General features: G+C 62.8%; 51 protein-coding genes and 1 pseudogene. 12 read left to right on the top strand and 40 right to left on the bottom strand.

Annotated features, from left to right (window positions below; translation table 11 throughout):
- Positions 1-17 precede the first annotated feature (17 nt).
- Positions 18-1,168, top strand: a protein-coding gene (locus QZV93_RS10370) for an IS3 family transposase (RefSeq protein ID WP_295558190.1) whose coding sequence is annotated in 2 segments (ribosomal slippage) — positions 18-267 and positions 267-1,168 — 1,152 coding nt in all. Because the reading frame shifts where the segments join, the coding sequence is not laid out codon by codon here.
- A 319-nt stretch (positions 1,169-1,487) separates the two neighbouring features.
- On the opposite strand, the gene asnB is transcribed toward QZV93_RS10370, so the two are convergent.
- The gene (gene asnB / locus QZV93_RS10365; RefSeq protein ID WP_295558186.1) at positions 1,488-4,019 is read right to left on the bottom strand and encodes an asparagine synthase (glutamine-hydrolyzing); all 2,532 of its coding nucleotides are present in this window, start codon (positions 4,017-4,019) and stop codon (positions 1,488-1,490) included.
- Positions 4,020-4,399: 380 nt separating this feature from the next.
- Here asnB and QZV93_RS10360 point away from each other — a divergent pair, with 380 nt between their 5' ends.
- From QZV93_RS10360 to wecB, 3 genes are all read left to right on the top strand, one after another.
- Entirely contained in the window at positions 4,400-5,338 is a 939-nt protein-coding gene (locus QZV93_RS10360; protein ID WP_295558184.1) for an NAD-dependent epimerase/dehydratase family protein, read from the top strand.
- A 9-nt stretch (positions 5,339-5,347) separates the two neighbouring features.
- Positions 5,348-6,274: an NAD-dependent epimerase/dehydratase family protein gene (locus tag QZV93_RS10355; protein ID WP_295558183.1), complete on the top strand. Its 927-nt coding sequence runs from the start codon at positions 5,348-5,350 to the stop codon at positions 6,272-6,274.
- 127 nt (positions 6,275-6,401) lie between these two features.
- Complete coding sequence (gene wecB, locus QZV93_RS10350; RefSeq protein WP_295558181.1) at positions 6,402-7,454, top strand: UDP-N-acetylglucosamine 2-epimerase (non-hydrolyzing); 1,053 nt, start codon at positions 6,402-6,404, stop codon at positions 7,452-7,454.
- Positions 7,455-7,529: 75 nt separating this feature from the next.
- Here wecB and QZV93_RS10345 read toward each other — a convergent pair whose 3' ends face one another.
- From QZV93_RS10345 to QZV93_RS10315, 7 genes are all read right to left on the bottom strand, one after another.
- Complete coding sequence (locus QZV93_RS10345; protein ID WP_295558179.1) at positions 7,530-7,874, bottom strand: hypothetical protein; 345 nt, start codon at positions 7,872-7,874, stop codon at positions 7,530-7,532.
- Positions 7,875-7,955: 81 nt separating this feature from the next.
- Positions 7,956-8,129 (bottom strand): hypothetical protein, encoded by a 174-nt coding sequence (locus QZV93_RS10340; protein WP_295558178.1) that lies wholly within the window; start codon positions 8,127-8,129, stop codon positions 7,956-7,958.
- A gap of 68 nt (positions 8,130-8,197) precedes the next feature.
- Positions 8,198-8,641, bottom strand: a complete 444-nt coding sequence (locus tag QZV93_RS10335; protein WP_295558177.1) for a GAF domain-containing protein — start codon at positions 8,639-8,641, stop codon at positions 8,198-8,200.
- Positions 8,642-8,666: 25 nt separating this feature from the next.
- The gene (gene idi / locus QZV93_RS10330) at positions 8,667-9,251 is read right to left on the bottom strand and encodes an isopentenyl-diphosphate Delta-isomerase (protein ID WP_295558175.1); all 585 of its coding nucleotides are present in this window, start codon (positions 9,249-9,251) and stop codon (positions 8,667-8,669) included.
- 11 nt (positions 9,252-9,262) lie between these two features.
- On the bottom strand, positions 9,263-10,639 hold the full coding sequence (locus tag QZV93_RS10325) for a nucleotide pyrophosphatase/phosphodiesterase family protein (protein ID WP_295558173.1): 1,377 nt from the start codon (positions 10,637-10,639) through the stop codon (positions 9,263-9,265).
- A 17-nt stretch (positions 10,640-10,656) separates the two neighbouring features.
- Entirely contained in the window at positions 10,657-11,121 is a 465-nt protein-coding gene (locus tag QZV93_RS10320; RefSeq protein ID WP_295558171.1) for a c-type cytochrome, read from the bottom strand.
- Between the two features lie 123 nt (positions 11,122-11,244).
- Complete coding sequence (locus QZV93_RS10315; RefSeq protein ID WP_295558170.1) at positions 11,245-12,645, bottom strand: PQQ-dependent sugar dehydrogenase; 1,401 nt, start codon at positions 12,643-12,645, stop codon at positions 11,245-11,247.
- Positions 12,646-13,143: 498 nt separating this feature from the next.
- Here QZV93_RS10315 and QZV93_RS10310 point away from each other — a divergent pair, with 498 nt between their 5' ends.
- Genes QZV93_RS10310 through QZV93_RS10290 form a run of 5 tightly spaced genes read left to right on the top strand, consistent with a single transcriptional unit; the run spans position 13,144 to position 18,049 of the window.
- Positions 13,144-14,355 carry a 3-dehydroquinate synthase gene (locus QZV93_RS10310; RefSeq protein ID WP_295558169.1) on the top strand — a complete coding sequence of 404 codons (1,212 nt, stop codon included), beginning with the start codon at positions 13,144-13,146 and terminating at the stop codon, positions 14,353-14,355.
- Positions 14,355-15,554, top strand: a complete 1,200-nt coding sequence (gene eboE, locus QZV93_RS10305; RefSeq protein WP_295558167.1) for a metabolite traffic protein EboE — start codon at positions 14,355-14,357, stop codon at positions 15,552-15,554. The genes QZV93_RS10310 and eboE overlap by 1 nt, the downstream gene beginning before the upstream one ends.
- Complete coding sequence (locus tag QZV93_RS10300; protein WP_295558166.1) at positions 15,551-16,228, top strand: UbiA family prenyltransferase; 678 nt, start codon at positions 15,551-15,553, stop codon at positions 16,226-16,228. Before eboE ends, QZV93_RS10300 begins: the two co-directional genes overlap by 4 nt.
- 53 nt (positions 16,229-16,281) lie before the next feature.
- Positions 16,282-17,127, top strand: coding sequence for an EboA domain-containing protein (locus tag QZV93_RS10295; RefSeq protein WP_295558164.1), 846 nt, complete (start codon positions 16,282-16,284; stop codon positions 17,125-17,127).
- A gap of 19 nt (positions 17,128-17,146) precedes the next feature.
- Positions 17,147-18,049, top strand: a complete 903-nt coding sequence (locus tag QZV93_RS10290; protein WP_295558162.1) for a TatD family hydrolase — start codon at positions 17,147-17,149, stop codon at positions 18,047-18,049.
- 54 nt (positions 18,050-18,103) lie between these two features.
- On the opposite strand, the gene QZV93_RS10285 is transcribed toward QZV93_RS10290, so the two are convergent.
- From QZV93_RS10285 to QZV93_RS10240, 10 genes and pseudogenes are all read right to left on the bottom strand, one after another.
- Positions 18,104-19,405, bottom strand: a complete 1,302-nt coding sequence (locus tag QZV93_RS10285; protein WP_295558160.1) for a porin — start codon at positions 19,403-19,405, stop codon at positions 18,104-18,106.
- Between the two features lie 30 nt (positions 19,406-19,435).
- Positions 19,436-20,203 (bottom strand): annotated as a pseudogene (cobA, locus tag QZV93_RS10280) (uroporphyrinogen-III C-methyltransferase); the annotation flags it as partial.
- Positions 20,204-20,222: 19 nt separating this feature from the next.
- Positions 20,223-22,877 (bottom strand): nitrate reductase, encoded by a 2,655-nt coding sequence (locus tag QZV93_RS10275; protein WP_295558188.1) that lies wholly within the window; start codon positions 22,875-22,877, stop codon positions 20,223-20,225.
- 9 nt (positions 22,878-22,886) lie between these two features.
- Positions 22,887-23,213, bottom strand: coding sequence for a nitrite reductase small subunit NirD (gene nirD / locus QZV93_RS10270; RefSeq protein WP_295558158.1), 327 nt, complete (start codon positions 23,211-23,213; stop codon positions 22,887-22,889).
- A gap of 4 nt (positions 23,214-23,217) precedes the next feature.
- Entirely contained in the window at positions 23,218-25,668 is a 2,451-nt protein-coding gene (gene nirB / locus QZV93_RS10265) for a nitrite reductase large subunit NirB (RefSeq protein ID WP_295558157.1), read from the bottom strand.
- A 19-nt stretch (positions 25,669-25,687) separates the two neighbouring features.
- Positions 25,688-26,998 (bottom strand): nitrate/nitrite transporter, encoded by a 1,311-nt coding sequence (locus QZV93_RS10260; RefSeq protein ID WP_295558156.1) that lies wholly within the window; start codon positions 26,996-26,998, stop codon positions 25,688-25,690.
- Positions 26,999-27,287: 289 nt separating this feature from the next.
- The gene (locus QZV93_RS10255; RefSeq protein ID WP_295558155.1) at positions 27,288-28,517 is read right to left on the bottom strand and encodes a CmpA/NrtA family ABC transporter substrate-binding protein; all 1,230 of its coding nucleotides are present in this window, start codon (positions 28,515-28,517) and stop codon (positions 27,288-27,290) included.
- Positions 28,514-29,122, bottom strand: coding sequence for an ANTAR domain-containing response regulator (locus QZV93_RS10250; protein WP_295558153.1), 609 nt, complete (start codon positions 29,120-29,122; stop codon positions 28,514-28,516). The genes QZV93_RS10255 and QZV93_RS10250 overlap by 4 nt, the downstream gene beginning before the upstream one ends.
- A gap of 223 nt (positions 29,123-29,345) precedes the next feature.
- Positions 29,346-32,744 carry a CHAT domain-containing tetratricopeptide repeat protein gene (locus QZV93_RS10245; RefSeq protein ID WP_295558151.1) on the bottom strand — a complete coding sequence of 1,133 codons (3,399 nt, stop codon included), beginning with the start codon at positions 32,742-32,744 and terminating at the stop codon, positions 29,346-29,348.
- Between the two features lie 93 nt (positions 32,745-32,837).
- Positions 32,838-34,922, bottom strand: a complete 2,085-nt coding sequence (locus QZV93_RS10240; protein WP_295558149.1) for a TonB-dependent receptor — start codon at positions 34,920-34,922, stop codon at positions 32,838-32,840.
- A 45-nt stretch (positions 34,923-34,967) separates the two neighbouring features.
- Between QZV93_RS10240 and nikR the strand changes: the two genes are divergently transcribed.
- Together nikR and QZV93_RS10230 are read left to right on the top strand one after the other, a co-directional pair.
- Complete coding sequence (gene nikR / locus QZV93_RS10235) at positions 34,968-35,585, top strand: nickel-responsive transcriptional regulator NikR (RefSeq protein WP_363156906.1); 618 nt, start codon at positions 34,968-34,970, stop codon at positions 35,583-35,585.
- A gap of 281 nt (positions 35,586-35,866) precedes the next feature.
- Positions 35,867-36,301 (top strand): CBS domain-containing protein, encoded by a 435-nt coding sequence (locus QZV93_RS10230; protein ID WP_295558131.1) that lies wholly within the window; start codon positions 35,867-35,869, stop codon positions 36,299-36,301.
- Between the two features lie 48 nt (positions 36,302-36,349).
- Here QZV93_RS10230 and QZV93_RS10225 read toward each other — a convergent pair whose 3' ends face one another.
- The 22 genes from QZV93_RS10225 to hemN form a co-directional block, all read right to left on the bottom strand.
- A complete protein-coding gene (locus QZV93_RS10225; protein WP_295558129.1) occupies positions 36,350-36,961 on the bottom strand; it encodes a HupE/UreJ family protein in 612 nt (203 codons plus the stop codon).
- A 47-nt stretch (positions 36,962-37,008) separates the two neighbouring features.
- Entirely contained in the window at positions 37,009-37,992 is a 984-nt protein-coding gene (gene hypB / locus QZV93_RS10220) for a hydrogenase nickel incorporation protein HypB (RefSeq protein WP_295558128.1), read from the bottom strand.
- Positions 37,992-38,330 (bottom strand): hydrogenase maturation nickel metallochaperone HypA, encoded by a 339-nt coding sequence (locus tag QZV93_RS10215; protein ID WP_295558125.1) that lies wholly within the window; start codon positions 38,328-38,330, stop codon positions 37,992-37,994. The genes hypB and QZV93_RS10215 overlap by 1 nt, the downstream gene beginning before the upstream one ends.
- A 1-nt stretch (position 38,331) precedes the next feature.
- Positions 38,332-39,399, bottom strand: a complete 1,068-nt coding sequence (hypE, locus tag QZV93_RS10210) for a hydrogenase expression/formation protein HypE (protein ID WP_295558123.1) — start codon at positions 39,397-39,399, stop codon at positions 38,332-38,334.
- Positions 39,396-40,526, bottom strand: a complete 1,131-nt coding sequence (gene hypD, locus QZV93_RS10205; RefSeq protein WP_295558121.1) for a hydrogenase formation protein HypD — start codon at positions 40,524-40,526, stop codon at positions 39,396-39,398. Before hypD ends, hypE begins: the two co-directional genes overlap by 4 nt.
- Entirely contained in the window at positions 40,523-41,215 is a 693-nt protein-coding gene (locus tag QZV93_RS10200; protein WP_295558119.1) for an SIS domain-containing protein, read from the bottom strand. The genes hypD and QZV93_RS10200 overlap by 4 nt, the downstream gene beginning before the upstream one ends.
- Positions 41,216-41,225: 10 nt before the next feature.
- Positions 41,226-41,507, bottom strand: coding sequence for a HypC/HybG/HupF family hydrogenase formation chaperone (locus QZV93_RS10195; RefSeq protein ID WP_295558116.1), 282 nt, complete (start codon positions 41,505-41,507; stop codon positions 41,226-41,228).
- Positions 41,477-43,945 carry a carbamoyltransferase HypF gene (gene hypF, locus QZV93_RS10190; protein ID WP_295558114.1) on the bottom strand — a complete coding sequence of 823 codons (2,469 nt, stop codon included), beginning with the start codon at positions 43,943-43,945 and terminating at the stop codon, positions 41,477-41,479. Before hypF ends, QZV93_RS10195 begins: the two co-directional genes overlap by 31 nt.
- The gene (locus tag QZV93_RS10185) at positions 43,942-45,012 is read right to left on the bottom strand and encodes an NHL repeat-containing protein (protein WP_295558112.1); all 1,071 of its coding nucleotides are present in this window, start codon (positions 45,010-45,012) and stop codon (positions 43,942-43,944) included. The genes hypF and QZV93_RS10185 overlap by 4 nt, the downstream gene beginning before the upstream one ends.
- Before the next feature lie 125 nt (positions 45,013-45,137).
- Entirely contained in the window at positions 45,138-46,028 is an 891-nt protein-coding gene (locus QZV93_RS10180; RefSeq protein ID WP_295558110.1) for a NifU family protein, read from the bottom strand.
- A 7-nt stretch (positions 46,029-46,035) separates the two neighbouring features.
- Positions 46,036-46,260, bottom strand: coding sequence for a hypothetical protein (locus tag QZV93_RS10175; protein WP_295558108.1), 225 nt, complete (start codon positions 46,258-46,260; stop codon positions 46,036-46,038).
- Between the two features lie 13 nt (positions 46,261-46,273).
- Positions 46,274-46,483, bottom strand: coding sequence for a hypothetical protein (locus tag QZV93_RS10170; RefSeq protein WP_295558107.1), 210 nt, complete (start codon positions 46,481-46,483; stop codon positions 46,274-46,276).
- Entirely contained in the window at positions 46,480-47,511 is a 1,032-nt protein-coding gene (locus QZV93_RS10165; RefSeq protein ID WP_295558106.1) for a hypothetical protein, read from the bottom strand. Before QZV93_RS10165 ends, QZV93_RS10170 begins: the two co-directional genes overlap by 4 nt.
- A 108-nt stretch (positions 47,512-47,619) precedes the next feature.
- Positions 47,620-47,931, bottom strand: coding sequence for a hypothetical protein (locus QZV93_RS10160; RefSeq protein WP_295558105.1), 312 nt, complete (start codon positions 47,929-47,931; stop codon positions 47,620-47,622).
- Positions 47,928-48,425, bottom strand: a complete 498-nt coding sequence (locus QZV93_RS10155; RefSeq protein WP_295558104.1) for a hydrogenase maturation protease — start codon at positions 48,423-48,425, stop codon at positions 47,928-47,930. The genes QZV93_RS10160 and QZV93_RS10155 overlap by 4 nt, the downstream gene beginning before the upstream one ends.
- A 30-nt stretch (positions 48,426-48,455) precedes the next feature.
- Positions 48,456-48,785, bottom strand: a complete 330-nt coding sequence (locus QZV93_RS10150; RefSeq protein ID WP_295558101.1) for a hypothetical protein — start codon at positions 48,783-48,785, stop codon at positions 48,456-48,458.
- A gap of 26 nt (positions 48,786-48,811) precedes the next feature.
- On the bottom strand, positions 48,812-49,129 hold the full coding sequence (locus QZV93_RS10145) for a hypothetical protein (RefSeq protein ID WP_295558099.1): 318 nt from the start codon (positions 49,127-49,129) through the stop codon (positions 48,812-48,814).
- Between the two features lie 92 nt (positions 49,130-49,221).
- Positions 49,222-50,820, bottom strand: a complete 1,599-nt coding sequence (locus QZV93_RS10140) for a nickel-dependent hydrogenase large subunit (RefSeq protein WP_295558097.1) — start codon at positions 50,818-50,820, stop codon at positions 49,222-49,224.
- A gap of 53 nt (positions 50,821-50,873) precedes the next feature.
- Positions 50,874-51,836 carry a hydrogenase gene (locus QZV93_RS10135; protein ID WP_295558095.1) on the bottom strand — a complete coding sequence of 321 codons (963 nt, stop codon included), beginning with the start codon at positions 51,834-51,836 and terminating at the stop codon, positions 50,874-50,876.
- A gap of 223 nt (positions 51,837-52,059) precedes the next feature.
- Complete coding sequence (locus QZV93_RS10130; RefSeq protein WP_295558093.1) at positions 52,060-52,305, bottom strand: hypothetical protein; 246 nt, start codon at positions 52,303-52,305, stop codon at positions 52,060-52,062.
- Positions 52,295-53,755: a sigma-54 dependent transcriptional regulator gene (locus QZV93_RS10125; RefSeq protein WP_295558091.1), complete on the bottom strand. Its 1,461-nt coding sequence runs from the start codon at positions 53,753-53,755 to the stop codon at positions 52,295-52,297. Before QZV93_RS10125 ends, QZV93_RS10130 begins: the two co-directional genes overlap by 11 nt.
- A gap of 132 nt (positions 53,756-53,887) precedes the next feature.
- Positions 53,888-55,240, bottom strand: a complete 1,353-nt coding sequence (hemN, locus tag QZV93_RS10120) for an oxygen-independent coproporphyrinogen III oxidase (RefSeq protein WP_295558090.1) — start codon at positions 55,238-55,240, stop codon at positions 53,888-53,890.
- Between the two features lie 132 nt (positions 55,241-55,372).
- Here hemN and QZV93_RS10115 point away from each other — a divergent pair.
- On the top strand, positions 55,373-56,244 hold an 872-nt coding region (locus QZV93_RS10115), incomplete at its 3' end, for a cbb3-type cytochrome c oxidase subunit I (protein WP_295558089.1).

Below are 56,244 nucleotides of genomic sequence, written 5' to 3'. Positions count from 1 at the left end.
TAGAGAGGAGCCGGACGATGAAGCGGAAGCGGTTTTCGGAAGAGCAGATCATCGCCATCCTGCGCGAGCACGAGGCGGGCGTGGCGACGGCAGATCTCTGCCGCAAGCACGGCATGTCGAGCGCGAGCCTCTATGCCTGGAAGGCGAAGTTCGGGGGCATGGATGTCTCTGACGCGCAGAAGCTCAGGGCACTCGAGGCGGAGAACGCCAAGCTGAAGCGGCTGTTGGCCGAGCAGATGATCGACAACGCGGGCCTGAAAGACCTGCTGGCAAAAAAATGGTGACGCCCGCGCAGAGGCGAGAAGCCGTCGCGCATCTGATGGCGGGGCGTCAGATGAGCGAGCGTCGGGCGTGCCGGGTGGCCGGCGTCGAGCGCGCTTTGGTGCGTTACCGCTCGCGGCGGCCGGACGATGCAGAGCTTCGCACTCGTTTGAAAGCCTTGGCGCATGAGCGCCGGCGCTTCGGCTATCGACGGCTGCACGTGCTGCTCTGCCGCGAAGGCTGGGCGGTAAACCGGAAGCGGGTACAGCGGCTCTACCGCGAGGAGCGGCTGATGGTGCGCAAGCGCGGCAGCCGCAAGCGCGCGTTGGGGCTTCGCGCGCCGCTGCCGGTTCCGGATCGGCCCAACGCCTGCTGGTCGCTCGATTTCGTGCACGACCAGATGACGGACGGGCGGCGCTTCCGCGTGCTGGTCATCGTCGACGACTGCACGCGCGAATGTCTGGGCCTGGTGCCGGACACGTCGATCTCGGGTGCCCGCGTGGCGCGGGAGCTCGACCGCATCATCGCCTGGCGCGGCCGGCCTGCAGCGGTTCTTTCCGACAACGGCACGGAGCTGACCTCGAACGCGATCCTGGCCTGGGCGGACGAGCGGCGCATCGCGTGGCGGTACATCCAGCCCGGCAAACCGGTGCAGAACGCGTTCGCGGAGAGCTTCAATGCCCGGCTGCGCGACGAGCTGCTGAACGAGACGTTGTTTCGCTCGCTCGGCGAGGCACGGCGGCTGATCGAAGCCTGGAGGCACGACTATAACCACCATCGCCCGCATTCGAAGCTCGGCTGGCTGACGCCGGCCGGCTACGCGGCGCGCTGGCAGGAGAACGAAGAGCTTGAAGGACGCTCATCGGGAGCGTTCAATGACGACCGGATTCCAGTTGCCCCCGGATAAAAGACGGGGGTCACATCAGGGAAGAAAAAGTGTCCCACTTTTCGATAACCTTTTGAAATCCCTCAAACGTGGCATTCCCCTACGGGCGCCACTCAGGCAAATTTCCATTGATACTGCTGTGTTTTTCCAGACCCTAGGATAGGTTTGGGAATTCGATGTCAGATCGGCTCCGAACAAGCCGGTCGATGGCGGCTCTTGCCCGCTTCTTCTGCTCAGCCGTTTTCGTGTTGTGTGCAACCTCGTCCAGACCGGCGCGGCCAGTGAAGTCGCGAGACCGGGTCGGGCAGGGCTACAAACGCGCACGAAGGGGCGGTTAAAATTAGCCGTCCACAACCGATCTATGCCACAGCTCAAGGCTGAGGAGCGCCCAGATGTTTCGGCTGTAGACGCTCTGGGAATCGAGCAGCTTGTCGACGGGCAAGCCGTTGCGGAGATAGGGGCGGGATTGCGCCGTGGCCGATCCCAGGAGGTCACCAACAAGCTCGCGCGCCTGGCCCTTCTTCTTGAGCCATAAGTTGAGCGGCACCGGAAAGCCCATTTTGTCCTTTCGGTTGAGCAAGGCGACCGGCAGTTTGTCGCTGAAGACGGCCCGCGGCATGCGCTTGAGCTCACCACCTGCGAACTTGATGTCGGCCGGTACGGTCGCGGCAAACTCGATCAGCGGGTGGTCGAGGAAGGGAACGCGCGCCTCGATGCCGTGCGCCATGCTCATCCGATCCTCGACTTGCAGCAGTGCCGGCAGCAGGGTCTTGAAGTCGAAGTGGGTCATCGAGTCGAAGTAGGATTCTTTGCCGACGTTCGCGCCCCAGAAGATTGATTTGAACCGTTCGAACGTTCCGGTTTGGTCAATGACACCGGGGGCAAGGATTTCGCCGAACGTGTTGGTGCGGTTGACGAGACGCCAATATCTCTCATCGCGACCGTTGAACAAGCCATCCGACCAGAACTCGCGCAGCATGGGTTTGTATTGTTGCAGCGAGACCAGGTTCGGGATGATGGACTCGTATGAGACCACGTATTTCCCGTCGTGAAGGGACCCTTCGATGGCACCCTTGATGCACTGCTCGAAGTAGGCGATGAGGTATCGCGCGTAGCCACCGAAAATCTCGTCGCCGCCCTGGCCGCCCAAGACGACTTTCACGTGATTGCGGACGTTTTTCGAAACAAGATATTGTGGGAACGAGCCGGGACCCGCATTCGGCTGGTCCATGTGCCAGATCACTTTGGCAATGTTGTCGACGAAATCCTGCTCTGAAATATCGGTGACGTGCAGATCCATGCGGTTCTGATCGGCAACCGCTTTCGCGTAGTGGGATTCATCGAAATCCTTGCCGTCCAGGAAACGGCCATTGAAAGCCTGGAAGCGTCCGTCAGGACGTTGCTCGCGAGCGAGGGTCGCGACCAGGCTCGAATCGATGCCACCGCTCAAATAGCTGCCGATCTCGACATCCGCACGAAGATGCATGCGGATGGAGTCGTGCATGAGTTCCTGAAGCCGCTCCGAGAACCACTTTTGTGTGTGGGAATAGTCGATGGTGTACTGGACCTCCCAGTACCGCTTGGGATTTGGGACCTCTCCCAGCCGGACGGTCGCGCGATGAGCAGCCGGAAACTGGGCGACATCCGTCAGCATCGTCTTCTCGCCGATGCAGAACTGGAACGAGAAATAATCAGAAAACGCCGCGGCATCGATCTCCCGTCGATCCAGGAAAGGCAGCAGCGCCTTGATCTCGGAAGCGAAAAACAAGCCGCGGGATGTGTTCGCCCAATACAGCGGTTTGATGCCGAAGCGATCGCGGGCGAGGAATACGGTGCGCTCGATGTTGTCCCAGATGGCGAACGCGAACATGCCGCGCAGCCGCGATACGCAGTTCTCGCCCCACCGCTCGTAAGCCTTGATGATAACCTCGGTGTCGGACGTCGTTCGGAACAGCGCGGCGCCGAGCTCCTCGCGCAACTCGATATAGTTGTAGATGTCGTACCTGCCGATTTCCGGCAAATTGTTGGGATGCGGAAAATATGCAATTCGAAGATCCGGTCTCGGCCCGCCTTCTTCGAAGACCCCCTGGATGATCGTATTCGTGTTGGCGTCTACGAAGTGCCATTCGCCGTCGAAGAACACCTTGTTGGCGATGTGACCTGGCATGGTGACGAACATATTTTCGATGCGTAGCCATGTCAGAAACGACGCGAGCATCGCCGAAAAGTCGGAGCAACAGCCGATCTGCGCATCCCTGTAAGCCTTGAAGGTGGGGGTGAGGGGCTTGAAGTCCGTCTGCTCGTTGAGGATTGCGCATCCGCCCTTGCGCTTGTTCTTCAACTGGGCATTTCCGTAATCGTAGAACGTCGATACGATCAACATGGCCCGCGTCGTGAGCTCGCGCGCGTTGGCAGGGTTCGACCTGTCGATGTCGGCCATGAACTGGGTGGACAGGGTCGACCAAAGAGCGTCGGCACTCTCGCTTTTCGCCTTGAGCTCTCTGATGATCGCGACTTTGTCGAGGTAGGGGTTGTTGCCGGCGATCAGCTGCGCGCCCTTGGCCTCCAGAGACGGTGATTTCCGGCCTACGAACATATCGCGGCGGGCGGTCAGCGGCACCGCCGCAACGAGCATGAGCAGGACCGCGAGGATGGCGCGGGAGCGAACCAGGAAAAGTGCGGGCAGAGTGAGGATCGCGGACAGCGCCGAAAGGGCCATCAGCCGCTTGACGGAAAGGACGAAATAAGACGACGGCAAGAAGCTGATGTGCTCGCGCAGCTCGAAAGCCAAAAAAAGGACTGCGAAATAGAGAAACAGCAGGCCCAGATAGATGGCTACGGCGCGCTCCTTAGTGAGCTTCAGTTGTGGCATGCGCCGCCGCTCCGCCAATCCCCGGTCCGGACCCTGTCCTACTGGTCCTTGGACGCTCAAGTTCATTATCGAAGTCCCCCGGACATGGCAACATTTCGGTTGCCCGCAGGCTTGAACCGCGCTCCGCCTATCTGTAGCGTCACAAGGACGCGGAAGCGGACTGCCGCGTCCTTCGGCCGGCGTCTGGGAGACGTGCGGAGGAGCCTTGGGGAGAAGGGGAATTTTTCGCTGGCGTTTTCAAAAGATGCTATGGAAAACGTGGTCACAACTTAACACGCCGAACCGAGCGTAAAGCTAACAAGCGGCTCCCGACCCATCGGGGCCGAGCAGCGCTTCCGGCCGGCGGCGGGCAGAATCAACCCTCATCGCAAAGGGACGTTATGAACAAAGTCGTCGTGACTGGCGGCCTCGGCCAAATTGGTTCGCACGTCGTCGAGCTACTTCTGGCGCGTGGCGACAAGGTTGTCGCCGTCGACAATCTGGCGACCGGGCGCAAGGAGCACCTGACGGAGCATCCGAATTTGACGGTGGTGCTGGGGTCGATCGCCGACAAGGCGATGGTCGATGGCCTGTTTGCGGATTTCAAACCGGATGCCGTCGTGCACACCGCCGCGTCCTACAAGGATCCCAACGACTGGTACAACGACACGCTCACGAATGTCGTCGGCGGCAGCAACGTCATTTTCGCGGCGAAGGAGAACAAGGTCGGCCGGTTTGTCTATTTCCAGACCGCGCTCTGCTACGGCGTGAAGCCTCTGCAGCAGCCGATCCGGCTCGACCATCCGAAGTTCCCTGCCAATTCCAGCTACGCGATCACAAAGACGGCCAACGAGGATTTTCTAGCCATCTCCGGGCTCGACTTCGTTACGTTCCGACTGGCGAACGTGGTCGGACCGCGCAATGTCAGCGGCCCGCTGCCCATCTTTTTCCAGCGCCTGCGCGACGGTAAAAAGTGCTTCTGCACGAAAGCGCGGCGCGACTTCGTTTTTGTGAAGGATCTCGCCCGCTACACGGTCAAGGCCGTCGACGGCACGGGCAACGGGACCTATCATTTCTCGTCGGGCACGGACATTGCCATCACGACGCTGTATGACGAAGTGGTGAAGGCGATGAAGCTCAACACCTATCCCGAGCCGGACATCCGCGACCTCGGTCCGGACGATGCTCCGTCGATCCTGCTCGATCCAAGCCGCACGTTTGCGGACTTTGGCGAGATCGAGTTCACTCCGCTGTCGCAAACCGTGCAGGCAGCCGTGGACTATTACCAGGATTTCGGCGTGCACGGCGAATACACGCACCTCGCGCACGAAAAGAAATAGACGGTCGCCATGCGTATTCTGATCACGGGCGGAGCCGGGTGCTTGGGGTCGAACCTCATCGAGCACTGGCTGCCGTCGGGCCACGAGATCCTGGCTCTCGACAATTTTGCGACGGGCAAGCGCGATGTGGTGCCCGAGGTGCCAGGGCTTTCGGTCGTCGAGGGGTCGGTCGCCGATCAGGCAACCGTCGATGGCTGCTTCTCGTCTTTCAAGCCGGAAGTCGTTGTCCACGCGGCGGCGGCCTACAAGGATCCGGACGACTGGGTCGAGGATTCCCGCACGAACGTCATCGGCAGCGCGTACGTGGCGAAAGCGGCGGCGGCGCACGGCGTGAGCCGGTTGATCAACTTCCAGACGGCGCTGTGCTACGGGCGCCCCTCGCAGCTACCTATCCCTGTCGAGCATCCAACGGCGCCGTTTACGAGCTACGGGATCAGCAAGACGGCAGGCGAGCAGTACGTTCTTCTGTCGGGCGTGCCGGCTCTCTCGCTGCGCATCGCCAACGTGACAGGGCCGCGGCTCGCCATCGGTCCTATTCCGACCTTCTACAAACGTCTCAAGGCCGGCCAGAAATGCTTTTGCTCCGACACGGCGCGTGACTTTTTCGACATGAGCGACTTTCTTGCCTTCATGGATCTTGCGATCAAGCCCGGTGCTGCCACGGGTGTCTTCAATGTTTCGAGCGGCGAAGCGCATTCGATCAAAGAAATCTTCGATATCGTCACGGATTACCTCGGCCTTGGACGGATCGATGTGCCGGTCGTGCCGGCGGCGGCGGATGACGTGCCGGTGGTGGCGCTCGATCCCGCCAATACGGCGCGGGATTTCGGTTGGAAGGCCGAGCTGGGGTTTGAAGAAACGATACGCCGGCAGCTTGCATGGTACGATCGCTACGGCGTCACCGACGTCTATTCACATCTGCAGGGGAAGGGCTGATGCACTTTCCGTGCTCGGGGACGCTGCCCGGATGGCGCCGGTCAGGCTTTGAAATCGAAGGCGGCAAGCGAGACTTTCCTGCGCGTGCGTGTGCGCGCATGCGGACGCATCCTGTTGCGGAACAATCATGATCGTATCCATTCTCGGGGCTCGTCCTCAATTCGTCAAAGCAGCCGCCGTTTCGCGTGCTCTCGCAGAAGCGGGCATCGATGAGAAGATCGTCCATACCGGGCAGCACTTCGACGACAACATGTCGGATGTCTTTTTCCGGGAGCTGGGGATCTCGGCGCCGGCGCTCAATCTCGGCATCGGTGGCGGAAGTCACGGTCAGAATACCGGCCGGATGCTCGAGGCCATCGAGCGGGCTCTGATCGACTTCAAGGCCGATCATGCCCTCGTGTACGGCGATACCGACAGCACGCTTGCCGGTGCATTGGCCGCCTCGAAGCTGCATATCCCCGTCGCGCATGTGGAAGCGGGCCTCAGGTCGTTCAATCGGCAGATGCCTGAAGAGATCAATCGCGTCGTGACGGACCACGTCTCGGATGTCCTGTTCGCGCCGACGCAGACGGCCATGACCAACCTGGCGCGCGAGGGGCTCACGCATTGCCATCTCGTGGGCGATGTCATGTATGACGTGGCGTTGCACTACGGGGCGCAGGCCGAGGCGCGTTCGACACCGATCGCGGGATTGCCAGCTGAATTTGCTCTTGCGACCGTGCATCGCGCGTCCAACACCGATGATCCTGTTCTGCTGGCAGCCATTCTCGAAGGCTTCGAGAAGAGCCCGCTTCCGGTGGTGCTCCCCTTGCATCCGCGCACACGAAAGATGATCGGCTCGTTTGGGCTGGCCATTCCGGCGCGTGTCATCGTTTGCCCGCCCGTGGGCTTTCTCGACATGGTTTGGCTCGAGCGGCGGGCACGGGTGATCCTCACGGATTCCGGAGGCGTGCAGAAGGAAGCCTATTTCCAGGGCGTGCCGTGCGTGACGCTGCGTGAGGAGACAGAATGGACCGAGTTGGTCGAGGCGGGATGGAACAGGCTTTGCCCCCCGACCAGCGCGCGAGCGATCGTCACCGCCATCGAGGAGGCGCTGGCATCTTCGCCGGAGCCGGTGACGCTTTACGGCGATGGAAATGCCGCGGGCAAGATCGCGGCCATCCTTGCGGGTCGAGCTTAGGTGGGCGTCCCGACTTGAAGGGCGTTGCCTCGTCGGTGAAAACGCAAAGCGAACACAATGGCCGATGTCTCGCTGCTATTCGCAGGGATAGATCGTGGCGACGACTTTGGCGATCACGATGTTGGCTTCCTCTTCCGCATGCCCGAAGCGGGCCGCGGAGAGACCAAGCCGCACATGTTCGAGCACGGAAACCGGAATGCTCGCATTGTGAACCATGGCTGAGCTGAATGCGGGCGGGAGGCAGACTCGTCTAGCGGCGTTGCTGTTGAGGTACGTCAGGCGCTCCTGGATGCGAAAGAAGCAGTGTCCTAGGTTCTCTTCCTTGCAATGCCGGACAAACTCGTAGACGGGCTCTGCCCGAGCAGAGCCGTGGGGCAGAAGGAGCCCAACGGTGAGCAGCAGCTTGAGCGTGTTCGACATCTCCACCTCCGCCAAGTTGGATACCCGTCGAATTCAGCAGGGCGGTGTTCATACCGGCCGCCGGCTGAGCATATGACAGGATCATTGCGAGGGGATGCGGCTTTTCCACGCTTTCGCGGCAATCAACCCCGCCGACGGCAGGCAGATTGAGGCAAGCGATGCCAGCCAGAAATCCGGCCCGGTATCGGCCGCGGCACCGAGCCCCGCGTAGACCGCGCCGACCCCGACGTTGGCAAGTGCCGTGATGGCAATCATTTTCCGAGTTTCGAGCCCAGCGGCCGGTCGCGCGATCCGGAGCTGCTGCTCGAAGCGGTCGTAATGGGCTAGGCGCCGCGGCGCTCGGCGGCCAGCCGGCGTCCTTCGAGGACGAGGCGCGCTATTTCGTCGTCGGAGAACGTTCGCTCGGATCGGTTGGCGACCCCCAAGGCGCCGATGACTGTGTCGCCGTCGAAGATCGGCACGACGATAGAACCGGCAAGCCCGGTGGCTTTCGCACCCGGCCGAACGTCGCCGCTGGCATCGGTTTGGATATTGCACGCGGTGACAGGTTCGGCCCGCTCGACGGCAAGCCCGGCCATTCCCTTGCCAACCGGGATCGTGCGTATGAGGGCAAGCACGGCATCGGGAAGGCCCGACGTTGTTGCGGCGAGGTGGAGTTGTCCGTCGTCGCCTAGAAAATGAATGGTTCCACTATCGGCGCGATGGTCGCCGACGATGCGAGCCAGGTCGACCGAGTAATCGTGATCAGGGTTTCTCTGGATCGCCATGTGCTACCTCTCGCTGCGCTCGATGCTAACGCGTGACGGCTTCGCGGGCTGCGTCCTCTGCGGACGATCTCGCGCTCTGTGCCGGTGGCTCGAAAGCAAATGGCCATTCCTCCGCCAGGTAGCGCTGGAACCAGACGCTGAACCTTGCTGGCGCCGTGCGGACATCGTCGCGGACCACATCGAGGGTCGTCCACTGGTACCCTTCCGCCTCCGCGGAGTCGGGCGCCACGGCGCCGTCATAGGTCCCGCGGAACACGTGCACGATCTCGTGCTCCACGAGCCCGTTGCCGACCTCGGCGCGGTAGATGATCTTGCCGAGCCATTCGAGCGGGCAGGTGAAGCGCATTTCCTCGCCGAGCCTGCGCTGAGCCGCGGCAGCGACCGGCTCGGCCGGGCGGGGATGTCCGCAGCACGTGTTGGTCCAGAGGCCGCCGGAGTGATACTTGGTCGCGGCGCGCTTCTGCAGCAGCTGGCGACCCGCTGAATCCCAGATGATCACCGAGAATGCGCGATGCAGCAGGCCACGCCGATGCGCGTCGATCTTCTCGGCCGTTCCGATCTCCCGATCATCGGCGTCGACCAGGATGACGGACTCGCACGCAACGGCCATGATCGAGTTCCTCATTGATCAAAAATGTGGGACAGCATCAGACCCTTCACCGCAGTGGCTTCGACGGGACCATTCGGAACGAGATGCGGTTCCGACGATAGAAAGACAGGACCGTGATCTTCGGGACCATCGGCCCGGCCGTGAGAGCCTTTGACCAGGGAAGCATCGAGCGGAATGACATCCATCAACGTGCGGAAGCCGAGCGCTTTTTTCATGAGCCGCCAGCCGATGGCGAGCTTTGGACTGCGGATCTGCGGATCGATGAATAGCTCGGCCGGGTCATAGCCGGGCTTTTTGTGGATGTCGACCGTGCGCGCGAAGTCCGGCGCGTGCCCGTCGTCGAGCCAATAGTAGTAGGTGAACCAGGAATCGGCGTGCGAGAGAACGACAAGCTCGCCCGACCGTTCGTGATCGATGCCCCAGCGGGCCTGCTCGTTGCGACCGAGGATATGAGCGATGCCCTCCAGCCCGTCGAGGCAGGCTCGTGCGGCGCGCACATCCTCGGCGTCTCGAACATAGACATGCGCAATCTGATGGTCCGAGACCGCGAAGGCGCGTGAGCACGGGATGTCGAGGATTTCGCCGCCATCCTCATCGCGAACGGACAGAAGACCCGCCTGACGCAAGACGCGGTTGATGTGAACCGGCCGGTTCACGGGCACTATCCCGTACTCGGAGAGCACGATGACTCTCCGATCCATGGCTTGGGCGTGCTCAATCAAATCGCCGACGACCGCGTCGATTTCGGTGATGTCCTTGGCGATGTGCGGATGGTCGGGCCCGAGCCGCTGAAGGCCGTAGTCGAGGTGAGGCAGGTAGACCAGTGTAAGCGTCGGATTATGCGTTGAGAGCACATGCTTTGCGGCCTCAGCGATCCAGCGACTGGATTCGATCGACGTCGCCGGACCCCAGAATCGGAACAGCGGAAAGGCACCAAGCGTATTCGTGAGCTCGCCGCGCAGCTCCGGTGGATCGGAATAGCAGTCCGGCAGCTTGCGCCCGTCGGCTTTGTAGATTGGGCGCGGCGTGACTGTGATGTTGGTCGAAGCGCCCATGGCGTACCACCAGAACAGGTTGGCGCAGGTGAAACGCGCATCTCGCGCCTTCGCCGCATCCCACACGCGCTCTCCTGCGACCAGTTTGTTGGATTGGCGCCAGAGCCATATCTCCATGAGGTCCCGGAACAGCCAGCCGTTGCCGACAATGCCATGCGCGCTCGGGGCCTCGCCGGTTACAAAAGTCGCCTGCACGGAGCAAGTGACAGCGGGCGTTACCGTCTTGAGCGGGCGCAAACATCCGGCGGCTGCAAAACGGCTCAGGTTGGGCGTGTGCGGCCCCATGAGCGCAGGCGTCAGACCGACCATATTTATGACGACGGTTGGATGCATCGTCTCGCTGGGCGCGACTACTTTTTGAGCGAATGGATGTAGGCGATGATCTTGAGGATCTGGTCCTGGGTCACGCCGCGTTCGGAGAATGAGCGCATTGCGCCCGAGGCTCCGGAGTGGATGATCTCGAATATGCCGACGTCGGTGTTGGCGCGTGAATTGACGTAGACATTATCGACAAGGCTCGGCCCCATGCCGCCGCGACCGTCCTCGAGGTGGCATGCCTGACAGTTCTCTTCGTAAAGCGTCTTGCCGGCCGCCAAGGCGTCGGCGCTGCCGGAGTAGGGATTTACGCCGTCCTTGCGGAACGCCTTCACGGCGTCGGTGATCTCCTCGCCCTTGATCGGCGCGAGGTCGAGGACCGAGTCGTCGAGCGCGTGACGAAATTCGATGTCGGCGAGTGCGGGCTGAGCAAATGCGGCAGCGGCGAGCAGGATCAGCCACCGCGCCTTGGATGTTGAGACATGCATTTTCGAAGCCATGAACAGCGGATCCGTGTGATTGCGTGGGAATTGCGGTGTCGCGAGAAAACGACAGGCCCTTGCGCTTTCGGCGCGAGGGCCTGCCGCAGATCATGAAGCGTGGTGCATCAAAGACCGTGTTCTCTACTTTTTGGTCTTTGCAACCTCAGCCCCGGCAGGAACCTTGTCGGCCGGAACAATCCTCCACAGCGCACCCGGCGGGTTCGCAGCGGCGCCCTTGTCGTCGAGGTAGAAGCAGTTGCAGTTCACTGCCAGCACGGTGCCGTCCTCGTCGTTGTTACCCGCCGTGAACTGGAGAGCAGTCTGTGCGAGCTCCTGGAGCTGCCATTTGCTGCCGTCCCAGCCGGTCGCGAACACGCGGCCCGAGCACCAGTCGCCGGTAAGGTAGGCCCCGTCGAGACCAGCATAATCGGCGACGCCGAGGCCCATGACCGAGCAGCCCCAGCCGTCCTTTAGCTTCTCAGCTCCGGGATAGGGCTCCTGGTGCGGATACTCGGCTGCCGGAAGCACGCCAACGATCGGGCACTTGTCATCCGGACCCGTCATCGGATGGCAGTTGGTGCCCATGTTGTGTTTCCAGCCGTAGTTCTCGCCGCCCTTGCTCGACGCGGGCTGCCAGTTGATCTCCTCGAGATGGTTCTGGCCCACCTCTGCGATGAAGAGATCGCCCTTTTTGTTGAAGTGGAACGCATAGGGGTTGCGCAGGCCGTAAGACCAGATCTCGCCCCGGGCGCCCATGTGGATCTTGGAGAAGCCCTCCTCGGTAATGCCGAAGAGCGTCATCATGCGATCCTGATAGGCGCCGGCCCACGGGTTGTCCTTGGGGATGGTGTAGGCGACATCGTCTGCTGTATCGACGTTGATGCGCAGCATCTTGCCCCAGAGCATGTTCTTGCTCTGGCCCGCGTCGAGCGGGTCGCCTTCCCAGCCGGCGTCGCCCTTGCCGATATAAAGATTGCCGTCGGGGCCGAACTGAATGCCGCCGCCGTAGTGATTGTAGTAGGGCTGCGGGATGTTCATGATGACCTTGACGGTCTTGTTGGCGTGCTCGACCGAAACCACGTCCGGGTTCGCCGGATCGACGGTATAACGGGCGATGATGTGCGCGCCGTTGAACGGCAGGGACGCATAGCTGACGAAGAAGTGGCCGTTCTCCTTGAACTTCGGATGGAATGCCACGGCCCAGAGACCCTGCTCGACGAAGCCGGTCTGAACCTCGCTGCCGAGGGGGCTGTTTTTGGTCAGATCAAGGAACGGCTTCTCGTTGACCTTGCCGTCCTTGGTGACGATCTTGATCTTTCCCTGACGCTCGACCACGAAGATGCGGCCGGTGCCGTCGCGGGCCGACGCCACGCCGACGGGATCGAGAAAGCCATCGGCTACCTTGACCAGTGCAATCTTCGGATCTCCGGGCAGCTTGCCGCCCGGGCGTGCCACTTGATCGGCTGTCTTGGGAACCTCTTGCGCGAGCGAAACCACCGAGCCCGTCATGAGGAGGCCAGCCGCCAATATCGACGCGGACATTATAAACCGCATTCGCATTTGGACGTTCTCCCATTTCCACGTTAGTTTTATGACTGATTATTTTTGCGCGTCGGCTGATTGTATTGCGGCGCGCAAAAATGCAAGCGCAGTGCCGAAACAGCCCTTGCATTGCGCGAAAGACTATCGCGCGATTTTTATAGAGCAACGAATTCATTGCTTATGGCAATCAAGAAAATTTGAATATGAGGAAATTTTTTGAAACTGGGAAGTTTTCCGAATGCTCTATGGCAAAACATCCAATCCCGCATCGGGATTAATTCCCGATAATCCGATTATTGCGGGCTTCAGGCCCTAAGTGCCGTCATATGTGCTTTGTTATTCGGCACGGGCGGTTGTTGCCAGCGTCCTTCAAATGGAGCAGAACGGAATGCGGTGGAGCTGTCCGCCGAGGTTGGCGCTCGCGGCAGCCCGGGAAAATGTCCGCGTGACTTGCGGTGCTTTTACCCGAAACAACGAAACGGATTTTGGGGAAACGTCGTGTCACGAGAAGTCGCTCTCTCTATTCCGCAACTGCAATCTGAAAACAATCATCGTCTGTTTTTGCAGCGGTTTTCCGTATCTTTCCATTTCTCCGTCTCGTTTACTCGTGATGTCTTTTCCGAGGACAACAGAACGCTTATCGACGCGGTTGGTGAAGCGGGTGCCCGCGGGGTTCACCGGGTGGCCTTCGTTATCGATGAAGGCGTTGAACGTGAAATGCCGGATCTCAAGCGGCGCATTTCGGCATACGTGGGGGCGTGGCCCAATTTAGCGCTCGCGGGGCCTGTCGAGACGATTGTCGGCGGCGAGGCCGCGAAGAACGACGCTGCGCACGTCACTCAGCTTCAGAAGCGCTTTGTCGCGTTGGGGCTCGACCGTCATTCCTATGTCGTTTGCGTCGGCGGCGGCGCGGTGCTGGACCTCGTCGGATATGCGGCGGCTACGACGCATCGCGGCATCCGGCACATTCGCATTCCGACCACCGTGCTCGCACAGAACGATTCCGGCGTGGGCGTCAAAAACGGCATCAACGCCTTCGGCATGAAGAATATGCTCGGCACCTTCGTGCCGCCCCACGCGGTGATCAACGACTCGGTCTTCATCGACGTGCTGCCGGGACGCGACAAACGCGCTGGCATGTCGGAGGCGGTCAAGGTTGCGCTCATTCGCGACAAGGCCTTTTTCGAGTGGATCGAGGAGAAGGCGGAGGCGCTGGCGATCTTTGCTTCCGAGCCGCTCGAAAAGCTGATCCGCCATTGCGCGGTGCTGCACATGCGCCAGATCGCACACGGAGGCGATCCCTTCGAGCGCGGCAGCGTTCGGCCTCTGGATTTCGGGCACTGGGCGGCCCATAAGCTCGAAGTGCTTTCCAACTACGAATTGCGCCATGGCGAGGCGGTCGCCATCGGGATCGCGCTCGATACGCGATACTCCGTGCTGTCCGGCCTGCTGCCCGCCGGCGAGGAATTGCGCGTGTGCCGTCTTTTGAAACGGCTCGGGTTCGGGCTTTGGCACGATGCCTGTGATCTGCGCGACGGTTCGGGTGCGCTCATGCTTCTCAAGGGGCTCGAGGAATTCCGCGAGCACCTTGGCGGTGAGCTCACCATCACCCTTCTGAAGGAGCTCGGAACCGGAATCGAAGTCCACACCATGGATGCCGGGCTCATTGGCGAAGCGCTCGACTGGCTCCGATCGGAGGCCCTGGCCTGATGCAGCTATCCCTGCCCGGACAGCCACATCTTACCTACTGTACGAACATTCATGCGGGTGAAACCTGGGCGGACATCCGCTCGGCGCTGGCGTGCCATCTGCCGGTCGTCAAGCAGCAAATCTCTCCCGATAGGGCAATGGGCGTCGGACTGCGGCTTTCGGGCGTGGCGGCGCGCGAGCTTTCCGATCCCATCACGCTGGCGGAGTTCAAGCGCTTTCTCGCCGGCGGCGGCTTCTACGTGTTCACTGTCAACGCGTTCCCCTATGGCAACTTTCACGGCGCACGCGTGAAGGAGCAGGTGTACGAACCCGATTGGCGCGGCCCGGAGCGGCTGCGCTTTACAAATCAGGTCGCGGACCTCCTGGACGATATCGCGCCGGCCGGCATTGCCACGAGTATCAGCACCGTGCCGGGCGCGTTTCGTGCCAACGCGACGACGCCAACCGACATTGCACAGATCGTGGAAGGGTTCGTGCGTGCCGCGGCGCATCTGGACGGAATTCTGCGTCACAGGGGCCGCACGATCGCGCTCGCCATCGAGCCCGAGCCCGCGTGCTTTCTCGAAACCACCGCAGAGGCCATTCGCTTCTTCGAGACGCACCTATTTGCGGAACCGGCGCGGGCTCTGTTCGCCCGCCTCACCGGCACGGCGGTTGCCAAAGCCGAGGGCGCGCTCCGGCGCCACATCGGGCTCTGTTTCGATGTCTGCCATTCGGCGGTGGCCTTCGAGGAGACCGCGGCGGCACTCGCGGCCGTGCGCGCCGCCGGAATTTCCGTTGCCAAGCTGCAGCTCAGCGCGGCTCTGCGCGCAACGGTCGAACCCTCGCGGCTCGAACGCCTCCTCGGACGTTTCGACGACGGCATCTATCTGCATCAGACCGTCCAGCGGCGCGACGGCGCGCTCACGCGACATACGGATCTTGCGGATGCTTTTGCAGCCGTGCGCCGCGGAGAAGCAGGCGGAGAATGGCGCGTGCACTGTCACGTGCCGGTGTTCGTCGACCGTTTCGACGCGCTGGAATCCACGCAACAAAATCTTCGGGAGGCATTGGCTCTTTGCCGTACGCGAGAGGTTTCGCCTCATCTCGAAGTGGAAACCTACACCTGGAGCATCTTGCCGGATGAGTTGAAGTCGCAGGAGCTTGCCGGCGATATCGTGCGCGAGCTGCAATGGGTGCGGACGGAGCTCGGCGCGTGATCACGCTTCCTGCCCTGTTGCATCTGGCGCGCGTCTCCAATCTGCCGACGGTCTGGAGCAACGTGATTGCGGCTTCTGTTCTCGCGGGCGGCTTTTCTGCCACGGGTCTGGCTTTGGTGTTGCTGGCGATGTCGGCACTCTACACCGGCGGCATGGTGCTGAACGATGCGTTCGATCGCGATATCGATGCTCGCGAGCGTCCCGAGCGACCGTTGCCAGCCGGTGCCGTCGCGCCCGCCACGGCGTGGATCATCGGGGGCGGCCTGCTGGCATTCGGGGTTGCTCTCCTGGCGACGTTTGGGACCGAAAGCGCCGTCGGCGGTGTTGCGCTTGCGGCTGCCATCCTGGTCTACGACGCCTGGCACAAGGGCAATCCGTTTTCACCATTGATCATGGGGTTGTGCCGCTCGCTCGTCTACGTGGGAACCGCGCTCGCGGCAGGAGCGGTGCTATCCGCGCCTATCCTAGGTGCGGCGCTGGTGCTGCTCGCGTATGTCGTCGGTCTCACTCAACTCGCGAAGCGAGGTTTTCCGCATGTTGGGGCGTTGATTGCTGCCATCGCGCTCGTGGATGCTGCCGTTGCCGTTCTTGGCGGCAATGCGATCGCGGCGTTGGTCTGCGCCGGTTTTTTCCTTCTCACGTTGGCTTTGCAGCGGATCGTTCCCGGAACCTGACGAGCATGCTCATGAGTGCGCATCATCCCCCAGAACGTGACGTGTCTCTGCGCATGTCGGTTCTCCGAACATGGCTCGCAAAACGGCTGTCTCCCGACGCGCTTGCCTGGCTCGACGGGCAGATCGCGATCATCGAAACGGGTGATCGGCCGCTGCAACTCGGCGTCGCCATTAGCCTTGCGCCACGCAAGATCGGCAAGGCCGATCTCAACCTCAGTCGCGAGGAGCACGAGCGAGGCGGGGCTGCCCGCTACGGCCTCGATGCAACAGATTGGAGCACGGATCAGGCGGCGCGAATTCTTCTGGCGCTTGCGAGTTTTCGTGGTGATGACGTGGCGTTCGCTGCCGGCCTCGAACGTACTCTCGCTACAGCCGAGATTGGCGAGCAGATCGCCCTCCTGCGTGGTTTGCCGCTCTTTCCCGCGCCGGGCCTCATCCTCCCCCGCGCGATCGAAGGCGTCCGCTCCGCGATGCAGCCGATCTTCGAAGCCGTGGCCCACCGCAATCCGTATCCGAGCGAGCACTTCAGTGACGCGCAGTGGAACCAGATGGTTGTGAAGACGCTCTTTATCGGAAGTCGTCTCGCGCCGATCCAGGGTCTGGATGGTCGGCGAAACGCCGAGCTCGCCAAGATGCTCATCGACTATGCGGCCGAACGCCGTGCCGCTGGGCGAACGATTTCACCCGAGCTGTGGCGCTGCGTGGCACCCCTTGCGAGCGAAGCGGAGGTCGCTGCGCTCGTGGCAATATTGAGAGACGGCACGGACGCGGAACGAGCAGGAGCGGCATTGGCACTCGCCGAGTGCCCGCTGCCATCCGCGAGATCGGCGCTGGCCTCAAGTCCCGACTTCGCCGCGGCGGTCAGCGACGGCCGCATTACGTGGAACACCATCCCCTGACGACGTCACGGAGGCAGCAATGTTTATCGACCCACACGCTCATATGATCTCCCGCACGACGGACGATTACGAGGCGATGGCCAAAGCTGGCGTCGTCGCCGTGATCGAGCCAGCGTTCTGGATCGGTCAGGCGCGTACGAATGTCGGAAGCTACAAGGACTACCTTTCGCACATCCTTGGCTTCGAGCGCTTTCGCGCTGGCCAGTTCGGTGTTCGGCACTATTGCTGCGTCGGGCTCAACTCCAAGGAGGCGAACAACGAGGCGCTGGCCGAGGGCGTGATGGAGATCCTGCCGGGGTTCGCCACAAAGGAGGGGGTCGTTGCCATCGGCGAGATCGGCTACGACGAACAAACGGCGCTCGAGGACAAGTATTTCCGCTTGCAGCTCGATCTGGCACGCGAACTCGATCTTCCGGTCATGATCCACACGCCGCATCGCGACAAGAAGCGTGGCGCGTCGCGTTCCATGGACGTAATCCTCGAGCACAAGCTCGACCCCTCGCGCGTGGTCATCGATCACGTCAACGAGGAAACGATACAGGAGGTGAAAGACCGTGGTTTCTGGGCTGCGTTCTCGATCTATCCGCACTCGAAGATGACGGCCGAGCGCATGGTAGCGCTGGTGAAAGGCTTTGGCGCGGAACGGCTGATCGTCGATTCCGCGTGTGACTGGGGCGTTTCCGATCCGCTTTCAGTTCCCAAGACCGCGGCGCTTATGGCCGAGCAGGGCCTTGCCGAAGAGGACGTTCGCCTCGTCACCTATGCCAACGCTCTTGCGGTGTACGGCAAGAGCGGACAGATGGCAGAGGCAGACTGGCTCGCGCCGCCGCCTATCGACCAACGCACGCTTTATCAGGGCAATACGGTGCTGCGCGGCGGGCAGGCGCCTCGAGTCGCGGACATCGATGCGAAACTCGACTAGCGAGACACTGCGAAATTTATGACGCCCAAGAGTGTCGCGGTATTTCTTTGGCGCTCAGAAGTTGATGAGCGCTCCCGTCGAGAGGGTGCGGAAATCGTCGAGCCGCCCGAGACCGCCGGCACCTGAAATGTCGGCGCTCTGGTCACGGTACTTGAGCCAGATCGACATCGACGCGGCGTCGATCTCCTGAACCACGCCGCCGCCGAACTGCTCGAGCTCACTCGACGTTACGCCGAGCGCGAGAGCGCCAGGGCCAAGCTGGTCGATGTACTGACCGTAGTCGCCGTAGACGATCGTTGCGCCGAGCGGCGTCCACGTCTTGCGGATTCCGGCTTTGACATACCAATGCTCGCTGTCGGGGGGTGTCACGCCGCCTGCGAGGATCGTTTCGCCGTTGTCTTCATGGCCATAGGCGCCGTGAATGAACAGGCCTGTGGCGATGTGCTCGGCATAGCCGCCGGCCTGGAGGTAGTTCGAGTCCTTCTTGATCAGGCCCGCAATCGGAACGGTCAGGTTCTCGTCCGTGCTTCCGGAATAGCCGACACCAAGCAGGACTTTAAAGCCCGAGATTTCTCCGGCATAGCGCGCGGCGATCTGCCAGTCGTCGTCCTCGCCCCAGCTGGCGGAGGCGCTGAAGCCGGCGATCACGGGCGTATCGTAGCGCACCGCATTCATGACGAGGCCGTCGCAGTCGCCCCCGAGCGGTACAGCCTGAGAATAGCAGAAGGCGAGTTGCCCCCAGGTGAGGGCAGCCGGCGCAAGATCCCCGCCGCTACGGATGACGAACTGCGGGAAGCCGTCGAGGAACGTGTAGTTGTCGATGACCTGCGTGCCGGATTTGTCGGTGAACATGGCGGCACTCTTGGCTGCGGGCGCAAGTTTGCCGACGCTCACCGTGCCGAGCGCCTTGCTCTGCAGATACCAGTAGGACATCTGCAGATTGAGACCTTGACTGAAATCGTCGCTGCCCTGGTTCATAGCGTCTGCGCCGCTGCGACCGAACGGATTGTCCTCCAAGTTCTGGATGCGCATCATGTAGCCTGCCGTCAAGCCGGGAGAAATCGTCGCCTCGCCGTTGAATTTCACGTGCGTCGCCTGTGTAGGTCCGAGGCCGTTGAGGTAGACGTTGCTCTCGCCGCCGTCGTCCCACCAAGTGATCTCCTGGGCGACGTAGCCGGAGATCATGAGCTTCACCTTGCGGGTTCCTTTGCGGGTGGTGGTGGCCTCGAGCTCCGCGATGCGTTCTTCCAAATCGGCGCAGCAATCGCCGCCGAGATCGGCCGCCTCTGCGGAGATGGCGCAAACGCCGAGTGCCAGGGGGAGCAATGAAATCCGTGAAACTGTGGGGCGGTTCATTCCTGATGTCCTCTGGTGCCGGATTTCACGTTACGCTCTGAGACAGGCGGCAGCTGGTCGGGCTTCTTCCGAGCGTGAAGATGAGGCTGCTGCGAAAACATTGCCGATGCCGATGAGAACCGGCTCGTCGCTTGTGCATTTCAAGATCCCGCCTGCAAGTTCGCGGAGGGTTCCGAAGCGCTGCGTCTCCGAGGGGCGCGAAATCGACGTGGCGATCACGCACGGCGTTTCCTCAGTCAGCCCCTCGGCGATGAGGCGCCGTGCGATGGCGGCGCCCGTGCGACCGCCCATGTAGATCACGAGCGTGGTGGCGGCGTCGGCGAGCCCGCTCCAGTCGATATCCTTCGGCATGGCACCGTCTTTCGCGTGACCGGTGACGAAGCGGACCGATTGGGCATGATGGCGATGCGTCAGGGATACGTTCAGCAGCGACGCCATCGCGGACGCGCTTGTGATGCCCGGGACGATGGTGACTTCGATCCCTGCCGCGCGGAGGTGCGCGATCTCCTCTCCGGCGCGTCCGAACATGACGGGATCGCCGCACTTCAACCGGACGACATGCTTTCCCTGCAGCGCGAGCTTCAGCATGAGGTCGTTGATGTCCTCCTGCCGGCACGACGGGCGGTGGCCGCGTTTGCCGACGAGCATCCGCTTGGCGCTCGACTGTGCGAAGGCCAGCACCTCCTCGGATACGAGAGCGTCGAAAAGAATAACGTCGGCGTTCTGCATGGCGCGCACGGCCTTGATCGTCAGCAGTTCCGGATCTCCGGGTCCGGCGCCGACAAGGGTGACGCGGCCGCCTCGCCGCGCGTTGCCGTCAGACGGCTTTCGCGAGCGCGTTTTCATGGATGATCCTCTTGATTTCGGGTCGGCAGGAGCCGCAGTTGGTGCCCGCCTGGGTGGCTTCACCCACCGCCGCGACCGTGCAGCAGCCGCTCGCCACTGCGCCGGCGATCTCATTGACGCCAATGCCGAAGCAGGCACACACGGTTGCGCCGCGATCGACCGTGCCGGCGCCTGGGCGTCCGGCCAGGATCGCATTGCGCCGCCTCAAAACGGGATCCGTCGCCGCCAATTGGGAGATTGCCCACTCGCGGGACACGGCAACCGGCTCGGGTGCGAGGAACATCATGCCCATCAGGTTGCCGTTGTCGTAGGCGGCGAAGCGCATACGTCCGGTTTGCGTATCGTGGTAGACGGCCGGCTCGCTTGCCCGACCGAGAAGCCCTCGTGCAAAGGCTGGCCAGTCCGTCTGATCGGACGCGAAGGCCATCTCGACGCGCCAGCCGCCGTTGCATTTTGCGATCGCCCAATACTCTGCGGGGATCTTTTCCGGCTTGCGTCTCAGCACTGCAAATCCGTAGGTCGCGGCGACGAAGCGCTCGATGCGCACCGGAATGTTCTTGGATGCCGGCTGGCCAGAAATTGGATCCGTTATTCCGGGAACCAGGCAATCGACGCGTGCGCTCGAGGCGAACTGGTCGTTCCAGTGCATGGGAACAAAGATCGAGCAGGGCTGCTGCCGCGGCGTGACGAGTGCGCGGACGAGGATCGCGTCCAATCCGGTGGAGACGCGCACGAGATCTGCATCGTGAATGCGGAAGCGCTGGGCATCGTCGGGGTGAATCTCGACGAAGGGCTCGGCGTAGTGCTGAGACAGACGCTGGCTTTTGCCGGTGCGGGTCATGGTATGCCAGTGGTCCCGTACGCGACCGGTGTTGAGCGTCAGAGGAAATCCAGGCGTGGCCATTTCGTCGCCGGAGAGCCGAACGGGTACGAGACGCGCTTTTCCGTCGGCCGTGAAGTAGCGGCCCTTGGCGAACATGCGCTGGGCGCCATTCGAGCCCGCCGGGTGGGGCCATTGGAACGGAGCCAGATCGTCGTAGGCCCCGTGGTCGAGAGTTGCGTACGCGCCGATGTCGAAATCCCTCGTGCCGTTGTTCTCGAATGCCGAAAGGGCGGCGTGCTCGGCGAAGATTTCGTCGGGTTCGGCATAGGCGAATGCCTCCGTGTAGCCCATGCGCTTTGCCACTTCCGAGACGATCCACCAGTCGGGCCGTGCGCCTCCCGGCGCTCGTAGGAAGCTCCGCTGGCGCGAGATGCGCCGCTCCGAATTGGTGACGGTACCGCTCTTCTCGCCCCATGCGAGGGCGGGCAGAAGCACGTGGGCAAGCTGCGCGGTGTCGGTCGCCGCCGTCACGTCGGACACGACGACGAATGGGCAGCGCGCAATGGCATCCTTCACGCCACCCGCCTCCGGCATGGAGACGACGGGATTGGTTGCCATGATCCATAGGGCCTTGATGCGTCCGTCGGCCACGGCCTGGAACATGTCGACGGCCTTCAGGCCTGGTTTCCCGGCGATGGCGGGCGCGTGCCAGAAGCGCTGTACGCGGTCGCGATCCTCGGCATTCTCAATCGCCATGTGGGCGGCCAGCATGTTGGCGAGGCCGCCGACCTCGCGGCCGCCCATGGCGTTCGGCTGGCCGGTGACAGAGAACGGACCCATGCCGGGCTTGCCGATGCGCCCCGTCGCCAGATGACAGTTGATGATGGCGTTGACCTTGTCCGTGCCGGAAGACGATTGGTTGACGCCCTGGCTATAGATGGTGACGGTGCGCTGCGTGGCGGCGAACAGGGAATAGAACTGCTCCAGCGTCGACAGCGGGAGCCCGGTGCGGCGTGCAAGCGTGTAGGTGTCGATCGCGTCGGCGGCGCAGAGCGCCTCGGCGATGCCGGTGGTGTGCTCGGCGATGTACCGGGGATTGAGCGCGCGGCCGCGTCCCAGGTGGGCCAGCAGGCCCAAGAAGAGCGGCACATCTCCATCGGATCGTATCGGAAGATGGAGATCGGCGATGTCGGCCGTGGCCGTGCGGCGCGGGTCGATCAGCACGACCTTCATGTCCGGGCGCTTCTCTTTCGCGGCGGCGATGCGCTGATAGAGAACCGGATGGCACCAAGCGAGGTTCGAGCCGACGAGGACAACGAGGTCGGCAAGCTCGAGATCCTCGTAGCAGCCGGGGACGGTGTCGGCACCGAAGGCGCGGCGATGGCCGGCGACGGACGACGCCATGCAGAGGCGCGAATTGGTGTCGATGTTAGCGGTGCCGATGAAGCCTTTCATCAGCTTGTTGACGACGTAATAGTCCTCGGTGAGAAGCTGGCCGGAAACGTAGAAGCCGACGGAGTCCGGTCCGTGCTCGCGAATGGTGTTGGCGAAAGTCGAGGCCACCAGATCGAGCGCCGGATCCCAGTCGGTTCGGGCGCCCTTGACCTCGGGATAGAGTAGGCGTCCCTCGAGCCCGATCGTTTCGGCGAGCGCCGACCCCTTCGAGCAGAGCCGGCCGAAGTTGGCCGGATGGTCAGGGTCGCCGCGCACGCCGACCTCGCCACTCGCGCCGATCTCGGCGATGACGCCGCAGCCGACGCCACAGTACGGGCACGTCGTCTTGACCGAGCGCGGGGCGGCCATGTCCATGGATCAGGCCGCCTTTACGTTTGCGTTGGCGGCGATGTAGATCGTGCTGCCTTCGACCCTGAGCGGAATGGTGCGGACGCAACCTTCGTCCGCGCCCTGGGCCTTCCCGGTTTCGAGCGAGATGACCCAGTTGTGCAGCGGGCACGTCACCGAGGCGCCGTGCACGATGCCCTGACTCAAGGGCCCCCCTTTGTGCGGGCAACGGTCATCGATGGCGAATATGCGATCGTCACCCGTGCGGAAGACCGCGACTTTTCCTTGTGGGGTGTCGATGCAGCGCGCGCCCCGCTGCGGGATGTCCGAAATCTCTCCGATTGAGATCCACTGCATGGCGTCACTCCGCTGCCTGGGGAAGGCCGACCGTGGCAAGCGGCCGGAACTCGTGCTTGTGCAAGCCGGAGACGCGCTCCGACCATGGGTCGACCTGGGCAAACTTCTGGGAGTGGACGAAGCGATCGAAGAATCCGCGCCGGCGCTCCGCATCGTCGAGGATCTGGCGCCGGATTTCGTCGATCCCGACGCGTTTCGCCCATTTATAGATGCGCTCGAGATAGCGCGCCTGCTCGCGATACATCTGCGTGAGCGCGACGATCGCTTCGAGGGCTTCGTCCTCGCTTTTCACCAGGCCGAGCACTTCCGTGCCTTTGATGTCGAGGCCGGCGGCGCCTGCGAAATGAATCTCGTAGCCGCTGTCGACGCAGATGACACCGACGTCCTTGCAGGTGGCTTCGGCGCAGTTTCTCGGGCAGCCGGAGACGGCCATCTTCACCTTGGCCGGCGTCCACGAACCCCACATGAACTTCTCGATGCGCACGCCGAATCCGGTCGAATCCTGGGTGCCGAAACGGCACCATTCGCTGCCGACGCAGGTCTTCACCGTGCGCAGACCCTTAGCGTAAGCGTGTCCGGAGACGAAGCCGGCCTTGCCGAGGTCGGCCCATACGGCGGGTAGATCCTCCTTGCGAACGCCTAGCATGTCGATGCGCTGGCCGCCGGTCACCTTCACGGTCGGGATATGGAACTTGTCCACGACGTCGGCGATGGCGCGCAGCTCTCTGGCGTTCGTGACGCCGCCCCACATGCGGGGCACGACCGAATAGGTGCCGTCCTTCTGGATGTTGGCGTGCACGCGCTCGTTGATGAAGCGAGACTGGTAGTCGTCGGCGTATTCACCCGGCCAGTCGCAAATGAGGTAGTAGTTGAGCGCCGGGCGGCATTTGGCACAACCGCACGACGTCTTCCATTCAAGCTCTTGCATGACAGCGTAGACCGTCTTGAGGCCCTTGGCCTTGATGAGGCGGCGTACGTCGTCATGACCTAGCGAGGTGCAGGCGCACATGGGCTGCACCGCGACCGGATTGTAAGCATCGCCGAGCGTGAATTTCATCACTTGCTCGACAAGCCCCGTGCACGATCCGCACGAGGCCGAGGCCTTGGTATGGGCGCGCACGTCGTCGAGCGACGTGAGGCCCTTTCCCTTGATCGTGGAGACGATCTTGCCCTTGCACACGCCGTTGCAGCCGCAGATCTCTGCGTTATCGGGCAACGCTGCAACGGCCGCCGTAGGGTCCAGCGGCGCACCGCCCTGATAGGCTTGTCCGAAGATCAGCGTGTCGCGCATCTCCGAGATATCGACGGCTTTCTTCTTGAGATCGTTGAACCAGGCGCCGTCCGCGGTCTCTCCGTAGAGAACTGTTCCGACGATGCGGTTCTCCCTCAGCACCAGGCGCTTGTAGACGCCCGCTGCCGCGTCGCGAAGCACGATCTCCTGGCGGTCCTCGCCGTCGGCGAAATCGCCCAGCGAAAAAACATCGATGCCGGTGACCTTGAGCTTGGTCGGGGTATCGTTGTGAACGAAGCCCGACGCGGCTTCACCCGCGAGCTTTGCCGCGGCTATGCGCGCCATCTCGTAGAGCGGTGCGACCAAGCCGTAGACGTGTCCGCCGACCTCGGCGCACTCGCCAAGCGCGAGAATATCGGGGTCCGACGTCTGCATGTGGTCATCGACGATGATGCCGCGGTTGGTCTCGAGGGCGGCGTCCTTGGCGAGCCAGGCATTCGGGCGGATGCCGGCCGCCATGACGACCAGCGTACAGGGAATTGTCGTGCCGTCTGCAAGCTCGACGCCTTCGACCCGGGTTTCTCCCAGAATGCGTTTCGTGCTTGCGTTGCATGCCACCTTGATGCCGCGTCCTTCGAGCTCCCGCTGCAGGAGGTAGCCTGCGGCCGGGTCGAGCTGCCGCTCCATGAGGGTCGGCATGAGATGCAACACGGTGACGTCCATGCCGCGCTCTTTCAGTCCGGCTGCAGCTTCAAGGCCCAAGAGGCCGCCGCCGATCACCACCGCCTTGGAGCGTGACTGGGCGGCAAGCAGCATCGCGTTGACGTCGTCGAGATCGCGGTAGGAGAGCACGCCGGCGAGATTGTTGCCGGGTACCGGAAGAATGAAGGGCATCGAGCCAGTGGCGATAACGAGTTTGTCGTAGTGGGTCTTCACGCCCTGGTCCGATGTGACGGTCTTCGCCGTCCGGTCGATGCCGGTGACCTTGTGGCCCTTGTAGAGGGTGATGCCGTTCTTGATGTACCAGCCGTCGCCGTGAATGATGATCTGCTCGTAGTCCTTCTCGCCGGAGAGCACGGGCGACAGCATGATGCGGTCGTAGTTCACGCGCGGCTCGGCGTTGAAGATCGTAACCTCGTAGCGTCCCGGCGCCTTCTCGAATAGGTGCTCGAGCATGCGCCCCGGCGCCATGCCGTTTCCGACGATGACAAGTTTCTCGGTCATTGTGCGCCTTCCCCCTGTGCTATTCGGCTGCGACGAAGGCTTGGGCGGGAAGACCTTTCGCGGCGGTGTTTTCGGTCCGGTTCATGCGCCGCACCACCACATCCATCCACAGGAGCAGGCCAGATGAGATGACGAAAAGCAGCATGAAGCAGCTCGACCAGAGGCCAGTGAGGTCGTTCAGGGCGCCGAAGGCGATGGGGAGCACGAAGCCGCCGAGTCCGCCGATCATGCCGACCAGGCCGCCGACTGCGCCGACGCTGTTCGGATAATAAGAAGCGATGTGCTTGAAGACGGCGGCCTTACCGAGGCTCATGAAGAAGCCAAGCACGAAGGCGGCGGCGATAAAGGCGCCGACACCGATCTCGAAGTGAGAGGAGATATCACCTTTGATTCCGCGCATGACGTAGCTGGTCGGAGGCAGCGAGAGTACAAGGGTTGCCATGGCCGAAACGGCAAGGCTCCAGTACATCACGGTGCGGGCGCCGATGCGGTCCGAGAGCACGCCGCCGTAGGCGCGGAAGATGCTGGCGGGGATCGAGTAGAGGGCGCCGATCATGCCGGCCGTGGCGATGTCGAAGCCGTATACCCCGATGAGATAGCGCGGCAGCCAGAGGGCAAGTGCGACGAACGCGCCGAACACGAAGAAATAGTAGAAGGCAAAGCGCCAGACCCGGACATCGCGCAACGCCGAAAGCTCGAGCATGAAGGGTTTGGCCTCTGCGCCCGTCTTGCGCCGCTCGACGAGGACCGGATCGTCAATAGTCGTGAAGTAGAACACGATCGCCATGATGAAGAGGACGGCGGCCCACACGAGCGCGACGGCCTGCCACCCCCAAGCAAGCAGCACGAAGGGAGCTGCGAACTTCGTCACAGCCGCGCCGACGTTGCCGACGCCGAAGATGCCGAGCGCGGTGCCCTGACGCTTCTGCGGGAAAAAGCGCGAGACATAGGCAACACCAACCGCAAACGAGCCGCCCGCGAGGCCGACACCGAGAGCTGCGGCAAGGATCTGCGGATAGGTGTGCGCGAACGCGAGCAGAACGGTGGCGACGCTCGTCGCGAGCATCATGAGCGTGAAGACCAGACGGCCACCGAAGCGATCGGTCCAGATGCCGAGGAAGATGCGCGAGAGCGAGCCGGTCAGGATCGGCGTGCCGATGAGAAGCCCGAACTCGGTTTCGGAGAGTCCCAGCTCCTGCTTTATCTTCACGCCGATGATGGAAAAGATCGTCCATACGGCAAAACACACCGTGAAGGCGAGGGTCGACATCCAGAGCGCGCGGCCTTCGGTGCGCGCCAATCCGAGATCTCCGTGGCCGTTTTCCTGCATTGATCCGTCTCCCGCCCCGCAGGGCCTGAAAAAACAAAAAAGCCGCCGGTCAAACCCCTGCGCGTGTGCGCAATTGCTTGATCGGCGGCTTTGCCTGTTGAGCGCCCGTCGTTGGGCGCCGCGTTAATCCTGGAGCCGGTGCCGCACCAACTTTGGCGCTGCAGCAAATGGCTTGGGATCAACCTGTTATTGAAACGGATACTCGCGTCGCAGGGCCTTCAGCAAGGCCAAAGAATAGACAATTTATGCACCAGGGGCACAAAGTTTGTGCAGCGCACGCGCAGTGGACCTATCGTCGCTGGGCTTCGATGTAGGCGTCCAGCTGATCCGGGTCGAACAATGCGCCATCGAAGAAGCCATCCGGGCCGAGTGTGAGGCTGGCGCCGGCCGAGCCGACCGGAGTCGGGGCAACGAGAGCCCCCTCCACCTTCGCATTCGCGGACGGCAGCGCAATGCCCAGCGGCTTCAGCGCGCTGCGATAGATGTCGGGGCGATATGTTTCACGGGCGATGGCTGCCTGCTCTGACGTGTGCGCAACTTGCCCCCACCGCACCATCTGCGAATAGAACCAGAGCGCGTGGCTCTTCCAGGGAAACGTGGCTGCTTTGGCGAACGGGACGAAGAAATCCTCGGCGCGCCTGATTTCGCCGCCGCCGACGTCCAGCTCTCCCGAAAGGCCGTGCAGCATCCATTCGGCAGGACGATCGATGAACGCGCGTGCCGCCAGGATCTCGGCCAGCTCGCGATGGTTCCGAGCCGCCGCGCACCACTCCGCCGAACGGCACAATGCACGCAGCAGCGCGGTGAGTGCCTCAGGCTCCTGGTTCGCCCAATTCGCAACGACACCCAACACTTTTTCCGGGCTCGAGCGCCACAGCGCGGCCTTGACCGTCGCGATATGGCCGAGACCCGCCTTTGCCGCGGCCGTGCTCCAAGGCTCGCCGACACAGTAGCCGTCGATGGTCGCGCTCGCGAGTGCGTCGGCCATCAGCGGCGGAGGAACGAAGACGATCTCGACGTCGCGGTCGGGGTTGATGCCGCACGCGGCGAGCCAGTAGCGGAGCTCATAGTTGTGGCCCGAAAATGAGTGTACGACGGCGAAGCGTAAGGCGGCATCACGAGCGCTGCTCCGCTCCGTGATCACGCCCCGCAACGCCCTGCCTGCCGAGGCTGGATCGAGATCGGCCTTGGCTCCCTGAGCCACCATGCGCGCCCACAGGCCGTTCGAAACCGTGATTGCGTTGCCGCCGAGCCCGAGTGCGATGGGGGCAATCGTCTTGGCCGCAAGCGGTGTGAGGCCAAGGTTGGCCGCGAGCGGCATCGGGGCCAGCATGTGTGCGACCTGGAAATGCCCGACGGCCATGCGGTCGCGGATGTTGGCCCACGAGGTTTCGCGCACGAGCGTGAGATCAATGTTTTCAGCCGCGGCAAAGCCCTTCTCCTTGGCGGCGACGAGAACGGAGCTGTCGAGCAGCGGCATGAAGCCGGCGACGATCTCATATGGTCGGCGCTCGCTCATTTGTCCTCCGGCGGAGCCAGCAGGCCGGCGGCCGTGATGAGGCTCTCGGCGATCTCGGAAATCTTGCGGTTCTGGTTCATGGCCGTCTTGCGCAGAAGTGCGTAGGCGTCAGCTTCCGAAAGCCCGCGCGTCTTCATTAGGATGCCTTTGGCGCGATCGACGAGCTTGCGGCTTTCGAGCTGCGAGCGCGCCTCCTCGAGCTCGCGCGACATGCGGGAGAAGGCATTGAAGCGGCTGATGGCCATATCGAGGATCGGTTTGACGCGCTCGCGTTTCAGGCCGTCGACCACGTACGCGGAGACGCCGGCCTCTACGGCGGCCTCGATCGCCGCCTGGTCGGAGCGGTCCACGAACATGGCAATGGGGCGTTTTACGGAGCGAGAAAGCTGGAACATGCTTTCCAGCATGTCGCGATTGGGATTCTCGAGATCGATGACGATGACGTCGGGGGCGATGTCGGCGATACGGCGTGCGATGCCGGCGACATCGTGAACGATCGTGAGCTTCGAATAGCCGGCGTCACGCAGGCCGGCCTCGATGACCGCGGCCCGCAAGCGGTTTTCATCGATCACGAGGATGGAAAGTGTGGTTTCCGATTCTGGCATCCGCTCGCCCGGACTAGGTCCGTCGCGGCCCTTAGCACAGGTTTAAGCCCAAGCGCTAGATTCCAACGCAGGGATGGCACCTGAACGCGCACCGTACGATTTGCCGCACCGCCGACGGCACAGCCTGGGCTTTCACGACACATGCTCTTTTGCGGTGTGCGTTGTCTTCTCTTTCGGGACTATTGCCGACTTCGTTTGTCGATCGTCGCTGCGTCAGGCGCATCTACTTTCCGGCTGCGCCTTCGCCCACCACGACGAACGGCGCCCAATATGACGGATGTGCAACCTTGGGATCGCCGGTATCCGCAAGGGCCAGCATGGCGCCGCGCATTGCTTCAGCACGCCCGAGCGGCTTGTCGCCGGCCGTTGCCGTCATGGCCTTGGTGATGAGGGTCACCGCGGCCGACTCGCGTACGGGCCAGTGCGAGACGACGAGCGAGCGGGCGCCGGCGTAGAAGAAGGCGCGTGCGAGGCCGGACAGCGCCTCAGCATTGGCGGTGCCACCTGCTGCGGTGTTGCAGGCGGACAGGATCACCCAGTCCGCATCGAGCTTGAGCTCGGTCACCTCGGAGGCGGAGAGGTAGCCATTCTCGTCTTCGGTGGGTGTGGTCGGCGGAGTGAGTACGAGGCCGGATTCCGTCTGCGTGGTCAGCTCGCCAGCGACGGCGCCGTGGGTTGCGAAGTTGACCACCGCGTATTTCGCGAGCGCTCCCGAGGTGCTCAATGTCTTGAGGTGGGCTTCGGTGGCGCGAGCGCCGAGATTGATGTCGTCGTCGGATGCCCCTATCGACTTTGCGACGGCGCAGGCGAGGTCCGCGGTCTGCGGGACCGGCGGCAGGCGACGCAGCTCGGCAATGTCCTGGCTGCCTCCAAGCATCCGGATGCCCTGCCGGAGATCTGCCGTGCTCTCATGCAGCGCCGACACGGCGCTCACCGTGTTGCAATCGGCTTTCAGCTTGGCGAGGGTTGCAGCGCTCTCATCCTCGGGCGTTCCGTCTCCGCTCAGCAGCGGGTTGGCGAAGGCGAGATAGGGTTTGCGCCCCGCACCCGGGGCGCGTGCATTTCCCCTCAAAGCCTTGAGGCTGGCCACCGACGGCAACACGGTGATGGCATGATCGCGGATCAGCCATGCCGGGCTTTTTCCGTCGTTCGCCGGGGCTGTGATTAGCACCTGGAACGGCAGCTGAGTGAGTGCGCCGGACGGGACGATGATGAGCGACTTGCCCGCGATCACCTCCGAAACGCGGCCGAGCAACGACGTGAAGAGGCTGTGGGCTCGTTCGAAGTCGAACGGCGCAGGTGCGTTTCCGGTGGAGGCAGTCTCGGATACCGCGCCGAGCAGGGCCGCGCAGGCATTTTTCTTGGCTGATTGCGTCCAAGCCGACGGATCGAGCCCGCACCGCAGGGCGGTAACCTCTCGCGCCAGCCTGGAAGACCCCAGGTCCGATTTTTCCCACTTCGCGTCGGTCTTGGTGACGACCCAGACGAACGTCTCCTCCGGCACAGGTTTTTGTTCGTTCGTATCGAGGAATAGGATCAACGCCTCGTCGTCACGAAGGTAGTTTTTCTGAAGATCCTCGATGCTCACCGGCTGTGGCGCGCTCAATGCTGCGTAGTCGGGAAAGCCCAATTGCAGACGATGGTCGATTGAGTCCTTCCCCATTTGCAGATTGAGCAGCTTCGTTCGCACCTCACGCTCGCGGTGGGCGCGTTCTTCGGAGCGTGGAGCTTTCATGATCTCGATCAGCTCGGTGGAGAGCAGCTGGCCTTCGGCGACGAGCCGCTGGCGATTGCGGAGGGCCTCTGCGATGGCTTCGTCGCCTTTCGAGGCGCGGGCGGCCATCTGCGCGAGCGCCAGCGCCGCCTTGCTGTTGGTTGCCCATTGAGCCACCTTGAAGAAGTAGGCCGAATTGTCGTTGTCCGTGTTTCCCTTCCGGAAGGCGGCTTTTGTGCAGCGGTGAATGTCGCTCCGCGTTTTGTCCATATCGCTCAGGAACTCACCGGACACCTTGCCGCCGAGCTCCGCCGTGCCGAAGCCCGTGCGCTCGGCCGAAGCGTCGATGAGCGTGTGGCATTCCGTGACGGAGTCGTCCCATTTCGACTGCAGGACGTAGGCGGAGACGAGACCGGAGCGGGCCAGTGCGGTCCGATGGTACGTGCTGCCAAAGGCATCTGTCCATCCTTTGAGCGCCTTCCGGAATTGATCCTCTGCCTCGGCGGCATTGCCCATCGCCAGGGAGATCGTCGCTAGCCTCCAGAGTCCGAACGCCGACGAGGCGGGCTCTTTCGCGTCCTGCGCCAGCCAGATCTCGTAAGCGTCCTTTGCGACCGCTTGAGCGCCGATCAGGTCTCCTCGGAGCTGCAGGACGCTTGTCAGGGAATTGCGTGCGTTTGCGGCCGCTCCGCTTTTTGGACCGAATCTCAGGTCCCAGATGCGGATGGTTTCGCGTGCGGCCCGCTCGGCCTCTTCAAATTGACCGATGTCGGTCAGGATCGAGGAGAGTGTGTTCTCTGCGTTGCCGGTCTCACGGTGGTCGGGTCCGGCCACCCGTCGGCGGCTCTCGACAACTTCCCGCGCAATCGGGAGGGCGTCCGTTTCTCGGCCCTGGGCGATCAAGACGGAGACGAGCGTATTGCGCGCGTTGACCAGCATCTCGTTGTCAGGGTTCGGGTCCTTGCTGAAGTGCTCGATCGCCTTCTGGATATAAAATTCGCTTTCACCCGCGCGACCCGCGTCCTTGAGAAAGATCGCAAGCGAGTTGGCCGTGTTTGCCGCGGCGCCCTCGTCTTTCAGCTCCGTTTGCAGCGAGAATGCTTTCTTTGCCTCCACGATGGCTTCTGGCAGGCGGTTTTGCGCACTCAGGATATTGGCAAGCGTGAATCGTGCTCCGGCGATTTCGAGCGTCTCGCGTCCTTTGGCTTCCTTGATGCGAATCTGGAGTGCGCGCCGCGCCGTCTTGTCGGCCTCCGCCAGCTCGTGTAGCTCGTTGAGCAGGATGGCGAGCGTGTTCAATCCATTGGCAACGGCGCCGCTCTCCGGTCCGTCAGCGCGTTCCCACATCGCAACGGCGATGCGCGCGGCCTCAAGCGCCTCCTCGCGACGGTCCAGCTTACGCAGTATAGTAGCGTGTTGGTGTGACGCATTGGCGTAGGCGCCTGCAGGTTCTCCTTTGGAAGTCGTCTTCAGGAACTCGACGCTTCGGCGTGCCGGCAACTCCGCGTCGTCGAAGCGACTTAGGTCGTAGAACGCGTTCGCCAGATTGGCATAGCGCACACCGACGTAGCGGCGCTCGGCGTCCGGCGCTTTTTCGAGCGCTTGGACCTCGCGCTTGTAGAGCGCGAGCGCGTCTTCGATCTGGCGGTCGTCCCAGAGCGCGTTGGCGACGAGACCGTAGACATTGGCGCGCGACAGAGGATCGAGGTCGCGTCTCTTCTCCGCAGCCGCGTAGAGGCGCCGCCCCACCTTTGCGGCTTCGGCGGTCTTGCCGGCACTGCTCAGCTCTTGGACGCGTTTGAAGAGCGTGATGAACTTTTCCTCGCCCGCGGATGGAACCGCCGTGACGAGCAGCAAAAGTACAACCCGCATGATGAGAAAAATTGCGCGATGAACCATCTGAAACATGACGCCCCCCTAAGATGCATCGCATCTTAGGGTGACCGTCTGTCATCAGACAATACTAGAATGCAGGTCGATCGCGAGTTGAGTTGGGGCGGTCTACCATTCCTTGGTGACGGAGAGGCGGAAGGAGCGTGGCTCGAGGGGGTGGAAATGGATTCCTTCCTCCGGAGCTGCACCTGCGGGAAAACGCGATTCATAGAAGTAGTCGATCTGGCTCGCGGTCTCGTCGAAGAGGTTATAGGCGTCGACCTGGACGATGAGTCCGTCGTCGAATTTGTACCCGAGGCGCGCCGAGACCGGCGTACTCCGCTCCGAGCGCACACTGTCGTCCTCGATGAGCGGGCGCGGTCCGAAATAGCGTACGTTGACGGCACCGAATAGGCCGCCCCACACGTCCTGGAACGAGAGCCCGGCAGTGACGACGCCCTCTATGGCACCCGGGATACGGTCGCCGGCGGGATCGCGATCGGTGAAACGAGCGCGCGTGTAGGCAGCGTCAAAATCGAGAAACAGCCAGGGGAGCAATTGCGCCTGCAGCGTGAACTCGGTGCCGACGCGGCGGCTCGGGCGGCTGGCCTCCGTCGTTCCGGCATCGCCGACGAAGACGATCTCGGAGTCGAAATCGAGGACGAAAGCCGAGAGCGTACTGGTGATGGCGCGCGTCGGCTGCGTTCTGACGCCTACCTCTGCGCCTTCCGAGCGCACGAGGAGCGGCGCCGGATCGACCGATTGCAGCGTCACGGGATCGAGGGTTGTTACGGTGCCGCGTGCATCGTTGCTGTGGAAGCCCGTTCCCGCGTTCAAATACAACTCTGTGTCGGCCCACGGCCCCAACACCAGCCCTACCTTCGGGCTCAGCATGGCATCGGTTTCATTTCCGGAGTTTTCGTCGCGGTCACTTGCGACGTCGACGTGGAAGAGGTCGCCGCGGAGGCCGACGGTCGTGCGGAGCCAATCGGTCCAACGCATCGTGTTCTCGACGAAAATTCCCGCGCTTGCCTCCTGAACCGAGTCCTCGCGCACCGTCGAGAGCCGCTTGCGCTCCTTGGTATTGAAAAGACCGACATCGATATCATCGTAGCGGGTGTCGATGCCGATGGTCGTCGCGCTCTTGATCCCGCCTGTGAGGCTCGAGAAATAGGTTTTGCTGGCGCTGCCGCCCGCAAGCACGCGGTCGTCGGCCTGCTGGAATTGGTCGCCGTTGATGGGATCATTGAGAAAGTAGGTGAAATTGTTGAACAGCGCGAGGTCGCTTTTCACGAGGTAGGCGTTGATGCGTGTCGCTGAGTCCGCGTCCGTCGCATGCCAACGTCCGGACAGGCTGTAGCGGTGCGAGGCGCCGCCGTCGGTGGGGTCGATGGTGCCAAAGCGATCGAGCGCGCCTGACTCGACGGCATAGAGGGGAATCTGGTCGGTCGAGTTCCAGTGCCCGGAGTAGGCCATTGCCGTGAGCGCGAAACCGTTGGCGTAGGATCCGCTGGTATAGCGCAGAACCCCGTTCAGCCGTTCGACGTCGTCGGGACGTTCCCAGGGTCCATCGAAGCGGGCGACCTCGCCGGCGACCATCACCGTTCCGTCCACTCCGACGGGGGCAGATGACGCGGCGACGGCGCGGCGGTGGCCGAACTCTCCGACCTCGACCTTGGCAAAGCTCGGCGTCGGCCGATCGAAGACGTCGAGGTGAATGGCGCCCGCGGATGCGAAATCGCCTTCCGATGCGTAGTACGGTCCCTTGCGAAAAGCGAGGCCGCGGACGATCTCCGGAATGATGAAGTTGGTATCGGCATATCCCTGGCCATGCCCGTGCGTGCGCATGTTCACCGGCATGCCGTCGATCGTGATCGCGATGTCCGTTCCGTGGTCGAGATTGAAGCCGCGCAGGAAGTACTGGTTGGCTTTCCCCTCGCCGCTGTGCTGGGTGACGATCAACCCCGGAACGGATTCGAGCAGCTCTCCGGTCCTGTAGACCGGGCGCGCCGCCAATTCCGATGCGGTGACGATGCCCTGGCTTGCCGATTGCGCGATGCCGATCTGCTCGCTTCTGGGGTCGAGTTCGTCGGCGGGGGTGAATTCCAGTTGACCGGCGGGTTCCTGTGCCGAGGCGGATGCGAGCGGCGCTTGTGACGCCGGCTTCATCGTCATCTTTTTCTTGGCTTTCGCCTCGGACGTGGTGACAGTCACCGTCGGCAGCTCCTGCACGCCCTGAGCGAAGGAAAGTGCGCACGAGTGGAATACGAAAAAAGCTATCGCAATGGCGAGGCGCGTTTGCATGGAAACAACCCTTCTGCGTACGATCTTTGTGGCATTCGAATTGTTATGGAGTATGATTTCTATGGTCGATCGTCATACTTGCGCGCAATTCGGTTGAGTGGGGCAAACATGCAACGCATTACAATCACCATTGATAACCAGCTTTACAATGAGATCGAAAAACTCGCCGAAGCTCGCGGTTATCAGAACCGCTCTGAGATTATTCGGGATCTCGTTCGGGCGGGTATTTCGGAAACGGACGCGGTTTCTCCGTCGGGGGACTGCATTGCGAGCGTCGTCTATGTCTACGATCAGGAGACGCGCGAACTTCCGCAGCGGCTCGCCCATACCTTTCAGAAAGCGCACGACCTGTCCGTGGCGACGATGCGCATCGCGCTCGATCACGACAGCTGCATGGAGGTGGCGGTTCTCAGGGGGAAATCAAAGGCTGTTCAGCAACTTGCGAATGAAATTATCGCTGAGCGCGGGGCCCGGCACGGGCGTATCACAATGATCCCGGCGACGATCGAGACCACGCGCCATGCGCACGGCGGCGGGCGTGTCCATACGCACGAGCACATCCGGGTTCGGTAAGCGGATTTGCGATGCCGGTGCCGTGGTCAAATTCGGTAGGGCGAGTGCCCTGAGTTTTTAGATCATTCCAATTTTTCGGCGATATAAATTCCGGAGCGTAGTTCCGGAGTACAACATGTCGCGCGACAATCCCGCGACTGCCTGCGTCATTCCTAAAATGTCCTCATGGTCGTTCCGAAGCAATTAATTCGGAACCACTCAAAAGAGCGTCCATTCCGCGTCGCAGCGAAATGGAGTGCCGCGAATGCGGCATGGCAAAAATTTAAATGGGATGAAACGCGATGAACGTAGCTGATTTATTGGAAGGGCGAGACCAGCACATTTTGACCGTTAAGCCGAACGAGAGCATTGGTCTGCTGGCGCGAAAACTTCAACAACACCGCGTCGGTGTTCTAGTTGTCAGCCGGGACGGACAGACACTCGACGGCATCATTTCCGAGCGGGATGTCGCATACAGCCTCGCGGACCGCCGCGGAGAATTGCACCTGTTGCCCGTGTCAGCCTTGATGACGCGCCGCGTCGTCACGTGCTCGCTTCAATCCAGCCTGGCGGAGGTGATGCATCTGATGCGTCAGCACCACATCCGGCATGTGCCGGTGGTCGAGGCCGAGCGGTTGATCGGGATCATCAGCATCAGAGATGTGATGGAGTACCGTTTGACCGAGATGGAGCGGCGCTACAAGGCCGTCGAAAGCTGGCTTGCGGTTTCCGAGTAGAACACTACGGCGCAGACTTGACGTCTGCGCCGTTCATCGTTTCGCGTGTCAGATCCAGCCGCCGATCAGCGCGACGCCGGCGATCGAGACCGCGGCCCCTCCCAACTGACTGGCGTCGACGCTCCCGGTACGGATGCGGGCGACGGCGAGGCCAATGCCGATGCCGATCGCATGCAAAAGCGCGGTCGCGAGCATGAAGCCCGCCGCATAGCTCGCGCCCGATGCGTCCGCGGGCATCTCCGCGCCATGAGCGAAGCCGTGGAATATGGCAAAGAAGCCGACGAGCGCCATGGCGGCCATTGTCGGAAGGGGCAGCCGAAGCGCCACCGCAAGCCCGAGCACGACGACCGAAGCGGCGATGCCGAGTTCGACGTACGGCACTTCCACATGCGACATGGCAAGCGCGCCGCCGGCAGCCATCATGAGGACGAACGCAGCCGGCACCAGCCACATCGCGCGCCCGCCGAGGTTGGCGGCAAGCAGGCCGACGGCCACCATGGCGAGCACATGATCGAGGCCGCCGATTGGGTGCGACAGCCCATGCATGAAGCCATGGGCCTCGCCGGTGCCGACGTGGGCGCTTGCCGGTGTCGAAAGGACGAAAGCGATGGCCGCTATACCCGCAGTGCCTATCCATCGCGCGAGCTTGTCGGTTGTCATGTCGTCAAATCCTCCAAGTTGATGTTTTCGTTTGCGTCGTGGTGATTTCAGATGGGATCCGCACGCACGAGAGCTGCTTCATGGCGAATCCAGTCGTACCAGGCAGCCATGCCCTCCCCGGTGCGCGCCGACACACGAAGGGCGACGATGTCGGGGTTCACGGCTTTGGCATTGCCGATCGCTTTCTCGACGTCGAAATCGACATGGGGCAGGAGGTCGATCTTGTTCAGGATCATGATGCGGCTGGCCTTGAACATATGCGGATACTTGAGGGGCTTGTCCTCGCCTTCGGTGACGGAGAGGATCGTGACCTTGGCGCGCTCGCCGAGATCGAAAAGGGCCGGGCAAACGAGATTGCCGACGTTCTCGACGAGCACGACCGATCCCGTGGGTGGCCTCAGGTCGGATAAGCCACGCGCGATCATGTCGGCTTCGAGGTGGCATCCGGTTCCGGTGTTCACCTGAACGCAAGGGGCGCCGGCTGCGCGGATGCGCTCTCCGTCGTTGGCGGTGGCTTGATCGCCTTCGATGACGGACAGCTTCAATTCCGTCGAGAGATCGCGGATGGTGCGCTCGAGGAGTGTCGTTTTGCCGGAGCCTGGCGAGCTGACGAGGTTCAGCGCAAGGATCTCGCGGCCGGCGAACCAGGCCCGGTTTCTGTCCGCCAGCGCGTCGTTTTTGGCGAGGATCCTGGCTTCGAGAGCGACGATGGTCGCGCGTTCGCCCCTGGCGCCCGCAACATCTCCGTGGTCATGGGAGTGGCTGTGCTGATGGGCATGGGTGTGTGTCGTGCCGTCTTCGTGCGTGTGCTCATGGTCGTGATGGTGGTGGTCATGGCCATCGTCGCCGTGGTGGTCATGATGGTGGTGCTCGTGGCCATGCGTATGCGCGTGGCTATGTCGCGTTCCGTCGGCATGAACATGCTCATGGGCGTGCTCGTGAGCGTGTCGGTCAAGCGTTGCCGTGAGGCCCGTCTCGAGATTCGTGATCGTCACTTTCGTGGTGCTGTCGCATCCGCAGGTTCCGCACATCACGCAGCCTCCTCGAGTTCGATGCTTCTGATTTTCAACTCTTCTCCGGACAGGCGCTCGCAGGCGCGGCTGCCGCAGACGCAGGCCGTGAACAGTGTCGGGGTGTCGTAGACCGAGCCGCACGCCTGGCACTTGGCGCGTCCGGTGATCTCGTTGATGTCGAGCTGCGCGCCGTCGAGGGCCGTGCCCGCGGCTACCGTCTCGAAGCAGAATTGAATGGCTTCCGTCATGACACCAGCGAGCCTTCCGACATCGAGCGTGACGCGCAGCACCCTGCGGCCCTTGGCGGCGTCGGCGGCGATGGCGACGATGTTTCGGGTGATGCCGAGTTCGTGCATGTCAGCAGATCCTCGGCAGTTGCTCGCCGACGAGCATGTCGACGATGCGGTTGCCGCCGAAGACCGTACGCATGGTGACGCGGCCCGGCTCGCCCGAACGGATTTCGCCGATTGCGGCGGCGGCTGCGCCCAGTGGGTGAGTTCGCATGGCGGAGAGTGCGCCGTCGGCCTCTTCCGGCGGTACGATCACAACGATCTTGCCTTCGTTGGCGAGATAAAGCGGATCGAGTCCCAGGATCTCGCAGAAACCTCTGACCTCTTCTCTCAACGGCGTCGCGCGTTCGTCGATGTCGATGGCTGCTCCGGACGCTTGTGCGATCTCGTTCAGTACGGTGGCTACACCGCCGCGCGTGGCGTCGCGAATGGCCCGCGTCCCGGGTGCCGCGGCGATGAGCACATCGATCAGATCGTTGAGCGGGGCACAGTCGCTGACGATGGGGCTATCGAGCGCCATATCGCCGCGCGCGCCCAGAATGGCTGCGCCATGATCGCCCAGCACGCCGTTGACAAGCACGACGTCTCCGGGACGCGCCCTGTCGGCGCCCAGCACAATTCCGGTGCGGATGACGCCGATGCCGGTGGTCGTCAGAAAGACCTTGTCGCAGGCTCCCTTCTGCACGACCTTGGTGTCGCCGGTGACGATCTCGACGCCGGCGGCGCGCGCCGTCATTGCCATGGAGAGTGCGATGCGCCGCAGGAGGTCCACTTCGACGCCTTCCTCGACGATGGCCGCGCAGGAGAGATAAAGCGGCTGAGCCCCGCCGACCGCCAGGTCGTTGACCGTCCCGCAGACGGCCAGCTTGCCGATGTCACCACCCGGGAAGAACAGCGGGTCGACGACGAAGGAGTCTGTCGTGAATGCGAGACGGTCCCCGTACCGGGCGAGGTCCGACAGGTCGAACCGCGCCTGATCCTCGAGCGGGGCCAAAGCGGCGTTGTCGAAAGCGGATACGAAGACGTCGTCGATGAGGTCCTTCATGGCCTTGCCGCCGCCACCGTGGGCGAGCGTGACCTTGGGAACCGAGATGTGACCAAAGCTGCGTTTGCGCGGCATGGGCATGACGTTCATGACACGGCCTCGCGCTTTTTGACGCCGCCATACTGGTAGTAGGCGGCGCAAGCGCCTTCGGACGACACCATCAGAGCGCCGAGCGGCATTTCGGGCGTGCAGGCGCTGCCGAAGACCTTGCATTGCCATGGCTTGATCACGCCCTTCAGAACCTCTCCGCACTGGCAGGACTTGGGATCGGCGATCTTGATGTTGGGCATCGCGAAGCGCGTTTCGGCATCGAAGACGCTGTACGCGTCGCGGATGCGGACGCCCGAATGATCGATCGAACCCAGGCCGCGCCATTCGAAGAACTCACGCAGCTCGTAGACCTCGCTCAAGGCGGTCAGGGCCGGCGAATTGCCCGCGTCGGAGACGATGCGCGCGTACTGGTTCTCGATCTCGGCGCGTCCCTCCTTGATCTGCTTCAGGACCATCCAGATCGATTGCAGGACATCCAATGGCTCGAAGCCGGCGACAACCATCGGCCGCTTATAGTGTTGGGAGATGAACTCGTAGGGCGCCGTGCCGATGACCATCGATACATGCCCGGGCCCGAGAAAGCCGTCGAGCTGGAGATCTGGGCTGTCGAGGATGGCCTTGATCGTCGGGACGATGGTGATGTGGTTGCAGAAGACGGAAAAGTTCTCGACGCCGTCAGCCTTGGCCTGGAGAATGGTCAGCGCCGTTGAAGGGATGGTGGTCTCGAAGCCGATGGCGAAGAAGACCACCTCCCGGTCCGGGTTCTTCTTCGCAAGCGCGAGCGCGTCCATGGGCGAATACACCATGCGCACGTCGGCGCCGTCGGCCTTGGCCTGCAGAAGGCTTTTTTTCGATCCCGGCACGCGCATCGCGTCGCCGAAGGTGGTGAAGATCACCTCCGGGCGTTCGGCGATGGCGACGCAGTCGTCGACGCGCCCCATCGGCAGCACGCACACGGGGCAGCCGGGCCCGTGTACCAGCTCGATCTCTTTCGGAAGCATGCCTTCGAGGCCATAGCGGAAGATGGAATGGGTGTGGCCGCCGCAGACCTCCATGATCGAGATCGGGCGCTCCTTGGCGATGTCGATCTCCGCGACCAGCTTGTCGATTTCCTGAACAAGGATCTTGGCCTTCTCGGCGTCGCGAAATTCCTCGACGTATTTCATGCCGCCGCTCCTTTGCTGGCTGCCGAGCCGCGATCGTCGGCCAGCAGCGTGTGAACGAGATCCCAGAGGATGTGGTAGGCCGTCACGTGGCATTCCTGCGTGCGGTGGATCGAGTGCGTGGGGACGACCAGGCAATAGTCGACCACGCCTGACGTTTTCATGCGGCCGCCATCGCCGCCCGCGAGGCCGATGGTGACGAGGCCCATCTCCTTGGCCTTGGCGAATGCGGCGATGATATTGGTCGAGTTTCCGCTTGTGGAGATGCCGACGAGACCGTCGCCCGCGCGGCCTTGGGCAATGATCTGGCGCACGAAGACGTGGTCGAAGCCGATGTCGTTGCCGACGGCGGAGATCATGGCCAGATCGGCGACGAGGTTGGTCGCGGCGAGGGCCGGGCGTCCCGCCGTGATGGGGTGCACGAATTCGACGGCGACATGCGAGGCGTCGCAGCTCGATCCACCGTTGCCCATGGAAAAGAGCCGGCCGCCGTTGCGGTAGAGATTTGCCAGTGCTTTGGCGGCGCCAACGAGCACGGGCGCGCTCTCGGCAAAGAACGCCTGGTTCGTCTCCCGGCTCTCGCGCGCCTTCTCAGTAACAGAGTGGAGCAGGGCGGCGTCGAGCTTTCCTGGGTCCTGGACCTTGCCATGCAGGAAGGGGTAGAGACCCGAAAGTTCCGTTTCATTGGCCATGGCGTGTCTCCTAGCCGGTTGCGGAGAGCCGCATCGCTTCCATCTCGGCCTGAGCCTCGCCGAGTTCTGTCAGGACCTTCAAAGTCTCTGCGGCTTCCGCCTCGTCGATGCGGCTCATGGCGAAGCCGACGTGCACGAGCACCCAGTCCCCCACGCAGGCTTCGACCGGATGGTCGTCCGATACGACACAGGCGATGTTGACCTGGCGCTTGACGCCGGAGACGTCGACGGTGGCGAGCTTTTTTCGCGCGTCGTCGATGGCTACAATTCGGCCTGGGATTCCGAGGCACATGGGTTGCTTCCTCCGATGGGTCGTGTGCTTGTTCTGCTTGTTATGATTTGAGCGGCGGCGATTGCGGCCTGACCGAGTGCCAGTCCCCCATCGCCAGCGGGGACGGCCTTGTGTGTCAGGACGGAGAATCCCGCCGCTTCGAGTGACTGGACGGTCGTCTCCAGGAGGATCCTGTTCTGGAAGCAGCCGCCGGAGAGGGCCACAGTGTCGAAGCGAGCTCCCGTCTCGCTGTCGCGCTGGGCAAGCTTGACGGCCATGGCGCAGAGCACGCGCGCGAGACCGCGGTGGAAGCGGGCGGCGATGACGCCCGCCGGGGTTTTGAGGATCATGTCGCCGAGGATCGCGTTCCACACCGCGAGCGGCTCGACATAGGGCAGCCCAGCATTCTTGAGTTGCGGGATCGTGAACGGGTAGTCGAGCGCGCGATCCTCGTTGACGAGTGCGTCGTGGTCGACAATCGCCTCGAGCCGGGCCGCGGCCTCGCCTTCATAACCCTGGTGCTCGAAGGAAAGACCGAGAGCTGCCGCGACGGCGTCGAACAACCGCCCGCACGACGATGCCGGAGGTGCGTTGAAGCGGTCGCGGAGCATCGCATCGAGAATCTTTCGCGGCTTCGCGCTAAGAGCTTCGTGTATTGCGAGCTCCGAGAAATTCATGCTGAAGGCGCCCCAGCCCATCTCGGCCATGAGATGCGCATAGAGATTGCGCCACGGCTCACGCGAGGCCTGGTCGCCGCCCAACATGGCGGTGGGCTTGAACGTGCCAAGGCGGGTGAAGTGCGTGTAATCGGCCAGCAGGAACTCGCCACCCCAGATTTCGCCGTTCGATCCGTAGCCGAGACCATCAAGCGCGATGCCGAGAACGGGTTTGCCCTCAAGGGGCCAACCGTTCTCGGCAAGGCAGCTCCCGATGTGTGCGTGGTGGTGTTGAACCTCGAGAAGCGGCAGGTTTTCGGCGCTCGCCATTTTCCGGGCGAGAGCTGAGCTGCGATAGGCCGGATGCTGGTCGGCTACGATGACGCCGGGCTCCATCGCAAGCATATCTCTATAGAGCGCAATCGCGCGCGTGAGGTCGTCGAACGTCAGAGCGTCGTCAAGGTCGCCGATGTGCTGGGACAACACGGCGCTTTCTGCTTTCACCATGCAGAAGGCCGCCTTGAGATCACCGCCCACGGCCAGCATCTCGGGCGCGGCTTCGAAGCCGCTCGGCAGCCGGATGGGTGCGGGCGCGTATCCCCGTGCGCGCCGCAGGACGCGGATGGATCCGGCTGCGAACCGCACGACGGAATCGTCGACACGATTGAGAATGTCGCGCTCATGAACGAGTGCGAACGGGGCGATGGCGGCGAGCCTCACCCGCGCATCCTCGTCAGAGATGGCTTGCGGAGTATTGGAGAGATTGCCCGACGTCATGACGACGGGACGGTTCATGCGGCGCAGGAGGAGAGCGTGCAGCGGCGTCGTGGGCAGCATGAAGCCAAGGGTGCGCAAATCGGGTGCAATCGCGTCCGGAAGACACTTGTTACCTTTCGCCTGCAACAGAACGATAGGTCCCGCGGGACTCGCGAGAGCTGTTTCCTCGTCCGGACCAACGGCGGCGTAGCTGCGGATGATGTCGAGGTCGCGCGCCATGAGGGCGAACGGCTTGCTGTCGCGCTGCTTCAACCTGCGAAGGCGCTCGACGGCGTTTTGCTGCGTGGCATCGCAGGCCAGGTGATAGCCGCCGAGGCCCTTGATGGCGACGATCTCGCCTTTCTGAATGAGGCCGAGAGCGGCGTCGACGTCGTCCAGCATCGAGGTCTGCTCGAAGCTTACGGCCTTGCCATCGAAGCGCATGAGGCGGGCTTTGGGCCCGCAAGCGTGACATGCGATAGTCTCGGCATGGAAGCGGCGATCGGCCGGGTTGGTGTACTCGGATCCGCATTCTGGGCAGAGGTCGAAAGCGGCCATGCTGGTCGAGGCCCGGTCGTAGGGCATGCGGGCGATGATCGTGAGGCGCGGGCCGCAATTGGTGCAGGTCGTGAACGGGTAGCGATAGCGGCGCGAGAACGGATCGAAAATGTCGGCGGCGCATTCGGCGCAGAGCGCCGCGTCTGGCGCAATCTCCGTATCGGCCTTGCCGGTCCGGCTTTCGATGATCTCGAAGGTTGCGGGCAGGCTGCCGGCGTAGGACATCACGTCGATGCTTTCGACGGAGGCCAAGGGCGGGCGCTCGGATTGGAGGCGCGCGACAAACGACGAAAGGGCGTCTGCCGCTCCGGTGGCGCGGATCAGCACGCCTTCGGCATCGTTTAAAACCGTTCCGCGCAGCCCGAGCTCGCGGGCAAGGCGCCACACCATCGGGCGGAAACCCACGCCCTGCACCCGCCCGCGGACTCGGATCTGAACGGCGACGGAGCCGGAGGTCACGCTCCGCGCAAGAGGCGCCGTCGTGCTCATGGCGACGCCTCCCAAATCAACACCCGGTTATTGCCACTGTCGGCAACGACGACGGTCGTGCCGCAAACGGAAACGCCATAGGGCCAGCATAGGCTGTCGCGCCGCGGCATGCCCCAGCGGTTCTCGCCTTTGTCTTCGAAGCTCGCCTGTCCGGCCAAGCCCTGGGCCTCAGCCGTCATGCCGAGCGCCGCGAGGTCGTAGCCGACCAACCGGCAATTCGCGGTATCGGCTGCCAGCAGTTTGCTGCCGACGATGCCGACGCCGTACGGCATGTTGAGCGATGAGGCGGTCGGATAGTACGCCGCTTGGTTGTGGTCGACGCCCGCGGCATCGCGTTGGCCGATAACGAAGGCACATGGATCGCCGTTGCACAGGGGCGGCGCAGTCCACACCATGATGCGATTGTTGCCGGCATCGGCGACAAACAGCCGATCGTGATCGACGGTCACACCGTGCGGCCAGCGCATGCCGGCGGCGTCTGCTGGCCGGCCGCCGTTCTCGTCACGCGTTTCGAAATCACGCTGTCCAAGAACGGCGTCGGCTGGCGTGCCATTGGCGTCCGGGATGCGGTTCCATTTCAAGACACGGCGATTTCCGGTGTCGGCGACGTAAAGGGCGCCGTCGCAGATCGCCACGCCGTAACACCAATTGAGTGTTTCGGCGCTGGGCGTGTCGTGGCCGCGGTTCGGTGCGCCACTTTCGAAATCGGCTTGACCGAGTACGACATCGGCCGGCTGGTTGGATCGCGTGGGGTAGCCGTGCCAGATGAGAATGCGATGGTTCCAGGCGTCGGCGACTGCCAGCACGCCGTCGCTCGCTGCCACGCCGGTTGGGACGTTGAGCGTCGCTGCTCCGACGAGGCCGTGGGCATTCCGCCCCTCGGATGCGAAGTCGGGCTGGCCGATAACGAAGTCTGCCGGCGTTTCGTCCCGTGCGGGCCGCTCGTTCCAGATCAACAGGCGATGATGGCCGGTGTCGGCGACGAACAGCGGTCCGTGATCGCCGGCGAGGGTCGCGCCACGTGGTCCGAAAAGAGTGCGTGCAGCAGGTGCTATCGGATCCACCATACCCATCGGCGCGGATTGGCGACCAAGGATCACCTGCGCGCCGTCCGCATCGAGAAGCAAGGAGGGCGGAGCCGAGTGCTCGCCTCCTGGCCGCTTGCGAGCTGGGTTCAACGACACGCGCATGGCTATTTTTGCAACCTCACCTCGACGCGAGTTCCAACAACACGGACGGCGTGGGGCTGTAGCTGCACCGACGGAGCCGTCAGGCATTCACCGCTCGACAGATCGTAGCGGAAGCCGTGATAGGGACAGGTGATGACGCCGTTCTCGATCTCGCCGTCGTCGAGTGCGAGGCCGAGATGGGCGCATGCGTTCTGGAAGCATGTGACGATGGAGCCCCGCCGGGAGAGCAGAAGCTTCTCACCGTCGAGGATCATGGCCTTGATGCCCGCTTCGGGGATATCCGCAATCTTGGCCGCGTAGTGCCATTGCCCGCCGGATGCCAGCGCGAAGGGGCTGACGAAGCGTACGGTGTCTCCATTGGGCGCCGATGCTGTTGCGAGACCCTTGACCTGAAGGATGTCGGTTATTTCGGGACAGGCTTCCTCGACCGCCTTTTTCACTCCGGCGTGGAAGGTCAGCGCGGAGGCCGGGCATCCGTCGCACGATCCGGTGAAGCGGACCTCGATGGCGGGAGGGGTCACGGCGACCAGCTCGACGTCTCCGCCGTGAGAGGCAAGCATCGGCCGGATACCGTCGAGGGCGGCTTCGACGCGCTCGGTCAGGCTCGGCTTTATGATTCCGTGACGGCGCATCACGGCATAGACGACATCGTCGGCCACCGCGGACTTCATGGCCGCGAGCGCCGCGGGATCGTGCTTCAGCGCCGCGACGAGGCGGCGCAAGGCCTCGCCGTTCAGGGCCTCGATGGCGAGGCCATAGGCTCGTGCCGCGCCGCGTGCCGTCTCGTCCCAGCCGTCGAAGATCATTTCGAGGCGCTCGACGTCGCCGACCAGATGGGCGACATCGTTGCGCTCACTCTCTACGGTCGTGGGTATGGCTGCGAGCGCGGACACCTGGCCCTCACCGATAGCGGAGATTGCGGAAGAGGTAGGGTTGCAGGGCGCCGGCAATCGCGCCCGCGACGACGGAGGATGGGACCGCCGCGATGCCGGCCTTGCGCGCGGCTATGAAGATGAGCGCGCCGGTCAGAATGCCGAGGGCAAGCTGGGTATAGGCCTTTTGCGGCTCGGCAAAGAGCCTGCCTCTGAAGAACAATCCGATCGAGTTCTTGATCATTTCAAACATGTCAGTTTTCCCGTCAGGTCATGTAGGAGAAGATGATGAGACCGATGGCTACGCCTGCGGATCCGGAGACCACGCCGTAAAAGGATCCCATGAAGGCGGCCAGCTCCATGCCGAGAGCTTTTCCGCCCGTGACGACGCCGCCCAGCATTCCGCCGATGACCGACGCCAGAATGCCGGCGACCATCGCGAGGGCTGCTGAATCGAAAAGTGGAACTTCCATCATTGCGCTTGATCTCCTTCGTGGTGATGTCCGTTGATCGGGCCTGAGCCTCCGTTGGGGCGAACGAGCGAGAGGGCTTCGCGCTCGATCTGATCGATGGCTTCGGCAACGATGCGTGCCTTCTCCGCGTCGCCCGTGCCGTTGAAGATCTCACGCGCTTCGACGTAGAGGCGTGCGGCCGTAGCCAGGTTGCGCCGGTTTCCTGCGGCCGGATCGCCGAGATCGTCTGGCAGGTTCCAGAGGCAGTTCGCCTTGTTGGCGATGGTGTTGGCATATTCGACCGGCATGGTCTCGCGTGTGCGGACCTTCAGCGCCTCGTCGTAGGCTTCGAGCGCACGCACATTGTTTTCGACGGTGTGGCTCGAAGACGCGTACTGAAGCGCGTTGCCGAGGTTGTTCTGCAACATGGCGTACTCGGCGGGATGGTCGATCAGGCTCACCACCTTGAGGCCGTCCTCGAACGCCTGCACGGCAAGGGCTTCGCGCATCTTGGCGCGTTCGTCCGTGAATGGGATGGACAGGAAAGCGGTCGCGAGGTTGTTCTGCAAAATCGCGTACTCCTTCGGGAACCGACTGCGGTCGAAGGTGCGGAGTGCGCGCTGATAGGCGGAGATGGCATCCGTGATGCGCGCCTTTCCCGCTCCGGCGAGGCTCTGCAGCACGAGGCCGAGATTCATCTCGGCTTCGGCCAGCTCCTCGGGGGTGCCGTGCGCGCGAATGACTGGGATGGCTTCGAGCAGAGACTCGCGAGCCTTCTCGAGCGAGCCCGATCCGGTCTCCGGCTGCGCCTGCAGGGCGGTGGCCTTGCGTGCACGAATGCGGGCGGCGAGGAGATCCTGCGCGGGCGGGCAAAGCGCGAGCGCGCGATCGTAAAGCTCGACCGCGACCAGCAGCTCTTCCGATGACTTGGGTTTCAGCTGAAGGCCGACGGCGATTTCCATCAGCATCTCGGCGCGCTCTTCGGGGCTCGCCGTTTCCGCATCGGCGGCGGCGAGTGCGGCGCGAACCTGCTCTTGCACTCCGACTGCCACGCTACACCCTCCCCATGTCCGCCTCTTCGTGCGGTAAGTTCATTTGCAATACAGTAAGCGCATTATTAGGTAGCTGTCTATTGCAATTGCATATTGCAAACTTAGTTGTCAGCCAAATGCGCCGCGGGCGATCAGCGCCGCGCGCTCGTCACTCCAGGTTGCGGAAAGCGTGAGATGGACCTCGTCGTCCACGCCGTTGTCGCGGAAGAAGTCGGCGGCGGTGACGGAGCGATCTCCGGCTCCGCTTCTCAGCTTGATGACGTAGCCGCCGGCGGCCTGGTGGCGGACGGGAAGCACCACGAGGTCGTTGCCGTCGCGGAGCAGGACGACATTGTCCAGTGTGGCGAAGAAGCGCTCGTAGACCTGGCGGGTGAGGTGGAGTGCGCCGCGCCGAACGATCAGAATGCAGCCGTCCGTCATGGCGGTTGCTCCGCCGTTCGGCTGAGGCTCGCCGCAGCCGCGATGCGCGCCTCGATCCGTTGCGCGACCTTGATGGCGGATTCGCCGACACTTGCAGAAAGACCGCAGCCGAACTCCAGAGAGTGCGCCTCGATGAGATAGGCGGTTACGTCGGTCGGAAACGCATCGCGAAAGATCTGGCGGCCGGCATGGAGCGCATGGTCCCAGCGGAACTCGTGAAGGTTGAGCGACGGCGTGAACTTGTTCTCCACCTCGCGGCCCGGCACCTCGAAGATGGCGCCTGCCTCGGCTCCGGTCCAGCAGCTATCGACGACGATCAAGGTCGTGCAACCGCGAGCCGCGAACATGACGGCCATGCCATCGGTGCCGGCGTCGAGGAGACGCACGTCTGGACGCTCGCGAGCGGTATTGCGCGCGTGGAGGAGCTTGATGACCTCTATCCCGGCGGCGTCGTCGGTTCTGTTGGCGTTACCGCAGCCGATGACAGCAATCATGGCATTCGTGACCGTGACGGTCCGCTCCCGCTAAATGCGCCATAGCCTGCACGACCATTCGGGCTCCACGGAGCACGCGAGTTCCGGGAGCTCGCAATACTTGCGGTGCACGAGATAGTACATGCAGGTTTCGCACGGTTGCTCGATGCCGCCGTGCTCGATGGGGTGGTCGGTGAAGCCGGCGATCACGAGTTTGGCCTTGAGATCCCCGTCCACCGTCCTCAGGCGCGCGACGATCTCCTGCACGGCTTCGTGCGTGTCGGCGCGAGGAAATACTTCCGTCTCGAGGCCGGAAGCGAGCAAGGCAGAAATTTCGTCCCGTTCCCTGGTATCGCTGACCAGTTGCGTGTCTTCGACCATGAGGCACCTCAGCAACTCGCGTCCGCTCAAATCCTCCAAAGTCTGCACCACCAGTGCGGCTCGACCGGCACGGAAAGCTCCGGCAGATCGCACCACTTGCGATGCACGAGGTAGTACATGCACTCGAGGCAGCGTTGCTGCTCGGGGCCATACGGATGATCGACAAAGCCGCTTATGACGAGCTTCGAGCGCAGATCGTCCGAAGGAAGCTGGCGCAGCTCAGTAAGGATCGCGCCGAACTCCTTCTCGGTTTCGGGGAAGGGCTCCGTTTGTGTCTCAAGCCCTTCCGCCATCATGTCGGCGATCCGCTGAAGGAGCGACTCGTCCTTCCCTTTGGCGCTCATGTCCCTGCTTTCTTTCCGGCGCGAACCGATGTCTCGCGCACCCCGATCCGATTCGCTCGCAACCGGGTGGCGCAGCGAAGGGTAGCCTGCCATCAGGCGGTCCGGAAATGCGCAAGCTCTTTGCCGGTCTTAGCGTCGTAAGCATGGACTGTGCAAACCAGACAAGAGTCGTAGGAGCGGCAAACGTGGCCGACCTCAACCGGGTCATGCGGATCGACAATCGGTGTACCGATGAGTGCCTCTTCGATGGGGCCGCGCGCTCCATCCGTGGTGCGCGGGCCGACATTCCAAGTGGTCGGAGCAATGATCTGGTAGTTCTTGATTTTGCCGCCCTGCACCTCGATCCAGTGACACAGCGCCCCTCGTGCCGCCTCAGTGGCGCCCCAGCCGCGACCGTCCTTCTCGGTCGGCTTGATGTACCATTGATCCTTGAGCTTGAACTCGCGCAGGATGCGCTCGGCCTCGCGGTAGAGTTTCACGGCCTCGTGCATGCGGGCGAAGTGGCGGAGCAGGATGCTGGCGCCGCCCATGTTTCGATACATGTCCAGCACGAGCGGATCGTAGTGCTGCCAGCTCTCGCCGTGCGTGCCGCCGGCGACCAACTGGCGCGATAGGGGCCCGGCCTCCAGGCGCCCATCCTGGGCATGGAGCACGGCGGAGGACCACGAGTACTTCCCGTTGTGGTCGATGGCGTTCTTCTGCACCGGCTTGGTCGTGCGGTCGAAGGGATGCAGTGCCTGGGGCTCGTCGTACCACGCGTGACGCAGGTCCTCGCGGGTGAAGGATTGCTCCATCAGCTTGTGCGTGCTGGATGCGCCGTCGAACACGCCGCTTTTCATGATTACGGAGGCGTTGCGGTTCTCGATCGTCGGCTTGTTGTAACGATCCTCGTGCGGGAGGTAGCCCCAGGAGATGTATTTCTTGTGGCCGCGGCCGTACTTGTCGAGGCCGATGTCCTTCGACATGCGCCAGAACAGGCCGAGATCAGAGTTCGCGTGCTCCGGCCGCTCATCGAGCCAAGTCATGAAATCATGGTAGGAGCGGATCTGCTCGTAGCGCTCTAGTGAGCAGCCGAGCCATACCGGTTCCAGCCAGTTGCGGCGGAAGTGCTCAAGAATGGACCACGCGCGCGTCACGTCGGTCAGAGTCGGCGCGCACATGACGCCGCCCGGCACCATGTAGCTCGAATGCGGCCACTGACCTCCGAGGAGGGCGTAGATTTCGACGGGACGGCCGGAGATCGTCACGCCGATCTCGTAGTTTCTTCCGGTGAAGGGCGCCCAACGCTTTACGGCTTCTTCGTAGTAGGGCGACTTCGAGTAATTCTTGTTCGTGAAATCGATCATGAACAGGCCGTAGTGGTGCCGCGGCTGGCTCTGGATCGTCTCGACGATCTGTCCCAGGTTGCGAGCCAGGATGGCGTTGCGCGGGACCTCGCTTTTCCAGGCCGTATCGAGCGCCCAAGCCGCGCACGAGAGATGCGAGGCGCCGCAGATGCCGCAGGCGCGCGGCGTGACGACGAGGCCGGCTTGCGGATCCTTGTCGCGCAGGATGATCTCGAAACCGCGGAACAGCTCCGCGTTGGTCCAGGCGTTGACGACAACTCCGTCCTGGATTTCGACGCGGACATCGAGGTCGCCCTCGACGCGTCCGACCGGAGAAATATCAAGTGTTTGCACTGCTGCTGGCATTGGAGGTCTCTCTCCCTAAGAGAACGTATGGCTTGTTGTGCGTGTGGCGTCGCTCAGACGACGAAGATGTCTTCTTCGGCCCACTTGGGCGAAGCGGCCTTGGCGGCGGCCGTGAGCTTGACGTAGCCGGTCTTGTCGACGCCGCTCGGCATGTCCTTCGGTACGCCCATGACGGTTTGCGTCTTGAAGACGGTGCCGGGCGCGAGGTCGTAGAAGGGGAACTCCGGTTCCGTGCAGCCCATGCAGGGCATTCCGGCGCGCGTTTTCGATGACTGCCGGTTCCAGAGAATGCGGTTGCACGGCGAGTGCGTCATGGGCCCGCGGCAGCCGAGATCGTAGAAGAGGCAGCCTTTGCGCTGGCCGTATTCGGTCGCCGAGACCTTGTAGGCGAAATGCATGTTCCGGGTGCAGCCGGTCTGCGTGAAGCTCGAGAAGAACGTCTTCGGCCGGCCGAATTCGTCGAGCGAGAGGTCGCCGCCGCGTCCGGTGGCAACGGCGACGACGATCTGGGTGATCCAGTCGGGATGTGCGGGGCAGCCCGGAATGTTGATCACGGGAAGTCCGGCCTTGGATTTGTAGTCCTTGCCGAGGAAGCCGCCGTGGCCGCGCTTCAGAAACTGAAGCCCGACGCTTTCGGATGGATTGGGTGCGGTCGCGGGGATGCCGCCCCAGGTGGCGCAGTCGCCGACCGCCACGGTGAAACCGGCCATGGCCGCCAGCTCGCGTACCCAATCCTTCATGGGGCGGCCGGCAAAGCGGTTCCATTCGCCGGTGCCGTTCGGGGCATTCACGACAGAGCCTTCAAAAACGAAGATGTCGAGCGGGATCTCGCCGCTGATCAGTCCGCGCAGCATGCGCTGAAGGTTTTCGCCCAACTCCATTCCGAGAGACGGGTGCCATAGCACGTTGATGCCGAAGTCCGTGACGAGATCGCACGCGCTCGGCTCCTCGGCGTTGAGAAACGACATCGTATTTCCGGAGCACGCCCCGCCTTGGAGCCACAAAAGATTGGCCATTGCCTTTTCCCTCCCATGAAGCCGTGTTTCGCTTGCGTTTTCAGATAACGAAAGCAAGTCGCGGGCCAATTCGCAGGAGGAATAAAAAAGTGCCTTATATCAATATTTTGTGTGACTTGAATTTCTTGAGTAAAAACGTCCTGTTTTTCGAAATATCTGCAAAGTTGCTTTGCTATGGGTAAGTGAGTTTGCAAATGCTGCGCGTGCACAATCGGGTGTTTTCTCAGCCGTGCCTGTTGCCGCATACCGGGCACGCGACCTCAAGCAAATAGCCGTACCAGATCATCTGACAGCGACTGCACCAATGGCCGGTCGTCTGCTCGCGCGGCATTCCGAAGAGCTTGGCGAACTCGCCGAACCTCTCGGGCGTCTGCGCGGACGCGGTCTGCGGCGGCGGCAGGCGCGAGAAAGGAAAGGCAACGATGGAAGCGCCCGGTGCGGCCTCATCGTGATCGTCGTCAGCGATCATGTGGTCCCTCCTGATTGAGACCGTAGCGGCGAATCTTGTTGGCGAGCCCTACCCGCGAAAGGCCCAACTCGTCGGCCGCCTTGCTCTGGTTCCAGCGGTGCCGGTGCAAAGTTTTCTCCACCAAGTGCCGCTCTAGACTTTCAACCTGGTCTTTGAGCGTTTCACCGGATGGAGAGAAGGCGCTGCGCCGCTCCACTGCCTGGCGTTGCGTTGCGGCTTGAACGGCCGGAGAGAGATGCCGCGTGGTCAGATACTCTCCGTCGCCCGTCAGCACGACAAGGCGGCGGATCTCGTTCTCCAGCTCACGAATATTACCCGGAAAGTCGTAGTGAGAAAGCTTTTCGATGAGGTTTGCCGAGAGGCCGAGGATCTTTCGTCCTGTCGCCTCGCTGTGCTTGGCGGCAAAGAACTCGGCAAGGGCGGCGATGTCCTCGGTGCGGTCGCGGAGCGGCGGGACCTCGAATTCGAAGCCCTTGAGCCGATAATAGAGGTCGCGCCGGAACTCGCCGCGGTTCACCAGCTGGGCGAGTGAGCGGTTCGAAGCGGCGATGATGCGTACGTTCGATTGTGTCGTCTGGTCGGATCCAAGCGGCTTGACCTCGCCTTCCTGAAGAAAGCGGAGCAGGCTGACCTGGAAGGAGGCCGAGACGTCGGAGATCTCATCCAGGAACACGGTTCCGCCGTCGGCAGCCCGGAACAGGCCCAGACGGTCGGAGACAGCGCCGGTGAACGCGCCGCGCCGGTGTCCGAAAAGCTCCGATTGCAGCAGCTCGTCGTTCATGCCGCCGCAGTTCTGCACGAGAAGCGGGCTCGTCTTGCGCGATGAGTTATAGTGGATGGCCCTGGCGAGCAGCTCCTTGCCTGTTCCGGTCTCTCCCTGAATGAGGATCGGGAGGTCGGTCTTCGCCGCCGTCTTGGCCAGGTCGCAGAGCGACGACATCATTTCGCTGACGTAAACGAGTTTTTCGAAGCGCTGGCTCTGGGGCTGAAAGCTCAGAACGGGTGGAACGGCAAACGTCGTGCCGTCATCCGACATCTTGAACTCGCGCGAAATGAGGCGGTGCCGCCGTGCGAGCTCGCGCGCTTCGAGGCTGCGCATGACTACGAGGGCCGCTTGCTCGATGTCGAGGGGCTTGCGGAGGTACTGATAGACAGACGCTTCGCGGAGTGCCCGGGAGGAGAGCTTCGAGCTCTTGGCGAGAACAAGGACGCGCATGACATCCGGATGGGACAGGCGCAGTCCGGCCAGGAGCGTGCAGCCGTCGACGTCCTTGTTTCCGTCCTCGGCGATGACGAGGTCGATGTGGACGTCGTGGGCCAGTTGCAGCGCGTCGGGCTCATTTGCGGCCGTGAGTACGCGATATCCCTGCCGTTCCGACAGGAGGCCGACAAGCGCCGACCAGTCGGAATCGAGACGAGCGACGATCAGAACGGTGTTGACGCGTTCCATGAAACCTAGTTTCCGATTTGCTAAAATGCTTAGCAATGCCGGACCGGTTTTGGAAGGAATCTTTCGCCGACCCGCCCGCCGGACGGCCTTTCTCCTCCGCCTAAGGTCATTTAGCGGGCTCGCCATGATCGGTCAGACGCCTGCGGCGTGACGCGCCGCCGACTGGCCGAGGTAGGAATCGAAGCAGGCGCAGATGCTGCGTACGAACGGACGCCCCCCCTCGGAGACGCGGAAGCCGTCGGGCGTCGGCTCGATGAGGCCATCCTGGTCGGATTCGATCAAGAGTTGCGCGTCATCGATCAGGGACTGGGCTTCGGCTGCGCCGAAGCGGGCGCGCAAATCCGTCTCCGAGAACGTGAGGTCGCACATCAAGCGTTCGATCACATAGCCGCGGATGCGATCCTCGCTCGAAAATGCGAATCCGCGTGCCGTGGCTAGCCGCCGGCTTGCGATCCTGGACGTATAGTCGGGCACGCGCGGCGCGTTCTGCGTAAAGCCTTGCGGCAGTCGGCTGATGGCGGAGGCGCCGAACCCGATCAGCGCGTCGGCGGTGTCGGTGGTATAGCCCTGAAAGTTACGGCCCAAGGGGCCGGCGGCCAAAGGATCGCTGGGCTTTGCGAAGTGATCGAGGCCGACGCGCACATATCCGTGTGCCAAGAGCTTGCGGGAGATCCTGTTGGCCTGACCGAGGCGGTCTCCCGGGCCCGCGAGGGCGCTGGTGTCGATGAGGCGTTGGTGGCGGATGCGCTCGGGTAGGTGCGCGTAGCCGAAGACGGCCACTCGATCGGGATCGAGCTTGAGCACCTGATCGAGCGTTCGCGCGACGCTGGCCTGGGTCTGGCCGGGCAATCCGTACACGAGATCGATGTTGAGGGACGGAATGCCGACCTCGCACAGCATCGCGACGACTCGAGCTGTGAGCTCGTAGGATTGGTGGCGGTTTATTGCGGCCTGAACCTTTGGATCGAAGTCCTGCACGCCGATGGAGACGCGGTTGACGCCGGCCTGGCGAAAGGCGGCGACGCGGTCGCGGTCCATGAAGCGCGGATCGATCTCGACGGCGAACTCCGCCGCGTCGTCGACATTGAACAGCTCGCGCGTGCGGTCAGCAAGGGCGACGATGTCCGCTGCGACGAGGGTGTTAGGCGAGCCGCCGCCCCAATGCAGGTGGCTGACGCGGTGGTCCGCGGGCACGAGCGCTGCCGCATGCGTCATTTCGGTTTCGAGCGTCTGAAGGTAGGCCGCGACCGGCTGAGGGCTGTTTGCGACCGTGGTGGTGCATCCGCAGTACCAGCACAGGGCCCGGCAAAAGGGGATGTGGACGTAGAGCGAGAGGTTGGAGCCCTTTGGCAGCTCGCTCATCCACGCGGCCGCCTCGCGCGGGCCAATACCATCGTGGAAGTGCGGAGCCGTCGGATAGCTCGTGTAGCGCGGCACCGGGGCCGCATAGCGCTCGGCCAGGGACCTCAAGGGGGCGATGCGCATGGGCGGGCTCCATCAGGGATGCGCATCCACGCTTAGCAACGCCTGTTTCGTCGCAGGTTGATCGCAATCAAGGCTGGGCGCGACGGCTGCCCGCAGTGTCCAGCCGAGTTTTTCCGCATGGGCGAGGGGCTGATGAAAGCAACCAGCGAAGAGGTGATCGCGCTATCGGGGGCCGGCGCGTTAGTTGCGGCGGCGCTCTTCGGATCGATTGGCGGGCTGCTCGCGATCGCCGGTCTCGACGAGGTGATCCGTTTCCACGGGATGCTGCTTCTTGCCGCGGCCGCGGTAGCCGGGTTCTACGTGCTGTCCAATCCGCGGACGGGTGGAGCTACCGAGCAGGCGGGCTACATGGATGGCCCGATCAAGTTCGCGACGCTTGCGGCGGTGTTCTGGGGCATCGCCGGATTTTTGGTCGGCGATGTCATCGCCTGGCAGCTGGCTTTCCCGGCTCTCAACTTCGATCTGCCGTGGACCAACTTTGGGCGGCTCAGGCCGCTGCATACCTCCGCCGTCATCTTCGCTTTCGGCGGCAACGTGCTGATCGCGACTTCGCTCTATGTCGTGCAGCGGACCAGCCGTGCGCGTCTCGCGGGCTACTGGACGTCGTGGTTCGTCGTCTACGGGTATCAGATCTTCATCGTCCTCGCCGCGACCGGCTATCTGCTCGGATCCACGCAGAGCAAGGAATACGCGGAGCCGGAATGGTACATCGACATCTGGCTCACGATCGTGTGGGTCGCCTATCTGCTGGTGTTCCTCGGCACGCTGTGGAAGCGCAAAGAACCGCATATCTACGTGGCGAACTGGTTCTATCTCGCCTTCATCGTCACCATCGCCCTGCTGCACGTCGTCAACAATCTCGCGGTGCCGGTATCGTTCCTCGGCTCCAAGAGCTACTCGCTGTTCGCCGGCGTGCAGGACGCCATGACGCAATGGTGGTACGGCCACAACGCGGTCGGCTTCTTCCTTACGGCCGGCTTCCTCGGCATCATGTACTACTTCAT

Origin of the sequence: uncultured Hyphomicrobium sp., assembly GCF_902826555.1 — a bacterium.
Classification (GTDB): domain Bacteria; phylum Pseudomonadota; class Alphaproteobacteria; order Rhizobiales; family Hyphomicrobiaceae; genus Hyphomicrobium_C.
This window is presented reverse-complemented; position numbering and strand designations above follow the sequence as displayed.

What these genes read in the sequence shown, in the direction of transcription:
- QZV93_RS10175 (WP_295558108.1), bottom strand. Translation starts at nt 46,260, where the DNA reads ATGTTTGAAATGATCAAGAACTCGATCGGATTGTTCTTCAGAGGCAGG.
- asnB (WP_295558186.1), bottom strand. Translation starts at nt 4,019, where the DNA reads ATGCCACAACTGAAGCTCACTAAGGAGCGCGCCGTAGCCATCTATCTG.
- QZV93_RS10245 (WP_295558151.1), bottom strand. Translation starts at nt 32,744, where the DNA reads ATGTTTCAGATGGTTCATCGCGCAATTTTTCTCATCATGCGGGTTGTA.
- QZV93_RS10315 (WP_295558170.1), bottom strand. Translation starts at nt 12,645, where the DNA reads ATGTCCGCGTCGATATTGGCGGCTGGCCTCCTCATGACGGGCTCGGTG.
- QZV93_RS10215 (WP_295558125.1), bottom strand. Translation starts at nt 38,330, where the DNA reads ATGCACGAACTCGGCATCACCCGAAACATCGTCGCCATCGCCGCCGAC.
- QZV93_RS10260 (WP_295558156.1), bottom strand. Translation starts at nt 26,998, where the DNA reads ATGCAGGAAAACGGCCACGGAGATCTCGGATTGGCGCGCACCGAAGGC.
- QZV93_RS10135 (WP_295558095.1), bottom strand. Translation starts at nt 51,836, where the DNA reads ATGGCCAATCTTTTGTGGCTCCAAGGCGGGGCGTGCTCCGGAAATACG.
- QZV93_RS10140 (WP_295558097.1), bottom strand. Translation starts at nt 50,820, where the DNA reads ATGCCAGCAGCAGTGCAAACACTTGATATTTCTCCGGTCGGACGCGTC.
- QZV93_RS10290 (WP_295558162.1), top strand. Translation starts at nt 17,147, where the DNA reads ATGTTTATCGACCCACACGCTCATATGATCTCCCGCACGACGGACGAT.
- QZV93_RS10340 (WP_295558178.1), bottom strand. Translation starts at nt 8,129, where the DNA reads ATGATTGCCATCACGGCACTTGCCAACGTCGGGGTCGGCGCGGTCTAC.
- QZV93_RS10125 (WP_295558091.1), bottom strand. Translation starts at nt 53,755, where the DNA reads ATGGAACGCGTCAACACCGTTCTGATCGTCGCTCGTCTCGATTCCGAC.
- hypD (WP_295558121.1), bottom strand. Translation starts at nt 40,526, where the DNA reads ATGAAATACGTCGAGGAATTTCGCGACGCCGAGAAGGCCAAGATCCTT.
- hypF (WP_295558114.1), bottom strand. Translation starts at nt 43,945, where the DNA reads ATGAGCACGACGGCGCCTCTTGCGCGGAGCGTGACCTCCGGCTCCGTC.
- QZV93_RS10155 (WP_295558104.1), bottom strand. Translation starts at nt 48,425, where the DNA reads ATGATTGCTGTCATCGGCTGCGGTAACGCCAACAGAACCGACGACGCC.
- QZV93_RS10195 (WP_295558116.1), bottom strand. Translation starts at nt 41,507, where the DNA reads ATGTGCCTCGGAATCCCAGGCCGAATTGTAGCCATCGACGACGCGCGA.
- QZV93_RS10250 (WP_295558153.1), bottom strand. Translation starts at nt 29,122, where the DNA reads ATGCCAGAATCGGAAACCACACTTTCCATCCTCGTGATCGATGAAAAC.
- QZV93_RS10355 (WP_295558183.1), top strand. Translation starts at nt 5,348, where the DNA reads ATGCGTATTCTGATCACGGGCGGAGCCGGGTGCTTGGGGTCGAACCTC.
- QZV93_RS10320 (WP_295558171.1), bottom strand. Translation starts at nt 11,121, where the DNA reads ATGGCTTCGAAAATGCATGTCTCAACATCCAAGGCGCGGTGGCTGATC.
- nirD (WP_295558158.1), bottom strand. Translation starts at nt 23,213, where the DNA reads ATGCAGTGGATCTCAATCGGAGAGATTTCGGACATCCCGCAGCGGGGC.
- eboE (WP_295558167.1), top strand. Translation starts at nt 14,355, where the DNA reads ATGCAGCTATCCCTGCCCGGACAGCCACATCTTACCTACTGTACGAAC.
- QZV93_RS10130 (WP_295558093.1), bottom strand. Translation starts at nt 52,305, where the DNA reads ATGATCGCTGACGACGATCACGATGAGGCCGCACCGGGCGCTTCCATC.
- idi (WP_295558175.1), bottom strand. Translation starts at nt 9,251, where the DNA reads ATGGCCGTTGCGTGCGAGTCCGTCATCCTGGTCGACGCCGATGATCGG.
- QZV93_RS10360 (WP_295558184.1), top strand. Translation starts at nt 4,400, where the DNA reads ATGAACAAAGTCGTCGTGACTGGCGGCCTCGGCCAAATTGGTTCGCAC.
- QZV93_RS10335 (WP_295558177.1), bottom strand. Translation starts at nt 8,641, where the DNA reads ATGGCGATCCAGAGAAACCCTGATCACGATTACTCGGTCGACCTGGCT.
- hypE (WP_295558123.1), bottom strand. Translation starts at nt 39,399, where the DNA reads ATGAACGTCATGCCCATGCCGCGCAAACGCAGCTTTGGTCACATCTCG.
- QZV93_RS10185 (WP_295558112.1), bottom strand. Translation starts at nt 45,012, where the DNA reads ATGGTGGATCCGATAGCACCTGCTGCACGCACTCTTTTCGGACCACGT.
- wecB (WP_295558181.1), top strand. Translation starts at nt 6,402, where the DNA reads ATGATCGTATCCATTCTCGGGGCTCGTCCTCAATTCGTCAAAGCAGCC.
- hemN (WP_295558090.1), bottom strand. Translation starts at nt 55,240, where the DNA reads ATGCGCATCGCCCCCTTGAGGTCCCTGGCCGAGCGCTATGCGGCCCCG.
- QZV93_RS10255 (WP_295558155.1), bottom strand. Translation starts at nt 28,517, where the DNA reads ATGAGCGAGCGCCGACCATATGAGATCGTCGCCGGCTTCATGCCGCTG.
- QZV93_RS10200 (WP_295558119.1), bottom strand. Translation starts at nt 41,215, where the DNA reads ATGGCCAATGAAACGGAACTTTCGGGTCTCTACCCCTTCCTGCATGGC.
- QZV93_RS10225 (WP_295558129.1), bottom strand. Translation starts at nt 36,961, where the DNA reads ATGACAACCGACAAGCTCGCGCGATGGATAGGCACTGCGGGTATAGCG.
- QZV93_RS10285 (WP_295558160.1), bottom strand. Translation starts at nt 19,405, where the DNA reads ATGAACCGCCCCACAGTTTCACGGATTTCATTGCTCCCCCTGGCACTC.
- QZV93_RS10345 (WP_295558179.1), bottom strand. Translation starts at nt 7,874, where the DNA reads ATGTCGAACACGCTCAAGCTGCTGCTCACCGTTGGGCTCCTTCTGCCC.
- QZV93_RS10150 (WP_295558101.1), bottom strand. Translation starts at nt 48,785, where the DNA reads ATGGTCGAAGACACGCAACTGGTCAGCGATACCAGGGAACGGGACGAA.
- QZV93_RS10295 (WP_295558164.1), top strand. Translation starts at nt 16,282, where the DNA reads ATGTCGGTTCTCCGAACATGGCTCGCAAAACGGCTGTCTCCCGACGCG.
- QZV93_RS10160 (WP_295558105.1), bottom strand. Translation starts at nt 47,931, where the DNA reads ATGACGGACGGCTGCATTCTGATCGTTCGGCGCGGCGCACTCCACCTC.
- QZV93_RS10325 (WP_295558173.1), bottom strand. Translation starts at nt 10,639, where the DNA reads ATGCATCCAACCGTCGTCATAAATATGGTCGGTCTGACGCCTGCGCTC.
- hypB (WP_295558128.1), bottom strand. Translation starts at nt 37,992, where the DNA reads ATGTGCGGAACCTGCGGATGCGACAGCACCACGAAAGTGACGATCACG.
- QZV93_RS10170 (WP_295558107.1), bottom strand. Translation starts at nt 46,483, where the DNA reads ATGATGGAAGTTCCACTTTTCGATTCAGCAGCCCTCGCGATGGTCGCC.
- nirB (WP_295558157.1), bottom strand. Translation starts at nt 25,668, where the DNA reads ATGACCGAGAAACTTGTCATCGTCGGAAACGGCATGGCGCCGGGGCGC.
- QZV93_RS10230 (WP_295558131.1), top strand. Translation starts at nt 35,867, where the DNA reads ATGAACGTAGCTGATTTATTGGAAGGGCGAGACCAGCACATTTTGACC.
- QZV93_RS10145 (WP_295558099.1), bottom strand. Translation starts at nt 49,129, where the DNA reads ATGAGCGCCAAAGGGAAGGACGAGTCGCTCCTTCAGCGGATCGCCGAC.
- QZV93_RS10275 (WP_295558188.1), bottom strand. Translation starts at nt 22,877, where the DNA reads ATGGCCGCCCCGCGCTCGGTCAAGACGACGTGCCCGTACTGTGGCGTC.